Source organism: Rhodonellum psychrophilum GCM71 = DSM 17998, from assembly GCF_000381545.1.
In the GTDB taxonomy this organism is placed as follows: domain Bacteria; phylum Bacteroidota; class Bacteroidia; order Cytophagales; family Cyclobacteriaceae; genus Rhodonellum; species Rhodonellum psychrophilum.
This window is the reverse complement of record NZ_KB906680.1, coordinates 57,672-115,342: the sequence shown is the minus strand read 5'-3', so window position 1 is coordinate 115,342 and position 57,671 is coordinate 57,672. Positions and strand designations below refer to the sequence as shown.

Sequence of the window (57,671 nt, the reverse complement as noted above, 5' to 3'; positions counted from 1 at the left end):
AAACACCTTCCCTTCATACAGGTAAATGGCATGCGTGGTGAGCTCTTCCAGTTCGCTCAAAATATGGGATGTGATCAGAAATAGTTTTCCCTGATCCCTTTCTTTCTTGATTTTGTTCTTCAGGACTTCCACCGCCATGGGATCGAGTCCTGCTGTCGGCTCATCCAGAATATAGATGACCGGATGAAACATAAAAGCGAGACAGGCACTTACTTTTTGGCGGGTTCCTCCGCTGAGCGTATGCATGGGTTTGTCCATCATCTCGTCAAGACCAAAATTTCGGACAAGTTCCATGTCATAATTTTCTATTCCAGGTCTCATGTCCTGCATCATCCTGAAAAGCTGCCCAATTTTGATATTCCCGGGATATCGCCCGATCTGAGGCATATAGCCTATATTTGCCCTATAAGCAAATTCTCCTTTTATGGATTTTCCCTGGACTTCAATGTCTCCCGAATCGGGGATCACCATGCCCAAGATCGTTTTGATTAGGGTGGTTTTTCCTGAGCCGTTGGGCCCCATCATGGCATAACTGATTCCTGCTTCAAAATTGAGATTGAAGTCCTGAAGTACTTCCAGGCTTCCGAATTTCTTATAGATGTTGTTTACCGAAATCATAAGGTCTTAATTTAGGGGAATTGTCTACCATGTTTTCTGGCGTGATGGAAGGGATTGCTTTTTCTATACGATCCAAAAGACCGATCAAAAAACTTCTCCAAAGCATCACCGCCGCAGGGATTTTTTCCACGATCACGCTGTAAAGGTTGATTGGGCGGTAGGGGATATCACCGATTTGATCCTTGTTCAGGTCATATCCTTCATATTTATCCCAGTAGTTTTCAGTCAGTTTATTGAGGATCAAGCTGCCATTGGTGCTGATGTCAAAAGTATTGGCGATAAAATTGTTGGCAACAAAGGTATTGTCGTCACAGCTGGCCATCAATTTTAAAGCCCAACCGTTTTCTCTAAAAGTATTGTTTTTGAACGTTGTCCTACTGCTGCCTTCCATATAAATTCCCACTGTGTTTTTTCTGAAGATATTGCCAGTCACTTCGCTGTTGGAGATATCTTTCAGCAGGATTCCGTAGGATCCCGGACCCCAGTTGTCTTCAAAGATATTGTCCTTCATCAGGACGTTCCGTGTATACATGACCGAGACACCCGCGCCGTTTTTTTTAAATGTGTTTTCCACGTAGCTGTTGTCATGCGAAAACATAAAATGAAGTCCATATCGCTTGTTGTCTTCAATCAGGTTTTTGATGGCGGTGCTGTTGGTGACAAATTCCAGATAGATCCCATCCCGGTGTCCTGTGACAAAATTATTTTCTATGGTGGCATGGTGACACTTCCAGAGATGGATGCCGTTGCCGGTTTGATATTCTTTCTCGGAGGTGGACCGAAGCTGATTCCCCCGAATGCGCATGTTTTTTGAATTGGAAAAATGGATTCCAAAAAAAGTATTGTTCAGTCTGTTGTTTTCCACTGTCGCCTCATCTGAGTCAAAGAATTTGATCGCAGCGGAATCTTCCATGTTGGAAAAACCTGTGTTGATCAATTCTAGTCCTACGATATTTACCTGAGCTGCTGCCACAAGGATAATGTTTCCTTTGTTTTGCCCATCAATGACAGGGAAATCCTGACCGATCAAGGTAAGCGGTTTTCTAATGGTAATTTCATTTTCCTGATACAATCCTTTTGCGATCAAAAGGGTATCCCCACTCTCAGCCTTGTCTATCGCTGCCTGAATAGATTGCCCGGGCTTTATTTGGAGGGTGTTTCCAAAGACTGGAAAAATTACCCCCAACAAAGCCAAAGTCCATATAAAAATTATTGCTTTCATGTCCTTCTCATTTAGACCCAATGCATGCGTACAGCTTATAATCCCAGCTTTCCACTTTTTGCATTTACTTAAACTGTGTCATTAATTCCCCCCAAGCCAAGTAGATTCCGCCATGTTTGGTCTTGTATTCTTTGAGTGTTTCATAGTCTCCAAATGCCGCAATGCTGCTTGCCATTGGCGTTTTGAATTGCTCCGATTTCAGGTAGAAAGAATTGGAGGCGTCGATCAGGCTTTCTGGACTGTGATAATCCGCAACCAGGATTTTCTTGATGTTTTCAGCGGGGATCTTATTGGATTCCAAGAAAGTCATCAGGCAATTCACATCGTCAAAGATGAAAATTTTACCTTTTTCTGTGAGGACTTCTGCACCGAAGTGCGGATCCATCAACTTCATTTTGCAGTGGTGACAGATTTCCTCTCCATACCGGATGGCCCTGGGTTCCACATTACAGGAGGCCAAAAACATAAGGATGCAGCACAGTGTGGTTATATTTCTCATGACATTTTCTATTATGGAAGCGTGTTTTTCAATTTGGATTTATTCCGAAAATCGATAATGATGGCCAAAACCACCAAGGTAGCCGCACCTCCCAAAATCCAACCCCCTGTATCGGGACCTGAATATGCCAAGAAGTTGAGGAGCTCTTTGTATCCGATCAATGGCGGTTGATATGACATTCCTGGGACTTTGATCGCTGCGGTTGGATCAAGATTGTGTCCATAGTCATATCCCCAAAGGTACATGTCCACCAATACGCCGATACCCAGCAGCCCGACCATTCCGAAAAAGGTGTAAAGTGCCCATCTCTTGGCAATAAGGGCCGTTAAAAACCCGAAAACTATGATGCTGCCGATGATGTAAATGATATATTGAAACTCTGGAAACATTTCATCTCCGATGTGTTTCATGCCGATGTAATGATTCACTCCGTTGATGATAGTCACATCTCCACTGAGCCGGTCTATCCAGATTTTCATGTTCAATCCCTCTGGATATTGGGGAGCCCACAGACTGATTTGCCATAAAGGGGTGAAATATGCCGCGACCATCAAACATGATGCGGTAAGAACCAAAAGGCGGTTGAGAAGGCTTAATTTTTCCATTTCAAAAGGGGATAATACCGCCAGTTTGTACTGGCGGTATTGATGGTTTATTTATTCGGCTACTCCTGTACTGAAAGTGATGGGGTTGTTGCTGCCTTTTGGAGAGACCCTGAGGTACCCTTGCATTTCCTGATGCAGCGCGGAACAGAAATCCGTACAATAGAAAGGGAAAATCCCAACTCTGTCCGGAACCCATTTGAGTGTTGCGGTTTCTCCTGGCATGATCAAGAGTTCAGCCGTATTGGCCCCCTTTATCGCAAATCCGTGGGGAACGTCCCAGTCTTGTTCCAGGTTGGTGACGTGGAAGTAAACTTCGTCACCCACTCTTACTCCTTCGATGTTGTCAGGACGGAAATTTGACCTGATAGAAGTCATATAGACGTGGACCTTGTTTCCATCTCTTTCCACCCGGGCATCATTGATCCCCTTGAGCGCTCTTGGATGGTTGTTTTTTTCCATTTTATAAAACTTCACCTGCTTGTCTTTGATCAAAGCCGCCGGAAATGCCTCTGCATAATGCGGCTCACCGATGGTTGGAAAATCCAGTAACAGTTGCATTTTGTCACCCGAAATGTCAAACAACTGGGCAGAGTGTGCCAGCTCAGGTCCCGTTGGTAGATAGCGATCTTTGGTGATTTTGTTGTAGGCAACCATGTACTTTCCATGGGGTTTTCCTGTTGGGCCTCCAGGGATCATTAAATGGCCTACCGAGTAGAAAGTCGGTACTCTATCCAATACTTCAAGTGTTTCAATATTCCACTTGACGATTTCAGAGGAAACAAACATGGAGGTATAGGCATTTCCCTTCCCGTCAAATTCGGTGTGCAATGGTCCAAGACCTGGTTTCAGGACTTCGCCGTGCAAAACAGCCTCATAGTTCAATACGGGCATTCCATCAATATTGCCCTCGAAATTCTTGTCTTCAATTGCCTTGAGCATTTTGGTGAAAGAAAACACCGGGATAATGGCGGCTAACTTTCCGCTGCCTATGATATATTCACCAGTGGGATCTGTGTCGGTTCCATGCGGCGATTTTGGACAGGGAATGAAATAAACGATGTCTTTCAGTTCTCTTGGGTCTAGGGAAAGAATATCTTCTCGGACTGTGGAAATGGCTGTATGGGTATCTTCATCCCAGACATTGTGTACGTAAGGGGATTTGATTTTCTTGCCTTTGCCTGCCTTGATGTATTCTTCCGCTTTTTTCCAGTTGACAGCCATGATAAAATCCTTGTCTTTCTGCGAGGCATTTACCTCCAGCAGCGTATGGGCCATCTCGGTGTTATAAGTGGAAAAGAAGAACCAGCCATGGGATTTTTTCTTACCGGCTCTTGCCAAGTCAAAGTTGAACGGTGGGGCATCTAATTGGAAAGCGATGTCCATGTTTCCATGCTCTTGGTCTACGCTGATAAAACTTATCGTTCCTTTGAAATTTTCTTTATAAGTAGCGATCGGTACATCGACATTGTCCCCTGTGGGTAAACTGAAACGCGTGCCCGCCACGATATACTCCGTGTTTTCAGTGATGAATGGGGAGGAGTGGTTGCCACCGCTGTTGGGGATTTCAATGATTTCTGTTGTTTTGAAAGTGGTCAGGTCTATCTTGGCAATTCTGGGCGTATTGTTCGCGTTTGCAAAAGCCCATCTGCCATCATGTTCTGCATTGGTCGTAGAAATAGCGATGTGATGCAGATCGTCCCAAGGAATGAATCCATGGGAAGTATTCAACATCGGCTTGCTTTCTTCCGAAAACCCCCAACCGTTTTCCGGATGGACAGAAAAAACCGGGACAATTTTCAATACCCTTCCTGAGGGAAGTCCCACCACACTGATCTGTCCGTTGAATCCTCCGGAGACAATGTTGTAGAACTCATCGTACTGCCCTGGCGCTACGTATACTTTGCTGGCAGCATCTCCCGAAAGGGCGCTTTGTGCACCTTTGGGTTTGCAACCGGGGGCCAGGAGAATCGTTGCGATTGCACCTGCCATAAGCCATTGTCCTGTTTTCATTTTTTTTTTGGTTTAAACTGTATATTAAATAGCGGCCCCATCTCTTTCGCCAGCCTTTTCCTCATCATTTTTCCGTAAAAACTCAAGGATTTCGTATGATTCAGAAATTGAAATGTTCTGGTTCGGCATCCTGGTGAGACACTCTTCAAGAAGGGCTTGCGCAACAGGATCTTCATCCAACATGACTTCCACATTGGTGATCATATTCATGATCCATTCAGGCGACCTCCTGTTGGTAACACCCTGAAAACCGGGTCCAACAAGCCTTTTGTCATTCAATTGATGGCAGGCTGTGCATTTCATGTCCACGATTGCTTTTCCATTGCTGGCCATGGTCTCATCGATGGCTTCTTTCAATTCCACTTTTTTTATTTCGCCGATTCCCCTTGGATCTGCTTCTACTTTTTCCGCACTTGGTGCTTTTGAGGTGCTCTGGTTTTCACTCCCGCCGCCGCAGCTGGTCAGAAGAAGAACCGATACAACTATTGTAACTAACATTGAAATTTTCATAGGTTTTTTGTTTTTTGGATTGTTGATTTTTGTTGAATTGGCATTTTGATGCTCGAAATTTTGGGAGCTGTTTTTGGGTATGCGGTACAGAATGATCGAAAGACCAATTGGAAATAGGGTGGAAGCAAGGAAGATCAGGAAGTGGTAGGAGGGAATAAAGCCCAATTTCAACCACAGCAAGGTGCCTTGCCCGAGTAGGAGCATTTCCGACAGGAGAAAGCCAAGGGCCAAGAAGAACCAGCCCCAACCAGAGGAAGCGTCTCTTGGCAACCAGTTGTTTTTCAGCGCAATTCCTCCCAAACTGAAAGTGATGGCCCCCAACATGATCAGGTGGATAAATCCGATAACAAACATTCTGATGGTGTAGGAAATTTGGGCTAGTTCAGGAAAGACCAATAAGCCCTGTAAAAACGCCTTCAAGCCGAGGCTAATGATTCCCAGCCAAAGCAGTTTGGTTGCCCAATCTTTCACCAATTCGAATTCGGAAATCAAAACAAGAACAATGGGTTTGAGGATAAAAAAATAGGCGATGGCCTGAAAAATCACTCCAATTCCATTGATGCCCAAAAGCCCCTTCATGGGTGTGCTCCATGAAACACTCAATGCATAGGTCAGGAAAAGGGAAATATGCAAAAGGTATTCAAAGGTCTTTGGGATGTTGATTTTAAAACCCTTTTCACCTAGGAAATGGAGGAGTAAACCCAGTAAAACATAGACAAACCAACCGTTGAGCTGGAGGTGTAGAAACCACTGGACACTCATGAAATAGAGCGGATGGAGTCTGCCCAGCGTGGCCCCGATAGGACCGATTGCCCACAAACCAATGGAGGACAATACCATCCAATAAATGCTGAAGGTGATCAAGCTTGTGGCATTGCTTTTTTCTGTTTTTTTCAAGTCTTGCAAAAAATAAAATGCAAAGCCATAACCGACAAAAAGCTGGAGGGTGGAAAACCCAATGCTGAAAAGTCCATAGCCTTCTATCGGAAAAGTCAGGGCCATACCGATGACTACCACTACATTGAGAAGCAACAGATTCAAGTAAATTTTTATTCTTTTCTGATCTTTGACAAAGAAAAATACGAGCAGACCCGCAACCAACAGAAATCCCCAACCCAATAATGCCACATGGGAATGTGCATGGAGCAGGTTTTTGAATTGGAAATAAGGAATCTCTCCAATGAAAAAATACCGCATCATCAGCCCAAAAACAGCGCTGACCAAGAAAAACAGGACGGCCCAGCCCATCCATTGTCTTGCGAGGTGATGCACTGTTTTTGACCCAATCAGGGCTTTTTCAATGGCTTGGTTCTCCGGATTCATCGCTTAAGAATTGATATGTTGGAACAAGACCTTGGCTTTGGGAAACAAAATGTTGTTTTCCAGATGGATGTGGGTATGTAAATCCAGCTCAAACTCCTCCAAAAGAGCAAATGTCACCTTGTAGGTTTGACAACCATCAGCAGGAGGAGTATAGCCGTTGCTTAACGCAGAAATATTCTTAAATCTGTCACCTTCGGTTTCATGTTCCGATTCCATCATTTGGATAGGATGATCAATATGGCCGAAATGGGGTTTGGAAAGTGGGAATCCCTTTGCCTTTGAATCTTCCATGGCTTTCACATAAGGGAAGAGGACAAGCTCCTCCTTTTTCATGTGCGCAGTGAGTGCGTTGGCGGCACTATAAAATTCCTTGCGGATTTCACTAAGTTCTGGATGCTTTTCACCATGCACCTTTTCTAACTTGTCCAGGTAGATCTTCAAGGCGGGTATGGTGTTTTCTACATAGCGGTGGTGGTGGTTCAGGATATGGTCTATCAACTGGCTGAGATCCAAGGAAGAATAATTGGTGCTATCCTGCATTTGCGTGACTTGATCAAGTTCGATAAGCAGCGTCTCCATATCCACACTGTTTTTCTCACAGGCCTCTTCCAAGCTGATTCCACCATTGCAGCAGAAATCGATGCCATGCGCGGTAAATACTTTGGCAGTTCTAAAATTTTCTACTACAATACCGCCTACTTTTCTTTTTGTCGAGATCTCCATTGGTTCATGTATTTGTTTTATGAGCGAAGAAAATTCGTCCCGTTGTTGATGCCAAAGGCCACTTCCTTAAGGCTTGTCGTCATGAGCATGCCTGCTAAATGGTCTCGAATTGCCTTGAATTTGTGATGGACTGCGCAGGGGTGATGGCCATTGCAATGTTCTAGACCAAGTGCACATCCGGTAAAAAGCACATCCCCATCTATCGCCTCCACGATTTGCCCCAGAAAAATTTCTTCTGACTTGCCCCGCATCATAAAACCACCGTTGGGTCCTTTGATGGATGTCAAAAGGTGATCCTTGACCAAAACCTGAAGTATTTTTGCTGTAAATGCTTCAGGGGAATTGATTTCTTTTGAAATTTCCTTCAATCCCACACGATCCCTTTCCTTTGGCAGGGTTGCGATATAGGTCATGGCATTGATGGCGTACTTGCAGGCTTTTGAAAACATGGTGTTTTTTTATGATTCAAATTTAAGATTATTATAATAAAGGATATTAATATCCGAATTTATTTAATTATGATACTTCTCAATTTTAATCATGACGAAAATCATCTTTTGAACCAATCAAGCACAAATCAATTTGACTCCAAAGCAGGAAATACCCGGGCCAAAGGCAGTGCTTTATACTGAAAGAAAGTTTGCTTCCGGGATATTGGGCATATAGGAGAAATGTGCAACAGGTATTTACCACCTTACGCACCTGTTATGCATTTACATTTCAGTCTGAAATAACCTCTGTACTTTAATGAATTCAGCTGATCAAACAGGGTATTCCTTGCATTGGTCATGTCAAGCATTTTTTTGGTGCGATAGGGAAGGGTTTGGGGACATCACCTTAAAAAACACCGGATCCACACTGAAAAGTACAGGTATAGGGGATCCCAAATGATTTCATAAATTTAGGTACCGCCCAACATGAATCCCAATCCAGATGCAGAAAGGCCAGCATTACTATCCTTCTCAAAGTGAATGGCAGTTAGGAGTCTTTTCAAAAATCTTAGGTGGGATTGAAAAAACTGTTGGAATTGAATTAATCTTGTACCATGCTTTCAAATAGATTCCTCCAAAATTTTGTGTCTGTACTTTTGATAGGGTTTGTGTTGTTGCTTCCCTTGGATATTTTTTCGCAAAGCGTCAACGCCTACCCCAAGGATGGTCAAATCAAGGATTTGAAAGGAAAAGTCCAGCAAGATATCGTGGTGGCCAAGGATGGAACCGGGGATTTTCTTTTTATCCAAGATGCCATCGAGTCGATTCGGGTGTATTTGCCCAAGCCGATTACGGTGTATATCAAAGCGGGGGTTTACAAGGAAAAGCTGATAATCCCGGGCACCATCACCAATGTGACATTTAGGGGAGATGGGCCAGAAAAAACGATCATCACTTTTGATGACCATACCGGAAAAAACAAGCTTGATACCTTTGGTTCTTATACGCTGAAAGTGCTGGGAAATTCATTGATTTTCAGGGATATGACCATCCAAAATACAGCTGGAAATGTCGGGCAGGCCGTGGCTTTGCATGCAGAAGGAGACCGCTTGGTTTTCGAGAATTGTCATTTCAAAGGAGACCAGGATACGGTGTTTGCTTCAGGTGAAAATTCCAGGCAGTATTACAAGAATTGTTATATCGAAGGCACTACGGATTTCATTTTTGGGTCGGCCACGGCTTTGTTCGAAAATTGTGAAATCCATTCAAAATCCAACTCTTTCATCACTGCCGCGTCCACGCCAGAGTGGGTGGAAATCGGTTACGTTTTCAAGGATTGTAAATTGACCGCAGCTGAGGGCATAGACCGGGTTTATTTGGGGAGACCTTGGCGGGACTTTGCCAAGACCGTGTTCATCAATTGTGAAATGGGAAGCCATATCTTGCCTGGAGGATGGGACAATTGGGGAAGGCCTGAAACGGCTCAAACTACCTATTATGGGGAGTTTGGCAGCAAAGGGGCTGGCGCGAATTTGACCAAAAGGGTGGATTGGTCATACCAAATGTCCGAGGAAGAGTCGAAAAAATACCAGAAGGAATTGATTTTTGCGGGGAAATTTGGATCCAAGAATGCCTATGGCCAAGATTGGTTTGGGCATGCCGTAGACACGAGTTTCACCCTCCGAAGCGCATACCAGAAAGAAAAGAAAAAGTACCCGCAAATCAAGCCGGTTGAAGATACACCCATGACAGGAGTCATGGAAAGGTTGGGGATTGCCTACAAAGAATTGGGCTATCGGGCTCTTCAACTGGATGTTTTTTATCCCGAAAACAAGAAGGGAGGATTGCTTCCGGGGATAATATTGGTGCATGGTGGAGGTTGGAAATCAGGGGACAGAACTTTACAAATCCCACTAGCCAAAGCTTTGGCAGCAAAAGGATATGTGACGGCAGTGGTGGATTACAGGCTTTCGCTGGAAGCCCGATTCCCTGCAGCCGTATTTGACATCAAGTATGCGGTGAAGTGGCTCAAGGCCAATGGGGACCAATTTCGGTTGGACAGCAATAAAATTGCCGTTTCTGGCAGTTCTGCCGGTGGACAGTTGGCCAATTTGGTGGGCTTCACGAATGGACAATCCCGCTATGAGGAATCTTCACTATCATCCAATTCCAGTGAGGTGCATGCCATCATCAACATGGATGGCGTCTTGGCTTTTCACCATCCTGAATCTGAGGAAGGGGAGATGGCTGCCCTTTGGCTGGGAGGAACTTATGCTGAAATCCCGGAAATATGGAAGGCGGCCTCACCACTATCTCAGGTAAGTGAAATTGCCAGGCCAATTTTATTTATCAACAGCCAATTTCAAAGGTTCCATGCGGGCCGGGATGAAGTGATTGCCCAAATGGAAGCATTTGGGATTTATACTGAAGTGCAAACGGTGGAAAACAGTCCCCATACTTTTTGGCTATTTTCACCTTGGTTTGATCCTACTGCGGATTTGATGGATCGGTTTTTAAAGAGAGTTTTTTAGGATCATTTTAACCTCAATTTAGGCAGTTTGACATTGAATAAGCTATGTAAACGATTGCACAAAATAATCTAACCAATCGTTTTTATTTCCTCCAAAATCGCTTATGTCTTGAGGAAATTTTTGGATATTCTATTAAAAAGTTCATTTTAAACAAAAATAGAACAAAATATTTCAGGAAATCTTGCGGGTAAAAGAAATATTCCTTATTATGCAATCGATTGCGCAAATTGATAAAAAAAATTGACCGCGCATGAACATTTCAATAAACCCTAAACCCGAACTTCATGAATGCCGAATTCTTTTTTCTTCCCCTGTTCCTAAGTGGCTAGGAAATCTCCAAGATCTAAACACAAGGTACTCCCAGTACCCAATTCTACTTTATCAAACAAAAACCCTATAACAATTTGAAATGAACAATACGTTTAAAATTCACACAATTTTGCGGATGGTTTTGCTTGGTGCCTTGTTCTTGGCCTGTTTTACAGGTCCACTGGCAGCCCAGGGAAATCTGGTAACAGGGACGGTTACCTCCCCAAATGGCGAGGCGATTCCCGGAGCCTCTGTTTTGGTCAAGGGCTCAGCGATCGGCGTGGCTGCGGACATTGATGGCAAATTTAGCATCTCGGCACCTGCCAATGCCACCTTGGTATTTTCCTTTATTGGGATGGTGAGAAAGGAGATTTTGGTAGGAAACCAAACCATCATCAATGTGGTCTTGGAAGAGGACATTTCTACACTATCCGAATATGTGGTGGTGGGCTATGCTTCCATAGAAAGAAGGGATCTTACGAGTTCCGTTTCTTCCGTTGGGGCCAAACAACTGGCAGATATCCCCCTAAATTCCGCGGGAGAAGCTTTGGCAGGCCGATTGGCTGGGGTGCAAGTCACTGGAACCGAAGGTTCGCCAAATGCAGATGTGTTGATCCGTGTAAGGGGTGGCGGATCCATTACCCAAGACAATTCCCCATTGTATGTAGTGGATGGTGTACAGGTGGAGAATGCCCTTTCCGTGCTTTCTCCACAGGATATAGAATCCATTGATGTGTTGAAGGATGCTTCCGCTACTGCGATTTATGGTGCGAGAGGCGCTAATGGAGTGGTGATCATCACCACCAAAGGGGGCTCAGAAATGAAGACCACCGTGAGCTACAATGGTTTTGCGGGAGTAAGGAATCTCGCCAACAAGCTTGAGGTGATGAGTCCCTATGACTTCGTTAGCTACCAATACGAGCGGTCAAGAGGAAGTGAGCAGGAAAGAAATAATTTCAGGAACACGTATGGGAATTATGGTGATATCGAAAATTACCGTCAAGTCCCTTTCGTGGATTGGCAAAAAGAGGTTTTCGGAAGAAGTGCCATCATGCAAACCCACAATTTGAGCATCACTGGTGGGACAGCCGCCACCAAGTTCAACTTGAGCGTAAGTTCCAATACAGAAGAAGGCATCATGCTTGAGTCGGATTTTGACAGGAAACTGATCAATTTCAAATTCGACCACAAAGTCAACGAAAGACTTTCAGCAGGATTCAATGTCAGATATAACAACACGCTTGTCAATGGAGCGGGAACAGCCTCCGAAGGTTCGTCTTCTACCAACAGACTCCGTCACGCGGTCAAGTACAGACCTATTTTGATGGACGGAGCGGATGTAACGGCCTATGATCCGGATTATGCGGATCAGACCAATGCGAACTCTTTGGCTTTGGTCAACCCGATTTTACTTTCGCAGGCGGAATACAGACAGCGCAAGCAGAATGTCACCAACTTCAACAGCAGCGTGAAATATGATTTCACCGATTACCTTTCTTTCCGAACCACAGTGGGTGTCGATCTTTCCAACGTGGACGATTATGCCTTCAACGACACCATCACCGGACCTGCGCGACAGGTAGGTGCGGGTCAACCCATTGCCTCCATTAGGAAGAATGAAAGACGGATTTTGAACAATTCGAATGTATTGACTTTCAGCACCAATAAAATCAGATCCGCTTTCACTGAAAAGAATAAACTTGATGTTCTTGTCGGCCATGAGATCTTCCAAGAGGAATTCAGGATTGATAATATGGAGTCGAGATTTTTCCCGATAGGCATCACTGCCGAAAGGGCATTGGGCAATATTGCCTTGGGGCAACCTCAGATTCCGACTTCCAATGTTCAGGAATCCCGTTTGCTTTCCTTTTTCAGTAGGGCGAGTTATGCTTACGACGACAGATTCTTGCTTACCGGTACCATTAGAACCGATGGGTCTTCCAAATTTGCCAAGGCAAACAAGTGGGGGTATTTTCCATCTGTATCCGGTGCTTGGAGGATTTCAGAGGAGCAATTCATGTACAGCATCAGCAATACCATCAGTGATTTGAAGCTAAGGGCCAGTTATGGCGAATCCGGAAACAACAGAATTGACAATTTCCTTTACCTCACCCAATTTGGTCCAAATGCTTATTATGGTTTCAACAACCAATTGGAAGTGGGTTTTTCCCCGACTGCGTTGGCCAATGAAAACCTGAAATGGGAAACGACCATCTCCAAAAATCTAGGTTTGGATGTTGGCTTTTTCGGTGGCAAGATTCAGTTGTCCGTAGATGCCTATGTAAACAATACGCGTGATCTTTTGGTGGAAGTGCCAGTGCCATCAACTTCAGGATATACCGTCCAACTACAAAATGTCGGAGAAACTTCCAACAAGGGTTTTGAAGTGCAGTTGTCAGGAGCAATCATTGACAAAAGGGCTTTTACATGGAATGCAAGTTTCAATGTGTCGACAAATAAAAACAGGGTGGAAAGCCTTGGTGACCAAACTTCTTTCTTGGTTCCTTCGGGATGGGCAGGAGGAAATGTTCCTTTTGACTATGCCATTCAAGTAGGGCAACCTGTCGGAACGATGTGGGGATTGGTAACGGATGGATTCTACAAAATAGAGGATTTTAATTACAACGAAGGTATTTATAGCCTTCGGGACGGTGTTCCCAACAATCAGGGAATCACCTCAGTGGTACCCAAGCCAGGAACCTTGAAGTTCAAGGATCTGAATGGAGATGGTGTTGTGGATGACAATGACAGGACTGCCATTGGAAATGCCACGCCGAAATTCTTCGGGGGATTGAACCAACAGTTTGCCTTCAAAAATTTTGACGCCAGTATCTTCGTCAATTTCCAATATGGAAACGATGTGTTGAACGCCAACAAACTTGAGTTTTCTTCTGGATATACCCCGAATTCCAATTTGCTGGCCATCATGAATGACCGATGGACAAATGTAAATCCTGCCGGTCAGGTGGTGACCGAGCCGGTAGCATTGGCCGCTTTGAATCAAAACGCCACGCTATGGACGCCGCTTACCTCCGCAAGTTCTTTTTACATGCATTCTTGGGCGATTGAAGACGGTTCTTTTATCCGTATCAACAACATCACCTTGGGATACACCTTGCCTGAATCCTTCCTGACCAAGTTCAAGATCACCAGAATGAGATTCTACGCGACGGGAAACAACTTGGCCATTTTCACCAATTACACGGGATATGATCCAGAAGTGAATACAAGAAGGAGAACACCAATGACTCCTGGAGTGGATTATGCCGCTTATCCAAGGAGCAGAACATTCATCGCAGGTGTGAACATTACATTCTAAAAGAGAGCAACCATGAAAAGAGTATATAAAAGTATTTTGGCGGTCATCATTTCCCTTGCAGGATTGAGTTCCTGCGCGGATTATTTGGAAGTCACCCCGATCAGTTCATTTGGTCCGGATTACGTTTTCAGCAATGTAACCAATACCAGCAAAGCGTTGGCAGGTGTTTATGCCACTTTGGGTGGAGACAATGGCTATGGAATCCGGTTGAGCATGTATTATCCCCTTGACGATGACATCATGATGGGCCAGGGCGGAAATCCCTATCCTGACAACGAAAGAAGGGATATTGCACATTACAACGTGCAGCCCAGCAATACGCAATTGAGACTGCCGTTCAACCAACTTTATGTGGGAGTGGAGCGCGCCAATATCTGTATCAATGAAATCCCAAAAATGGCCATGTACGAGACGGGTACTGCATTTGAAAAAAGGGAATTGAGAAGATTGCACGGAGAAGCTTTGGTGCTAAGGGCCCAGTTGTATTTTGAATTGATCAGAAACTGGGGAGATATTCCCGCACAGTTTGAGCCTTCCAGTTTGCAGACCGATTTGTTTTCGGAACGAATGGACAGGGATTTGATCTATGACCGGTTGTTGAATGATTTGTCAGAAGCTTCCAATTTACTGCCATTTGCAACACCCGGTAGTTCAAGCGAACGCATCAGCCAAGGAGCGGCAAGGGCATTGCGAGCAAAAATCGCTTTGTTTAGAGGGGGGTATTCCCTAAGGCTGGACCGTCAGATGAAAAGAAGTGCCGATTACCTTTCGTTTTACAACATTGCCCGAGACGAAGCTTTGGCCGTGATCCAAAGTGGTGCACATAATTTGAATCCAAGTTTTGAGAATGTTTTTAGGGAAGGGATATTGTCCAAAAGAACGGAGCCCAACGGCGAAATCCTTTGGGATGTGGCCATGACCGGAGGTTCCAGCCAGTTTGGAGACAGTAAATTGGGTTATTACAATGGTCCAAGGTGGAACAATATCGGAAACTCAGCACTGACAATCCTTCCGACTTTCTTCTATGCTTTTGATGAAAATGACCAAAGAAGGGACGTCACCGTGGTACCTTATAACATCAACCAGGATTACACCTTGGTAGCCAAGACACTTCAGACCTTGGTGGATGGCAAATTCAGAAGGGATTGGATCACCAATCCGGTTTCTGTCAATTCCAACGCGCAGTATTTTGGGGTGAATTGGCCGATGATCCGTTATTCAGATGTTTTGTTGATGTTTGCCGAGGCTGAAAATGAGCTGAACAACGGTCCAACACCTGCAGCGATTGCAGCCTTGGAAAGTGTAAGAACGCGCGCTTTTGGTGGTGATGCCGGCTTGATTGGGGCGACACCTTCCGATTACCAAGGCTTTTTTGAAGCCCTGGTCAACGAAAGGGCATTTGAATTGGCAGGTGAAGGCGTTAGGAAATATGACTTGATTCGTTGGAACCTTCTTGATGCCAAATTGAATGAAACCAAAGCCAAATTGGCGGAAATGGCCAGCCGAACAGGTCAATACAGCAATCTTCCTTCCTTGATGTACTATGAGGCAGGCGCCAATTCGATGAATTGGTTGAATTCCTTTTATCAACCTCAGCCTGTGGTCGCTCCTGCGGGATCGGCAAGTGTTTCTTGGGCAGGAAATGGAATCAATACGACTATCCTCACCTTTTATGCCATCGGTTTTACCCCCGGCAAAAGTGAATTGTTGCCCTTGCACACTTCTGTGACAGATGCCAATCCCAAGTTGAAACAAGAGTATGGTTATTAAATCACCCAAGCCCAAAACCGACAAAGAAATGAAAAATCATAAAAAATTGATCCCAAGCTATTTAACCTCACTGTTCCTTCTGGGAGCGGTACTGCTGTCCTGTACGGATATTGCGGATGATTATGATGTGCCTAAGGACATGAAGCGGTTTCGCCCAGTCACGCTAACTGCCAGTAATGGCGAAACTGCAGTTACCCTATCTTGGCCTGAAGCATTGTTTACCGATCCGGGAGAAGTTACTTACACCCTGCAGGTGGCCAAGGACAGTCTGTTCAGCACCATAGAATTGGAATTGGTAACCGAAGCCACTACGACTGTGATCACCGATGATGTTCTTGACATCAAGGTGGATTATTATGGAAGAATCAGGGCAAATGGACTTACTCCCGCCCAAAATTCAGAGTGGGTAAGAAGTCAAGCCTTCCAGATTTCAGGAGAGCAGATTTTCCTCCCAACCTTCGACAATGAAATCGGGTCGAATACAGCATTGTTGAGATGGAGAGCCAATGCCAATCCAAGCAGGATCGTATTGACAGATCCAACCGGAAATAATATTGAATTTCTGATTTCTGATGAAGAAAAGGGAGCCGCAACCAAAATCCTTGAGGGACTCAATCCTTTTACGGAATATTTGGCAGAGATTTTTGAAGGAAACAGAACCAAAGGGATTACTTCCTTTGTGACCAAAGAACCCAGTATTTATGACATCATGGTTTCTCCTGCAGATAATTTCAGGGAGATTGTTGAGGGAGCCGAAGATGGCGCTTTGATTGGTTTGCAACCTGGTGTTTATGATATTGTAGACGAAACAGGTGCTTATGCCAATCTTAGAATCGTAGGCAAAACCATCCATCTCGCTTCCGTTTCCGGTGATCCTGCTGATACCAAGGTCAATTTCAAGGAATTCAGTTTCGCTGAAAATGGAGCAGGTCTCAGCACGGACGGAATCACCTTTGATGGACAAGCCGGAACAGGTGATTACTTCCTGAATTTCACGGGGGGTGCGACCACATTCACGCAGGTGACCATCCAAAACTCCATCGTGGAAAATGTAAGGGTTTCTTTTCTGAGAGCCAACAGAGCGGGTAATAATGCCCACAAAATTGACCTGATCAAGGTGAGTAATTCCATTCTCAGAAACCATTTGGTGGCCAACTACTACGTCTTTCATTTAGATAAATTGGAGTTTAGGGAATTGGAAGTGACCAATTCCACCTTCAGCAACCTTGGAAGCAGAGGATTTATCGGATGGGCAACCAATTTGACCATGCCATTTGTGCCCATCATCAGGGTAACGAATGTGACCATCAATGGAATTGGCTCCAACGCCAGAAACAATTCCTTCCTGGATGCCAACAACAACGAAGTGGATTTCCAAATGAGCAATTCCATTCTGAACAATATGCCTCTCGATGGCAATACGGTTGGCGCAAGTTTGCTTCGGGCAGGCAGCAGCGGACAAGTGAGCATTTCAAACAGCAACTTGTTTAACCTGAATACAGGTGGTGCAGATTCGGCTCCCCTGAGCATTGCGGATTATGTCACCTTGCCAAATGTCACCAATGTGGATTTGGGTTGGACTTCTGCAACTGTTGACCTTACGCTCCCCGCAGCTTCTCCTTTGAGAACTGCAGCCACCAATGGAGGACCCATCGGTGATCCAAGGTGGGCGTTTTAAGAAATGAATAATTTGTTTGATGTGAAAGAAGTGGTGTTGGGGTGAAATGGGTATTGCCTAAAATTTCCCCAGCCCACTTTTTTCTTTTACTTCTTTCGTCATTTGGAATGTGTAAGTTTTTAAAAACGATGTTGCGTAAACCTTCAATACCGCCTACGAAAATGTGAGTTTGATCAACAGTCTTATCAAAGAAAACACTGCCAAAAAAAAGAAAAGCCAATTTCCCAAAATCAATTCCTGTTACCTATGAAATTCGAACACTTTGCCCTCAATGTTGCCCAGCCTCAGGAAATGTCGGCTTGGTATGTACTCCATCTCGGATTGTCAGTGGTCAACAAAATGGAGGAATCTCCATTTATGACTTTTCTGGCCGATGATAGCGGGAGTATTATGTTGGAAATTTATGCCAATCCAAAAGGTCCGGTATTGGATTTTAAAAACCAGCATCCTTTGGTGGTGCATCTGGCTTTTGTTTCGGATGATCCCACGCATGACAAAGACCGATTGGTTTCGGCTGGATCGACCTTGGTTTCGGATGATCTTTTGGAAGATGGATCCCATTTGGTGATGCTTCGCGATCCTTGGGGGCTGGCCATTCAATTTTGTAAAAGGGCTGTTCCCATGATTCGTTAAGTGATGGGAACTCTGGGGAATGATTACAATTGATTCATATACATTTTAGCTTAAGCCATATAATAATGACCTTAAAAAACCTTTCAAAATTTTGGTTGATTTTACTTTCGGGCCTGATGATGGCCTGTGGGGCGAACCAAACCATGGAGCAGGAATCCGATCCCTGGGAGCAATTGCCGGAGATCCTTTCTCAGATCATTGCACCCGAATTTCCCGACAGGGACTTCAATATCCTAGACTATGGGGCCAAGGCAGATGGGTTGACCAATGCCAGCGCTGCCATCAAAGCAGCCATCGAAGCATGCGCCGAATCCGGCGGTGGAAGGGTAATCGTTCCCGAAGGTGATTTTGCCACTGGCCCGATTTACATCAAAAGCAATGTCAATCTGCATTTGGTAAAGGGGGCACGCTTGCTTTTTTCCACCAATCCAGAGGATTATCTGCCAAATGTATTCACCCGCTGGGAAGGAGTGGAGCTGATGAATTATTCTCCCCTGATCTATGCCTTTGAGGAAACCAATATTGCCGTAACTGGCGATGGTACCCTCGATGGACAGGCCAACGAAACCAATTGGTGGCCATGGAAAGGCAAGAAGGAATACGGATGGAAGGAAGGCGATCCCCATCAGGAAGACCGGGATAAGAGACATGCGCTTTTCCAAATGGCGGAGGACAATGTTCCCGTATCGGAAAGGATATTTGGCGATGGGTTTTTCTTGAGACCGCAGTTTGTCCAGCCTTATGGCTGTAAAAATGTGTTGATCCAAGGCGTGACGATTGTCAATTCACCGATGTGGATCCTCAATCCAGTGCTCTGTGAAAATGTCACCATCGATGGTGTCAGCATAATCAGCCACGGCCCCAATTCTGATGGTTGTGATCCGGAATCCTCCAAAAATGTTTGGATCAAAAACACCTTTTTTGATACTGGGGATGATTGCATCGCCATCAAATCCGGTAGGAATGCCGATGGGAGAAGGATCAATGTCCCTAGTGAAAACATCGTCATCCAAAACTGCAAAATGGCTGATGGTCATGGCGGTGTGGTCATCGGAAGTGAAATTTCGGGAGGTGTTCGCAATGTCTTTGCGGAAAACAGTGAAATGAACAGCCCCAATCTCGATAGGGTTTTGAGGATCAAGACGAGTTCCATGCGGGGCGGCCTGATCGAAAATATCTATATGCGCAATATCGAAGTGGGTCAGGTGGCGGAGCAAGTCATTCGGGTCAATATGTTTTATGAAGATTCCGGCGCTTATGTGCCAAGGGTTCGAAACATCAGGGTTGAAAACCTGACGGTACAAAACGGTGGCAAAGTGGGTGTTTTGCTCGAAGGATACGAAAGCTCTCCGGTGGAAAACATCACCTTAAAGAATGTCGAGATCAAATCGGTCAAAGAAAACTATCGTTTCTCCAATACCAAAAACATCCGCTTCGAAAATGTTCGGATCAACGGAGAAGAGATCAAATTGCCAAAAGAATAAACCATGTTGAAAAAAGCATTATATCTTTCTGCATTCAGTCTTTTTGCCTTTGGCTGTGCTGCGCAAAACCAATCGGCCAATTCAGACAATTCTACCCAATCGGAAGAAACCGGAAGGCAATTGGCATTCCCGGGAGCCGATGGATTTGGTAAATACACCACCGGTGGGAGAGGGGGCAAAGTGTACGTCATCACCACCTTGGCCGATGACGGCCCCGGTTCTTTGCGTGAGGCGGTTCGCAAAAAGGAACCCAGAATCCTTGTTTTTGCCGTATCCGGCAATATTGAACTGCAATCCGTGTTGGATATCAACACGGGGAATCTCACCATTGCAGGGCAAAGTGCGCCAGGGGAAGGGATTACCATCCAGAATTACCCCATCAAAGTCAAAGGGGACAATATCATCATCCGCTATATCAGGAGCAGGCTGGGGGATCTGTACGATGTCCAAGACGATGCGATGAGCGCGATCCGCAACAAGGACATCATCATCGACCACTGCTCGCTGAGTTGGGCGACGGACGAGTGTGCCTCCTTTTATGACAACGAGAACTTTACGCTCCAATGGTCTATCATTTCAGAAAGCCTCAACGAATCCGTGCATGCCAAAGGCGACCATGGCTATGGGGGAATCTGGGGTGGGAAAAAAGCGACGTTCCACCACAACTTGATCATGAGCCACAACAGTCGGCTTCCCAGGTTCAATGGCTCCCGCTACCACAAGGAACCTGAGTTGGAAATCGTTGATTTCCGGAACAATGTAATTTACAACTGGAAGAGCAACAGTTCCTACGCCGGGGAAGAAGGCAAACACAATTTGGTAAACAATTATTACAAAGCAGGCCCTGCCACCGGATCCAATAAATCCAGGATTTTGGAACCCTACAAACCCTATGGCACCTTTTTCCTGAAGGGAAATTATGTTGCTGGAAACGAGGAAGTTTCACAGTACAATGCATTGGGAGTGGACAATGTCGCTCCGGAAATGGTCCTGGTCAGTGGTGCCTTTCCTTTTGTGATGGAAAAAACCGAATCCGCCCAGCAGGCATTTGAATCTGTGTTGAAATATGCCGGTGCCAGCTACCAAAGAGATGGAGTTGACAAAAGGCTGGTGGAGGAAACCAGATCCGGCCAAAGCTCCTATGGTAAAAACAAAGACGGCATCATCGACAGTCAAAAGGACGTGGGAGGTTGGCCAATCCTGAAAAACGGGGAAGCGCCGAAGGATTCCGACAGCGACGGAATGCCAGATGCTTGGGAAGTAAAAAACGGTCTCGACCCCAATGATGCATCGGATGCCTCTGGTTTTGATTTGGACAAAGGCTACACGAATGTGGAGGTATATTTGAATGGATTGGTAGGGGTGAAAAAACAGCAAATGGATTGATTTTGTATATTTTTCAAAACAACAACCACAAGTATGAACATCCATATTTTGGATTGAAAAGGAGTCGATTTCGACTCCTTTTTTTTGTGGGATTTTTTAAGGAAATAGATGGCTGATTGTTTTCACATTGTTCATGAAACCCAATTTTAAAATCGATTAAACCCGAAAGATATATCCCGTATCGTAATTGGGGTCGAAGCTGCAAGAAAATAAGACTATTTGGATTAAGAGGTGAAAGACCCATAGGGTAAAGTCAAAAAAACAAACAATTGACTGATCATTCGGGAATCTCAGGCTGGAATTGAATTGGAATGTATAAACCGGGTTAAAAATCTCTCTAAAACTTTCTCCCTATCAAAACACCAACTTGGATGTGACCAATGTCATATTATTTTTTAGCAAAGATGGCTAGATTGCTAAATCACAAGAAAAGACAAGCCATGAGATACTATAATTCAAAAACAATCAATGGAAAAACATTTGAGGAGGTCAGAAAATCTGTGGAGGGGGCTTTGAAAGATGCCGGTTTTGGGATTCTCACCGAAATTGATTTGCAAAAGACCATGAAAGTGAAACTGGATAAGGATTATTTGCCGCATACCATTTTGGGTGCTTGCAATCCAGTTTATGCGGACAAAGTCCTGAGCATCGATCCAAGCATCAGTACGATGTTGCCCTGTAACGTGACGATTCGGGAAATCGAAAATGAAAAACATGAAGTCTCTACAATCAATCCCTTGTTTGCGATGGAGGGAGTAGGAAATGCCGAATTGAGGGTGCATGCGGGCGAAATCCAGGACAAATTACAGGGGATGCTTGATCGTCTTTGATTTTTTGAAGGAACAATTTCGGTAATAATGTTTCTTTTTTACGGATTCATTGTTGCCGGAATTTGAATTGCATAAATTGAATAAGCATTCCAGTGGACTGTTTTGTTTGGGGCCAGGTTTGTAGGGCAGGGCCTTTAGTGAAAAAGCAGAAAACAAGCATGAGGAACTTACAGAAACCTTTTATATGAACAAATCTGGTTTCATGGAGACTTTTGTGGCCAACGAAACCGAGGAAAACGCATGGCCTGTCTACCGGCAGGTAGATTTGATAACTTCATTGATCCAAATTCAACCCCCACTCTTCGTAATGGAAACTTCTTATGACCCATGCGGTCTGGAGCTGACAGGACTGGGATACATTTACGGCGGTCTGCATACAAACAGGTGTCTATACCAGGGCAAAGAGTTAATAGACGACACCATCCGCTGGGGTGAAAAGAAACTTAACTGAAGATAAAAATCGTTAACTTAAGGAACAAATAAATATCATCAAATGGATGCTTCAATAAAATATAGGATCATATCGGAAATCATCAATAGCAATGACGAGCGGATCTTGAATGCTATCAAATCACTTTTAAATATTGAAGAGGAAGTGGATTTTTGGGAAGAGTTAAGTGCGGAAGACAGGGCTGCCATCGATGAAGGACTGGAGCAGCTGGATAAAGGCCAATACGTGTCCCATGAATCAGTCCGTGAGGAAATCAAAAACAGGTTCAACTTTTAGGTTTGGCATTGGCAGTTCGCTATTCTCTTCGTGCCAGGCATGAAGAAATGGAATTGTTGGAATATGTCGTTCGGAAGTTTGGGCATAACAAGGCGAAAGAAATTTATATCAGTATTGAAAAGACGCTGGATATGATATCGAAAGGTCCCGAAATGTACCTTCAGTAAACAGACGAGTATTTATTACCGCATCAAAGAAGACCATATAGAGGTTGTGAGCTTTAGACCCAATCGGAAAGACCCAAAGAAATTTAAAGTTTAAACAGCTTGCCACACAGGATCTTCAACACCGATTCAAATTGAAGTTTGGAGTAACGGAAACGGTCACAGGTTAAGTTGCGTTCGTCATCGGTCCGGGTCCCGTCTCCGAAACCTGGTTGTGTGCAGGGAAAAAACAACAAAAATAAGAGACAAACCGACCAAAGGGAGGTTCGCGAACACCAATAAAAAACAATATAAAAAGTGATCAAAGTTAGGTTTGCATCGGCTCGGACCATCAAGGTCAAGCTTGATAATATTGTACAATATCATCATCATTGTTTTTTATCGCTACTAATCTTCCAATATGGTCATATATAAACTTTTGGACATAATCTCTAGGGTCTGATGATGAGGTCATGCCCAAATGAGGGTTGTAGGTATAGGTTTCCATGAGCGTTAATATTGGATGGAGTCTAAGTTCATCAATGAATATGCCTGTTCCGCTGATGGTTATTGAACTTGTGTCGACTTCCCTTTCTTTAAGTTTCCATTGATTGTCAAAGTCTTCAGAAAAAAAGTTGAATTTAAATCGTCTTTTAAAAAGTAATCCAATTTCTGCAAAATCGAAACTAACTTTTCTCATCCAAAATTTTTTTACACACCGGAATCCACCGTTCCTATATTATTTATTGCTTTTTATTTCGTCTTAATGATTTGATAACAACATAGGTGAGGCCCGAAACCAAATAAAACCCTATTTTCGAGGAAAATTTTATATTGTCACATTAAAATCACCCTATGAAACAATTTCTACCAAAATTTATTTTTGGTTTTCTGATGTTGTTTTGCGTCTCAGGCATTGCTTGGGCCCAAAATAGTCCTTCATATGCGTATGAAGAAACATTTGAAAACCTGGCCCTTACCGGATCCACCTACAGGGACGGATCCTTCGTGGGCAATGCCGGAATTACCTGGACGTACACCCATGTCACAGGCGAGCAAGCTTTTCCCATCAATGCGGAAGGTCTGCTCTTGAGACGCTCTGGAGAGTCCAGTGGCATTAAATCCAACCCGATCAGTGGCGGTATCTCCAACTTTCGGGTGCTGATGAGAAAAGCCTTCACCAGTTCAGGGGACAGGCAGGTTGGTCTTTTTATCAATAACCAATTGATCGCAGAATCTCAGGTTTTTGGGAATTTCACTGGCGGAAGTGACGAGATCTTCACCTTCGAAGTTGAAAACATCAATATCCCAGGCGACTTTACTTTGGAAATCCGACACCTTTTGGGTGGCACGACCAACAGGCAGCTGGTCATCGACAATATCGCATGGAACAGTTCCGATGGAAACCAGGTTGAAAAAGCCGGTTTTCCTGCTTTTTCTCCAGATGGCGGCGAGTTCACCTCTGCACAAACGGTCAGCATCGCTTCTTCAACTGCTGATGCCTCCATCTACTACACTTTGGACGGTGCTGTTCCAAATGAGAACAGTACACTTTATACTGCACCAATTGAAATCAGTTCCTCCCTTACCATCAAGGCGATTGCCATGAAGCTGGATTTGGAGAATAGTGATGTGGCCGAAGCGTCTTTTGTCATCAATATTCCCGAAGGAAGTGTTACAGGTTTGCCTTACCAGCAGGATTTTTCGGCCTTTATCAATCAAGTATCCCCGGTGGCTACTTTTGGTGAAAACCAAGAATGGACATTCACAGGAAATATCCTCAATTACAATGGGGATTTTGGAGCAGGTACCGCAGGTGGTATCCGTGGAAATGGCGTTTTGGGCTATCAACATACAGGTACTTCAGGTGTATTCACGGCTAGCCTTCTTTTGACCAATACATCTTCCAATACCATAGAAGAATTGCAGGTGTCCTATTTGGGGAAAGTCGAAAGAGTTACCCAAACCCGTTTCCCTGAATTCACCGTGCGTGTGAATGGAATCGTAATTCCCGAATTGGCCTACTCTACGGGAGAAGGTCAGGACAGGGTTGTGAGCCATTTGATTACCGGTTTGAGTATTCAACCTGGTGCGAACATAGAAATTTCATGGGCTTCCGAAAGAGGAATCAATGACGGGGGTTCCAGTCGACAGATTGGCCTAACAGCGGTTCAGGTCGCAGGATTATTCGTCGAAGAACCCATTGTCAATACCGAGAATTTTGATTTGATCACAGTGGGTACCGGTTATGTGACTGGATCTTTTGTGGGCAATCAAGGAATCACTTGGTCGTATTTGGCTTCAAGAAATGAAGGGGATTTCCCCATTGAAGGAAAAGGCCTGATGTTGAGAAGGGCCAGTGACAATTCAAGTATTGTTTCCCAGACTCTTTCTGGAGGAATCGGTTCATTCAGCGTGGACTTTAGGAAAGCCTTTACCGGAAGCGTTCCGAGACAACTTGCCTTGTTCATCAATGGTGTTGAAATTGACAGGTCAGAAATCTTTGGCAATGCCTCTGGTGCAGATGCGACTATCAGGAAATTTGTGGTTAATGATATCAATCTTGGTGGTGATATCGTCATCGAGATCAAAAACCTAACCGAAGGACAGATCACCATTGACAATATCCAATGGACTCCTTTTGACGATAATTTTGCACCAATGATTGCTGCGGTTTCACCGTCAAGTGGTGCCGAAGAAATCAATATTGGGACGGATCTTGAAATCACCTTTGATGAAAAGATCATAAAAGGACAGGGAAATATATTCCTATACAAATCGGACGGTACGCTCGCAAGAACAATCGCCGTAACCGATGCCGCAGTGACGATCAATCAAAATTCGGTTTCGATTGCCCTCGAGGAATTGGAGGCAGCCACATCTTATTACGTCTTGATAGAGGCAGGTGCTTTTGTCGATCTCTTCAACAATGCATTTGGAGGAATTCAATCCTCCACGGAATGGACATTCTCCACTTTTGATCCGAATGCGCCGGTTTTGGCTGTCAACAAAACTTCATTGGAGGATTTTGGTAGGATCAGAAATGGGCAAACTACCGATTTTCAAACAGTAGTATTGTCTGTTACCAATGTGACCTCCGAAATCAAAGTAACAGCTCCGGCAAACTTTGAAGTGAGCACCGCAACTGGTGAATTCACTTCGGAATTGATCCTGGATCCCGCAACATTTGAAAACGGGGAAATTGAACTTAGGATTAGATTTGCACCTACAAGTGGAACCAACAGCATCTTCGAGCGCAATTTGACTTTCCAAAGTGAAGGTTCCGTGAGCAGAGTGGTAAGCCTGAAAGGCGAAGAAATCGGCAATCAGGTCAGCATTGCGGAAGCAAGATTGTTGCCCAATGGTGCCGAGGTTTTTGTGGAAGGAATTGTGGTTGCGGGAAGCACCCTCAATCCAGACAACAGGTGGATTCAAGATGAAACGGGCGGAATCCTTTTACGTGCTTTCGCCAATACCTTGGGCAATGGAATCGCTGGTTCCGCTGCGCTTAATGTTGGGGATTTGGTAAGGGTTTCGGGCGTACTCGGCACCTTCAACCAAAACATCCAAATCAGCGTGGGACCATTTTCCATCGAGCGCTTGGCCGCAAATGTGGCTTTGCCAGAACCATTGGCGATCGGGATTGCTGAAATAAGCAATCCAGCAAATCAAGGTCGTTTGGTAAGGGTAAACAATATCGCGCTTGCAGACAGCAGAATCCTTTTCGAAGGTGCGGGTGCTGTTGGAAGTTATGCGATTGCGGGACAATCGGCAGATCGGATTTTTAGAATTCCGACGGCAAACCATCCTTTGGTGGGCACGCCTATCCCAGACAAATCTTTTGATATGATCGGCATCGTCGATAGGTTCAATGCCACAGCACAATTCAATCCAAGGTTCGCATCGGACTTGATCACTGAAAATGCTGCAGGAACTATCGTTTTCTCCGCTGAAACTCTTGATTTTGGTGTTACGCCATCTGGCCAGATTTCTGAAAACGCTTCCTATACCTTCACGGTCAATCAGCCATCTGCATCCATTGAACTTGGTGTGGAAGGACCATTTGAGATTTCCTTGGATGGCGAAAACTTCGTGAAAACATTGACCCTTCCCAATTTGAGCGCAGCGTCAACAGACATCCTTGTAAGATTCGTCCCAACAGCTTTTGCCAATGGCATCAGAAACGGATTTATTGTCCATACAGGCGAGCAGATTTACAGGTCCATCGTGAAATTGAGAGGTATAGAATCCGGCAATACGACTGCCATTCCTTACACCCAATCCTTCAATACCCCGGATTTGTTCTCTACGCAAGGTTGGACAGATTACAGTGTAAGAGGAGCGCAAAACTGGTTGATCACTGCTGCAGGCACCGGACTGAACAATGTCGGAAGTGCCGTTCAAATGAATGGTTTCTCCAATGGTGCGCAAGACAATGAAAATTGGTTGATTTCACCTTTGTTTGATCTTTCTACCGATCAATTCCCTGTCTTGAGCTTCTATTCCAGGGCTTTCTTTAGCGGTCCAAGATTGAGACTGGTCGCTTCTTCCAATTATGACGGATTCAGCGATCCCAATTCCCCAGAATTTACTTGGGTGGGATTGGAAGATAAATTTGCTGTTTCCACAGGAAGTTATGTGCTGGCAGACAACATTGATTTGACGGATTTTAAAAATGGGCAATTGCATCTGGCCTTCATTTATACCTCTGATGAGGAAGTTGGTGCCGCCGAATGGAGAGTGGAAGATTTCAATATCCGGATCCAAGCGGAGCAGCCAAGAAACTTGATCCTTGCTGTCGGTCCATTGAGTAATATGCACTTTGGGGTGATCAATGCAGGAGAAATTTCCCCGTCCAAATCCTACAACTTCACCGCAACCGGATTCACCGATGCTGTAACACTTTCGATTGATGCACCATTCGTGATTTCTAGAGACGGAATTACTTTCAGTCAGGAAATTGTATTTGTACCAGGTGATCAATTCAGATCTGCGATCCAAGTCAAATATGCACCAACCATGGTGGGTGTAGATGTGGCAAGTCTGAAATTGACCACGGCGGGAGAAACTGTCGAATATGGCAGATTCACAGGTTCCACCAAAGGCAAGGAAAACACCTTTGACGTGGTGACTTGGAATGTGGAATGGTTTGGTTCCACGACACCTTTCCAAGGTCCAAACAATGTCGACCTGCAATTGCAGAATGTCAAAACAATCATTGAGGACCTTGATGCCGATGTGTACGCTTTTCAGGAAATCACCAATCTGGATAAATTCTACGAATTGGTAGCTGCGCTTCCTGGCTATAGAGGTTTCCATTCACCGGCGGTATCGCAGGTGGGAGAATTCTCCGAAGCACAGAAGCTTACCTATTTGTACAAAACCGCAACGGTGGATTCTGTCAGCACCCGTGTATTGCTTCAGGGAGTCGATGTTGCCAATTTGAGCAATTATCCTTCATCAAGGGATCGATTCTGGGCAAGTGGAAGACTTCCTTTCCTGTTTGATATCAAGACGAACATCAATGGCGTGAAGCAAAATATCTCCTTGGTCAACGTACACACCCGATCTAATGGTGGTGGGGAAAGTGCTGCAAATCCAAGATATGCGATGCGTAAATATGATGTCAATGTGCTGAAAGATTCACTGGATCAGTATTATGGCAATGTGCCTTTGATTTTGTTGGGTGATTTCAATGAGGATTTGGATGAAACCGTAGCAGATCAGTCTGCGCCAACGGTGAATACCACAGAAACCTCCTTCATCGATTACATCAATGATTCGGAAAACTATATTCCTGCGACCATCAGTTTGAGCAATGCTGGATTGAGGACTTTCATCGCTTTTGAGAATGTGATTGACCACATGATCATTTCCAATGAGATGAATGACCTCTGGCTTGCCGGTTCTGAAAGAGTGGTGATTCCATTTGATTTGGTTCAGAATTATGCCAATACCACTTCCGACCATATTCCGGTTAAGGTAAGGTTTGAATTTAACTGCAACTTGGAAGCCGGTATCATTGCCGGTACCGCGCAAGTATGTGCAGGAAATGAAGTCCAATTGGCACTGATCGGAGGCGTCTATGACGAAATCCTCGGATGGGAATCATCCAGTGACAATGGAGCGACTTGGATAAATGTAGACAACTCAAAAGGCGTGGATCTTTTGACCCTTTCGGGAATTGAAAGTGATCAACTTTACAGGGTTGTTTTGGGTTCTGAAATCTGTGAATCCATCCGCACAGCTCCTTTTGCCGTGTCGATCAAGTCCCTTCCGAAGCCTGTGATTTTCCTTGAAAAAGGAAGAGTGTTTACGATAGAAGGTGCATACACCTACAAGTGGTACAAAAATGGAGACCTGTTTGCCACCTCCATCATTGCCAATGAAAAATTCAATGGCGCAGGAATGTATCAGGTAGCCATCGAAGATGCTGAGGGTTGTGTTTCGATCTCCGATGAAGTGAGGCTGCCGATCACGGGACCAAATGCCAATGTGAAGGTTTTCCCAAACCCTGCTTCTCAAGTAGTCAATGTGAGTATCAAGGGTGAAAGAGGCCTGACCAATGTGCAATTGCTCACTATGGGCGGCCATCAACTCGCGCAGGTACTCAGTTCCAGTGGAGATGTTGAGTTTGAGGTGAGCAGCTTTGCAAAAGGTGTTTATTTGGTTATGATCACTGACCGTTTTGGAAACACGACGGTGGAGCGATTGTTGATCAAATAGAACTTCATAGCAATCTCAAATAAGAAAAGCTGTCCCAACTCGGGGCAGCTTTTTTTGTTAAAGGCTTTTCTAAAACCGATTGTATTCAGTTTTTAATTCCTTCCCAAAACAGACATGATTGATGCGAAAGCTTTACTTTACCTATAATTTATTTTATTTTCAATATTCTTTGTTGAAAATCAAGGCAATTGCATTTGAGGTATAGCCTTAGGAATCTTTTTTTCAGGTTATCAAATCTAAAGTGATAACCCCGTAATTTATTTCATTAGTTTTATCTTACAATTCCCCAGGTCCATGACGCTGCCTTTTATATTGCTTTCCTTTCTTCCCATCCTGACCCTGCTCGTTCTTAGCTTGGCAAAAGGTGTCAAAACCGGTATTTATGCAGGTTTCATGGTCACATCGGCCTTGTTTTTTCTCTGGGGAAACGGAGTTTTCCCATTTTTGGCTTCCCTGATAAGCGCATTGACTGGGACGGTCAATATTTCGATGATCATTTTTGGGGCGATATTTCTCTACCAGATCATGGAGCAGAAATCCTATATATCTGGCATTAAAGATTCCCTTGCCGCAATCCATCCCGACAAGTCCTTTAAGTTTTACTTCTTGGCATTCTTCCTTACCGCATTCTTTGAAAGTGTTGCGGGCTTTGGTACACCGGGAGCCATTGTTCCTCTTTTGTTGATTTCATTGGGCTATTCTCCTTTGCTGTCCATTGCCGTGGTGCTGCTTATTGACGGGCTTTTTGCGATGGCGGGAGCTGTTGGTACACCCGTTACCGCAGGTTTCCAAATTCCCCTGGAGCTCCCGATAGAGGCCGTCAGCAACATTTATCTTTATTCGACCGCAGGGATATTTTTGGCAGGAATGGTGATTCTGGTCTTTGTTTTGGTTTTCCTGAAGAGAGAAACCACGGAAAACAATCCAACCTACGCATGGATATTGTATTTCGCTATCATGGCTCCCTTGGTTTTGGGTTCCTTTTATTTGAGGGAATTGACTGGAATTATTGCCGCGGTGGTGATGGCTGTGGTCTCTTACATTTTTCTTTTCAAAAACAAAAAAATACACCTTAAGCCATGGATGCCATATTTGGTACTGGTCATCTTGCTGCTGCTTCCCAAGATATTTACTGGATTAGCGGACTTCCTGGCCTATAAGGTCGAATTCAAAGCCATTCTCGGAACAAATGTAAGTGCTGGACTTCAGCCACTAAGGTCTCCACTTCTACCGTTTTTGATCGCTTCCGCATTTGCCCTGTTTCTGGTTAAGGACTTTAAATTTGATTGGAAACCTGCAGTTTCAAAAACCTTCGCGGTTTTTCTGGTGCTTTTCCCTTCCCTCGCCATCACGCAGCTGATGCTCAACAGTGGCAGTGCGCAGATGCCTTCCATGATAGATGCCGTCGCCGCTGAATTTATCAAAACCGGGCAGGCTTATCCCTTGATCAGCCCGATGATCGGAATCCTGGGGACGTTTATTTCTGGAAGTACCACTGTTTCGAACATCATTTTTGGTTCGGTCCAAAACTCTTCCGCCGTAAGTCTTGGCCTAAATCCTCAAATTGTGCTCAGCATGCAGCTTATGGGGGCCTCATTGGGCAATGCGGTTTGTCTGTTCAACATTATCGCTGCAGCAGCGGTGGCAGGAGTGAGTGATTATGCCTCCATCCTGAAAAAGTGCTTGTTGCCGGTACTGTTGGCGTCTTTGGTGGTTTCTGTTTTTGCCTACTTCTTGATTTGGTTTTTGGGGTGAAATGGAGTTTTGCCTGCATCAAGTGAAAAATATATGGATAATCCATTTCTTGAATTTGGAATAAAGAGCAACCGGCCTTCGAACCATTTGCCTTTTTTTGGACTTAATATAGCTGCCAATTGATTGAAACGGAAGTATGCATTGGTTTTTACAAAAAGGGTTGAAACTGCAAGAAAATCAGACTGTTTGGGGATTTTGGCATATTGGCGATTTGGTGAAGCTGATAATTGCAAACAAAGACTGATTATTCACCAATTCCAGGCTGGAATGAAATGGGTATGGCCTAACAACGATTGAACATGAAAAGGAAAAAAATATTCTATCTCTCACTTGTAGTATTGATCCCACTGATGTTGGGCATCAGTTCCATTTGGATCGTCTATCAAAACCAAAATCAGCTCACCCAAAAAGCAATCACCGCCATCAATGAGCAGTTTGTGGGGGAGTTGACCATTGAGGATTCTTATATTTCTCCTTTTGCAAATTTCCCATATATCTCGATTGATTTGAAGGGGATAAAGTTCTATGAAAGCAAGGATAATCAATCAAAACCCATTTATGAAGCAGAAGACTTTTATGTAGGGTTCAATATTTGGGACATCATAAGAGGCAATTATTCCGTCAAAAAGTTGGAAATCAGCAATGGCCAGCTTCATGTTGTCAAATATGAAAATGGAGACATCAATTTGCTCTTGGCAAAAGGGATTTCGGAAGAGAAGGATGCAACGGAAACCGAGGAGGCATTGGTCTTTGACCTTGCGGGAATCGTGATAGAAAAGTTTGACATCACCTATTCAGATTTGGCCCAAAAAAGCGATTTTGTTTTTCATATTGGATCGCTCCAATCTGATTTCCGCTTCCGGGAGGACCATATTTTCATTGATTTACTTTCGGATCTGGTGTTTGACTATGAACAGGATGGCGCACCTACTTTTTTTGCCGATAAAAAGATTCATCTGGACTTAGAGTTGGATTATTTTGAAAAACTGCAGCAAGTCATTATTTCCCCTTCAATGCTCAAACTGGAAGAAGCGATATTGGCACTTTCAGGAGAAATCAAAATATTGGAAGAAGGAATTGGGCTGGATTTAAAAATCAATGGAGAGAAGCCTGATTTCAATATTTTCGCAGCATTTGCACCTAAAGAGGTTGGAGAAATCCTGAGCAGATATAAAAATGAAGGCGAAGTTTACTTTTTGGGTTCAGTCAAGGGGATTGCCGGTAAGGAGGAAAGCCCAGCCATTTCCGTAGAATTTGGAGCAAACAATGCTTATTTTCTAAATCCTGCCATTGACAAAAAAGTGGATGCACTCCATTTTTCAGGATTCTACACCAATGGGAAAGACCGGAATTTGAAAACTTCCGAAATTCAATTGCAGAATTTCTCCGCCCGACCTGATCAGGGAACATTTCAAGGAAGACTCATTGTACGGGATTTTGAAGATCCATTTATCAAAGTCAACTTAAATGCGGACTTGGACTTGGGTTTTTTGGGTGAGTTTTTCGAAGTGGAAGGTCTTCAGGGGATTACCGGTCAGGTGATTTTGAACATGGATTTTGATGAAATGATTGACATGGATTTGGCCTCGTCTGGCTTGGCCACGGTTCAGGAAAGCCTCCAAAGTGAAATCTTTTTGAAGGATTTGAGTTTTTCTGTTCCCGGTCTGGAAAAAGCCGTCACCCAAGCAAACGGTTATGCTTTTATGAAGCATGGGAAACTGGTTTTGGATGCCCTGAGTTTTAAAATGGGAAATTCTGATTTTGCTTTTTCTGGGGAATTGGACGATTTCCCCGTATTGTTGCATGGGAATAATTTGCCCTTAAAGGCCAGTTTTAGGGTCAAATCCAAACAAATAGACCTCGGACAACTCATTCCATCCGATTCTGCAGGGGCAAAAATGGAGGAGGTGATTTCCGATTTTGAAATCAAGATGGCCTTTGAAACCACTGGATATGATTTGCATCATTATGAATACCTACCCAAAGGTGAGTTTTTCATCGAGGATTTCTATGCCAAATTGAAGCATTACCCCCATGTTTTTCATGATTTTGATGTTGACTTGCTGATCGATGAAAACACGATCGAAATCAAGGATTTTAGGGGTGAAATCGATAAAAGTGATTTTTTATTTACGGGCAAGATCAACAACTACCGGAAATGGTTTCAGGAAGAAAAGGTGGGGAAAAGCAGTCTTGAATTTGACCTAGTTTCAAATCAATTGAAAATCAATGACCTCCTGCGTTATGATGGAGTGAATTATTTACCGGAGGATTATCAGGAGGAAGTATTTTCTGAATTGAAGCTAAAGGGAAAAGTGGACCTGAATTTTCAGGGTGGATTTCATTCTGCTGACTTACACCTGAAGGCCTTGGAAGGAAAAATGAAAATCCATCCCCTTAAGTTGGAGAATTTTCAAGGCAAACTGCATTATGAAAACGACTATCTCACTTTGGATTCCCTCAGCGGGAAAATGGGAACCTCTGATTTCAGGTTGATGCTGGGGTATTTTATGGGGGAAAAAGACACTCTCGCATCAAAACGCAATTATCTCCATCTCAAAGCAAAAACGTTGGATTTGGATGCTTTGATGGGTTTTGATGGGTTTGAAACCGACACCAACCATCAGGATGCATTCAATGTATTTGAACTGCCTTTCTCGAATATGGATTTTTCCTTGGAAATTGGAAAAATGAATTACCATACCTTCTGGCTGGAAGACGTGTTCGCAAAAGCAAGAACAACGACAGATCATTATCTCTATTTGGATACCCTAGGTCTCAGCGCGGCCGACGGGACATTGGGCGTAAGCGGTTATTTCAATGGTTCAAACCCTGAGGAAATTTACTTCCACAGCACCATGAAGGCCAAAAAACTGGATTTGGACAAATTGTTGATTAAGTTTGAGAATTTTGGACAGGACTATCTCATCAATGAAAATCTCCATGGTTTGGTCAGTGGGACCATTACCAGCAAATTCTTGGTTTATCCTGATTTGACACCGATCATCGAAAAATCTGATGCCAAAATGGATTTGACCATCTATCAGGGAAGTATTGTGAATTTTGCGCCCATGGATGCCATGTCGGATTATTTTTCGGACAGAAACCTCAAAAACATTCGGTTTGACACCTTGAGTAACACTTTCGACCTGAAGGGTGGCGTTTTGAGTATCCCGAAGATGACGATCAACTCCAGTTTGGGATTTATAGAACTATCGGGCAAACAAAGTCTGGACCTGAACATGGACTACTTCATCAGGGTTCCTTTGGCGATGGTGACGCAAGTTGGGTTCCGTTCTCTTTTTGGAGGGAAAAACAAGAATGAAATTGATCCTGAACAAGAAGATGCGATTGTTTACCGGGACACGGATCGCAGAATCCGTTTTGTCAATATCAATATGAAAGGCACCCCTGATGATTATAAAATCAGCTTGAAACGGGACAAAGACTAGCTCTAAATATTCCTGTCCTTTGAAATGCACCTCAGTGGAAAGCCAGTAGTAGACCAATATCAAGGCCTTTATATTTCAGGTATTTTTGCTTCCAATTGGGAATAATTCTGTTTTTGTATTTACTTCATCCTTTGGCGAGAAGGATTGGAGATTGCCCGCAATTCAACCCGGAATATGCATAGGATTTCCCAATGGGGTTGAAAGGGAAAGAAAATCAGACTATTTGGAGAATAAGGAGCAGCACATCCAACAGCATAATCGATTGGTGATTGATGCCAGATTATCCAAGTAAATCGCGCTCTTCTGATAGAAAATTAAATCAATTTTAAAACTAAAATAAATATTTATGCCTGCTTACGTATTGGTCGAAGTCAGTATCCACGATCCTGAATTGTATGAGTCCTATAAGAAATTGAGTGGTCCGGCAGTGGAAGCTTTTGGTGGAAAATTCATTGTCAGGGGAGTACAGACAGAATCTCTGGAAGGAGATTGGAATCCCGAGCGCTTTGTGATGATTGAATTTCCATCAGTGGAAATCGCAAAAACTTGGTGGGCATCCGAAGAATATACCAAGGCCAAGAATATCCGTCACCAAGCATCCAAGGCCAAAATGCTGGTGGTCCAAGGTCTCTGAATCGACTAACCGCAAAAAACATCTTCTCTGGAATTGCCAAAGGATAACATTCATTTCCCTTAAATTTCTTGGCCTTGGATATTGTCCGAAATCAAAGCATGAGGATCCCTTATACCACTGTGATCTCCACCTTGGAGAAAATCCTGTCCCATTATGGGTTTTCTAAAAAAAGCGGAGCCTTGTGTTCCGCTCTTTTCGCCAAATCCAGCCTGGATGGCGTGCCTTCCCATGGACTCGACCGATTCCCGGTTTTTCTGAGCATGATTCAGAAAAAATTGGTTCACCCAACTGCCGAAGCAGAAAAAATGGATGCTTTTGGGATGTTCGAAAGGTGGAATGGAAATCTCGGCCCCGGAAATTTAAATGCCCATCAATGTATGGAAAGGGCGATTACACTGGCCAAAAAGCATGGCCTGGGAATTGTTGCCCTTCAAAACACGAATCATTGGATGCGTGCGGGGAATTACGGATGGCAGGCTGTTGACGCAGGTTGCATCGGGATTTGTTTCACCAATACCAAACCCAATATGCCAGCATGGGGAGGAAGTGAACCCAAACTCGGAAACAATCCCTTGGTAGTCGCTATTCCCCGAAAGAATGGAGCAGTGGTGTTGGACATGGCCATGTCCCAGTTTTCGTATGGAAAAATGACGACCTATTTGAGGGAAGGAAAAGAAATGCCTTTTGAAGCCGGTTTCGACCAAGTAGGGGATTTGACCAAATCCCCCGGAGAAATCATTGACCATGAGTTGGCATTGCCGATTGGACTTTGGAAAGGGGCTGGACTTTCCCTTGTGTTGGACATGTTGGCATCCATCCTGTCGGGAGGGAAAGCCACGCATGAAGTTGGAGAATCGGGAGAGGAATATGGGGTTTCCCAGGTTTTTATCTGTCTGAATCCCTACAAACTGGGAATGGATGCTTGGTCAGATGACAAATTGGACTCGATCCTTCAGGATTTGAAATCTTCTGCTGTTTTTGACGGAAAGGAAATCCGGTATCCCGGTGAAAATATTGCACGCATCAGAAAAGAAAACATGGATCAAGGAATTCCGATCGATGAAACCGTTTGGAACAAGATTTTAGAGGAACTGAAATGAAGCGAAATTTAGGGTTTGGAATCATCGGTACCGGTGCCATCGCCTCCAAACATGCGGCGGCGATTCGGGAATTGGCAGGAGCGGAATTGGTGGCGGTTTGCAGTTCGAGCGAGGAGCGCGCAGCCAGGGCCTCGGAATCCTTCAAGGTGAGGGCTTATTCCGATATCAAGGCGTTTTTAAACCATCCAGAATTAGACATTGTCTGTATCTGCACGGCAAGTGGAGCACACCTTGAACCAGCCTTGGCCGCTGCAAAAGCAGGAAAACACCTCTTGATAGAAAAGCCAATCGAAATCAATCTGGAAAGAACGGATGAATTGATTGCCGCTTGTCACACAGCAGGGGTGAAATTGGGCGTGATCTTTCAGAACAGGTTCACTGAAGATTATCTCAAATTGAAACAAGCCGTTTCACAGGGTGTTTTTGGAAAATTATTGATGGGCAATGCCTATGTCAATTGGTTTCGGGAAGCCACTTACTACAGTGGAAGTGATTGGCGGGGAACTTTGAAAGGGGACGGGGGAGGTGCTTTGATCAACCAAGGCATCCATACCATTGATTTGTTGGTGGACATTATGGGGGAGGTTTCTTCGGTTTTTGGTCAGGTCAAAACGGTGCTGTATCCCATAGAAGGAGAAGATCTGGGTGCTGCACTTGTGAATTTCAAGAACGGGGCATTGGGAAATATCACCGCCGGAACGGCATTGTATCCAGGATATCCGGAAAGACTCGAAATCTATGGGGCTTTGGGAAGCGCCGTTTTGGAAGCTGGCAAAATCATTCAATGGAATGTCAAAGGAGAAGAAAGTGCCATTGTGGAACCATTGGCACAAAGCAAAAGTGGTGCCTCAGACCCCATGGCGATTGGACACGCTTTGCATTTGGTTCAATTCGAAGACATGATCCAAGCGATTCAGGAGGAGCGAGCACCAATTGTCACCGGTGAGTCTGCCAGAAAATCCCTTGCACTCATTCAGGCGATTTATGATTCTTCCAAAGTGGGGAAGAGGATAGGGGTAGGGTAAATTTTACCCGAAATATGCAATAGGTTTCAATTGCTTTTGGAAACCTAATGCCTACTTCGGGTCAAAGCAGCAATGAAATTATAAAGAAACCCCTCTTTTCCAAGGAATAAAATCATCTTGATCAAGGAGTTGGGCTTTGGCTTTTATCTCTCCGCTGGCCACCTGGATGATGTGCTCGACAATTTCTTCTCCCATTTCGGTGATGGTTTTCTCTCCCGAGATTACCCCACCTGTATCGATGTCGATGATGTCGGGCATGCGCACGGCCAATTTGGTATTCGAGGAAATCTTGATCACCGGTGCAACGGGATTGCCTGTTGGTGTACCCAAACCGGTCGTGAAGAGCATGATATTGGCACCGGAACCTGCCATGGCTGTGGTGCTTTCCACATCATTTCCAGGGGTGCAAAGCAGGTTCAATCCTGGCTTGGTAGCATATTCGGCATAATCCAAAACATCTACCACCGGAGAGGTGCCTCCTTTTTTGGAAGCTCCGGAAGATTTCATGGCGTCGGTAATCAAGCCATCCTTGATGTTTCCCGGAGAAGGGTTCATGTCAAATCCGGATCCGGCAGCCACTGCCGAAGCGGAATAGTCGCGCATCAGAGAACCGAATTTTTCGGCGATTTCGTCATTCACACACCTGTTCATCAATTCTTGCTCCACACCACAAAGTTCCGGGAATTCCGAAAGAATGGTTTTTCCTCCCAAAGCAACGATCAGGTCTGAGGCATGACCAACGGCTGGGTTGGCAGAAATCCCCGAGAATCCATCCGAACCACCGCATTCCAAACCAACGGTCAATTTGCTCAATGGCGCAGGGGCTCTTTCCTGTTCATTTGCCTTGGCCATCGCCATAAAGGTCATTTTGATCGCTTGGGACAGCAGGTGCAGTTCCGTCCCTTCTTTCTGTTGTTCGAGCAGAATGATGGGTTTTTCCTGATGGGGATTGATTTTGTCCAGTTTCTCCTGTAGAATTGCAGGCTGGGCATTTTGGCAACCCAAACTCAAAACTGTTGCGCCTGCGACATTGGGGTTATTGATATAACCTGCCAACAAAGCACAAAGCATTTCCGAATCCTGACGGATCCCACCACAGCCACCTTGGTGGGTCAGGAACTTGATGCCGTCTATGTTTTTGAATAATTTATTGTTTTTTTGAAGCGCAACTTCCTCAACAGCCAATTCGGAAATGGCTTCTTGTTTCCCACTTTTGAACAACTCCGCCATTTGTTGCACGAGTGATTTGTATGGATTTGGTTTTCCGAATCCGAGTTCCTCAGTGAAGGCTTGTTTGATGACTTCCACGTTTCTGTTTTCACAAAAAACCAGCGGGACAACGATCCAATAGTTGGCCGTTCCGACCTGACCATCTTTTCTGTGGAAACCATTGAAGGTTCTGTTGCTGAAAGGATTATGGGTCGGTGGTGTCCATTCGTAGGTCCCCGTTTTCTTGCCAAAGGAATTGGCTTCATGGGCCACGTTGGCAGTGGTGAGTACAGCACCTTTCAGGATGGGGTACACGGCTTTTCCGACAATGGAACCATACATATAGATGTGCTCCCCTTGTGCCAAATCGACCAAGGCAAACTTGTGTTTGGCGGGAGTGTTGTCTTTCAATAAAATGCTTATGCCATTGAATTCAATAGATTCTCCTGACTTTAGGTCAGTCAATGCCACTAAAACATTATCTTGGGGATGAATTTGTAAAATCTTATGGTTCATTGGTATTTTTGATTTATATTGCGCAATCGATTGCGCAATTTATGCAAAAGAAAAGTTAGAATGAAAATATAAATGATAATTTTAAGACCTGAACCTAAAAATAAAAATGAGTAGAAAGATAATCACCTTGGGAGAAGTCATGATGCGGCTCACCACCCCTGGAAATGAGCGGTTTCTTCAGGCGGATCAGTTCAATATCGTCTATGGTGGGGCAGAAGCCAATGTTTCTGTTTCACTGGCCCAATGGGGGCTTCATGCTGCCCATGTGACGGCATTTCCCAAAAACGATCTTGGCAATGCGGCTGCACGATACCTTCGTCAGACGGGTGTTGACATTTCTCATGTCTCTTTCAACGAAGGTAGAATGGGCCTGTATTTTTTGGAGAATGGAGCCATGCAAAGATCCTCAAAGATCATATATGACCGTTTCGATTCCGCTTTTGCCAATTTTGACGGAGAAGCAATCGATTGGGATAATATTTTTGAAGATGCGGATTGGTTTCACTGGACAGGAATTACACCCGCACTATCCGAAAAAGCCGCTGCCATGACTTTGAAAGCACTTCAGGTTGCCTCAAGCAAAGGCTTGATGATCAGTGGTGATATCAATTATAGAAGAAATCTCTGGCAATACGGAAAAGGGCCTTTGGACGTCATGCCTGAATTGATCCAATATACGAATGTGATTGTTGCCGGTCTGGTGGATTTCGAAAATTGCATGGATATCAAAGCGGACGATTACGAAGAGGCATGCCTCAAAACCAGGAAGAATTTCCCCAATATCAAGTACATCACGACCACGGAAAGAAATTCGATTTCCGCATCGCACAACCAACTTCAGGGATGGTTATGGAATGGAAGGGAATTATTGACTTCCAAAACGTATGACATGACCCATATTGTGGACAGGGTTGGGGGAGGAGATGCCTACATGGCTGGGTTGATTTACGGGTTGCTCTTTTATTCCGATCAGAAAGCCTTGGAATTTGCTGTGGCTGCCTCCGTTTTAAAACACAGTATTTCCGGTGATGCCAATTTGGTCAGCCTGGAGGAAGTAGAGTCTCTCGTCAAAGGGGAACATGTGGGGAAATTACTGAGGTAAATGGAGGTATCCATTGGAAATCGGTATTTTCATCAATAGCGCATGAAGCCCCAGTACCTTTAACCTAAATAAAAAACTATTTTAATGAAAATGAATCAACAAGTTATATTGGACAGCATGTCTGGCACAGGAATGATCCCGGTCTTCAACCATGCCAATGTTGAAATCGCCACAGGAGTTTTGGATGCCGCTTACGCTGCTGGAATCAAGGTTTTTGAGTTTACCAATAGGGGGACCCATTCCCTTGAGGTTTTTAGTGCTTTGAAATTGCATTCTGAAAAATACCAGGATTTGTTCTTGGGTATCGGTACCATCTTTAGCGTCGAGGAGGCAAAGAATTTCCTTTATGCAGGTGCCGATTTCATTGTTTCTCCGGCATTGGTTCCCGAAGTAGCACTTTATTGCACCATGAAAGGCGTATTATGGATCCCAGGTTGTGCTACCGTTACGGAGGTATTCCAAGCCAAGACTTTGGGAGCGAAGTTGATCAAAGCCTTTCCAGGAAATCTTCTCGGACCGGATTTCATCAAAGCAGTGAAGTCCATCATGCCGGATGTCAAGTTGATGCCTACCGGTGGAGTGGAACCCACAGCAGCCAATCTCACTTCTTGGTTCAATTCCGGAGTGTTTTGTGTGGGCATGGGCTCCCAATTATTTGACAAAAAAGAAATTGAAAACAAAGAATTTGATGTCTTGACCAAAAAAATAAAAGAAGCTTTGGAAACAATCCAAGAGATCAGGAAATAACAAAAGATCGCACCGAGACTGGATGCCTATTTTCACTTTGCCTATTTAATCATGCAATGGGTATTCAAGTGTAAAAGGTCTGCCAGCCATTTGATCTTCAATTCTCATCATCCAAACCAGGAATACCAATGACCCAAAAACCTATTGTACTATTTGTTCTTTTTTTGATCATTCTTATCGGTGGCTGCAAAGGCCCTGGTGGGGTCCGGGTGATTAAACTCGGTCACGGACTGGGCATCACCCATCCAGTCCATGAGGCGATGGAGTTTTTGGCCCAGAGAGTGGAAGAAAAGTCCAAAGGAGAAATGATCGTCAAAATCTACCCCAACCAACAATTGGGCTCCGAGCGGGAATTGGTGGAATTGCTTCAGATCGGTTCTTTGGGGATGACAAAAGTCTCTTCTGCGATCCTGGAGAGTTTTGCACCCAAACTTCAGGTCTTGAGTTTTCCCTACCTGTTTAGAGATGACGAACATCGTGAAAATGTATTGAAGAGCGAAATTGGGAAAAACCTGCTTTTGGAAAGCCAGGAGTTCTGGTTGCGAGGTCTTTGTTATTATGACGCCGGCAAAAGGAGCTTCTATACCAAAAGCAAACCAATCGAATCTCCGGAAGATTTAAAGGGTTTGAAAATCAGGACGATGGAAAGCAATACTGCCATCAACATGGTCAAAAGTTTTGGGGGATCCCCAACTCCTGTTTCTTATGGAGAGCTCTATACCGCTCTTCAGCAGGGGATAGTGGATGGCGCCGAAAACAATCCTCCTAGTCTTTATACCTCGAGGCATTACGAAGTCTGCAAATTTTACTCCATCAACGAACATACTGCCGTTCCAGACATCATGGTCATCAGCACCAAAGTTTGGGCACTTCTTTCCGAGCAGGAAAAACAATGGCTGCAGGAAGCCGCCGACGAATCCGCAACCTACCAATATAAAATATGGGCGGAATCTGTGGAAGAATCCTTGGAAGAAATGAAGAAAGCGGGTGTCACCATTCTTTATCCTGATCAGGAGAGTTTCAGGAATTCTGTGGAATCCATGTACGAGGGAGTAAAAGTCAGTCAGCCTGAGCTTTATGAAGTGATCCAACAGATCAGGAATCACGATTGAGTTTCTTCGCTGATAGTCATCCGATCATCCCCGTTTTTGGGACTTGGATTCAGGAATTTATACTTTGAAAAGAAATAGCTTTATGAAGAAAATCACCCTAAAACAAAGCGTAGATAAGGTTGTCTCAAGTGCCCTGATCATTTTGATGGGATTGATGGTGATCAATGTTACCTGGCAGGTATTGTCCCGCTATATTTTCCAAAATCCCGCATCCTTTACCGATGAACTCTCCCGCTACATGCTGGTTTGGCTGGGGATGTTGGGCGCCGCCTATGTGGCAGGTCAGGACCAGCATTTGGCCATTGACATCGTATTGAGGAAACTGGAAGGGAAGGCAAAAGCCAACCTGCAGATTCTGATCAATTCCCTGGTGATCATTTTTGTGGTCGCAGTGATGATTTTGGGAGGGAGTAACTTGGTCTACATCACTTTTATCTTGGAACAAAAATCGGCCACCCTGCAAGTGCCGCTGGCCTATATTTATACCATCATTCCCGTGAGTGGACTGCTGGTTCTTTTTTATCAACTTTCCCAGATTTTTGATATCCTCAAAACCCAAAAAACAGCATAGCATGGATTATATCAGCATTGTTATTTTAGTACTTACTTTCATCACCCTAATGGCCATCGGGGTTCCCGTGGCCTGGAGTCTTGGGTTGTCGAGTTTTGTTACGCTGTTGGTTTCCGTGGCAGCGGGACCTTCAGCCACCACGATTGCCCAGAGAATGGGAACAGGTTTGGACAGTTTTTCCTTATTGGCAATCCCGTTTTTTGTGCTGGCTGGGGAGATCATGAACCGGGGAGGCATCGCGAACCGGTTGATTGAATTGGCCAAGGCGATCACGGGAAGACTTCCGGGTGGATTGTTGTATGTCAATGTCATTGCAGCCATGCTCTTTGGAGCCATCGCCGGATCGGCAGCAGCTGCGGCTTCTGCCATTGGTGGTGTGTTGGGTAAGAGAATGGAAGCTGAAGGCTACCCAAGGGAATTGGGTGCTGCGGTGAATATCACTTCATCCACCACGGGCTTGATCATTCCTCCTTCCAACATCCTGATTGTTTATTCACTCGCCTCTGGCGGGGTTTCCATAGCGGCTCTTTTTATTGCAGGGTATATCCCCGGTCTTTTTATAGGGTTTTTGTTGATGGTGACTGCAGCGATATTTATCAAAAGGAAAAATCTTCCCGGTGGGGAAGCGACATCCCTGAAGGAATTGACCTCCAAGTTTTTGAGGGCATTTCCCAGTTTGATGCTTTTGGTGATCGTGATGGGTGGAATTGTTGGCGGAGTATTTACGGCTACGGAAGCTTCTGCCATTGCCGTGATCTATACCTTGGGACTTTCATTTGTCTATCGGGAATTGAAATGGAGAGAGGTTCCTTCCATTTTGCTGAAATCTTCCGAAACCACGGCAATCGTGATGTTGCTGATCGCCACATCCATGAGCATGTCTTGGGTAATGTCGAGTGAAGACATCCCGCAATCGATCAGCGATTCTTTATTGTCCATCAGTGACAATGTATGGGTGATCCTTTTGTTGATCAATATCCTGTTGCTGTTTGTTGGAATATTTATGGACATGACGCCTGCAGTTTTGATCTTTACGCCAATTTTCTTACCGATCGTCACGGAATTGGGAATTGATCCTGTTCATTTTGGGATCATCATGATCTTGAACCTATGTATCGGTCTGTGTACGCCGCCGGTGGGATCGGTCCTGTTTATCGGGGTTGGCGTCGCCCAGACGAGCATCGAAAAAGTAGTCAAACCCCTGATCCCGTTTTTCATCGCGATGATCATTGGCTTGATTGTGATTACACTGTTTCCAGGCATGACCCTTTGGTTGCCAAGAATGTTTGGCTTATAAGTTTTCTTTCCATTGGTTGAAAAAAGCAATCTCTAAGTCGGATTGATTGGCTTTCAAATTATACCCGGATCCCCATCCCAAGCGAATCTTTTCTTGGGATGGGGATTTTTGAATTTCAGCAACAAAGGATTTCTATCTTTGCCTTGCGATCAATCCTTCTTTGACCAACCTGCCTACCACCACTTTGGCAAATTCTTCAGAAGAACCTTCCAAATCGTAGGGGTTGGTTGTCTGAGATTGGGCTGACCACACCAAATCTTCGGATTTGGCATCATAAAGGTTGATTTCCAAGAAGTAATTTTTTTCCTGAGTATAATATCCGGGGCTGTATATCATAGGGTAATAAAAGGAATAGTATCTCCAAAAACCCCTGTAAAAGGCAAATCCCATTGGGTTATACATGATGTCTCCGGGAACATAACGGGTCTCATTGGTCTGATCGATCACCGCAATGGTCAAAATCGCATCGTTTTCCCTGTCTTTTATTGCGGTCAGGATCTCTTCCTTTTTGGTTTCCATAGCCCTGAATTCAGGTTTGATGATATTGAAACTGGTGACAGAAGCGACCCCTTTTTGATTCAACAGGTTTTGGAGGTTGTCTTCAATTGTTTTTCTTGCGAGAACATTGTCACTCAATGCAGCAATAAAAATATTGGAATAGCCACTGGGAGGGGAGTCAGGACTTTTCCAAGAACCGAGGATCTTGGTCGAAGACGAACAAGAGGAAAAAAGAAGGCTTATTCCAAGAATGAGAAAAGGTAGAAAATGGACGTTGGTTTTCATGGGATTGGATTTTGGTTTATTTGCTTGTTCCATTGATTTTGGTAAAAAAGGCATCGACTATTTTTAAAATTTCGGAGGGGATTTTTTTTTCTTTGTTTGGGATAATTTTCTCGGAAATGCCCATCCAAACAACTTGGTTTTGTTTGGCATCTACAAAATCCAGCCTAATGCTGCCCTTTTTGTATCGGCCCACTTCCACGATTTCGGTTTTCCAAGTGTACCGACGCTGTCCGATGTAATTGAAAGTCCCCGGATCTGTCATTAGGCCGGTTTGTCGGGTTTGTATTTTCTCTTCCACGCGTATGCCGATATTGATTTTCAATTTAGGATCAGGGCTTTCCCTCAATCCCCTGTTTTCCATTTGCTGGATGATGGCTGTTTTCAAGAGGTGGACGTTTCTTTGGAATTGGTTGCTGGTGTCTCCTTTCACATCCAGTCCATAAAAACCAAATGTCTGATAGGCATCAAGATCAAAACCCAACTTATCCGTAGGCAAAACCGTAATCTTTGCTGCTGTAGCGCAACTGAATTGAATGCAAATAGCGATCAATAAAACCCAGTTTTTCATCCCCAAAAAATCAATTGGCTGTAAATGTTTGCTGCTCCTTTATTCGAGAGTCCTTGATGTGTGAATTGAATTTGTAAAAGAAGATTAGGGATGCCCATTGGCTCAAATTCAAATTTGAGAAAAGTCCTTATTTTTTGGCTGTAAGCGCTCCAAAAAAAACTTTTGTTTTTTTGGAGTATCATCCCCACCATTCCAATACAACTTCAATGAATTCAAATCAGTAAAAATTCACGATGTTATAAATGATAAAATTTAAAATTATAATTTAAAAATACACAATAAACACCAATAAAGAATAATTAAAATTAGTATAATGTAAAAATAGTTGAATTGGTGAATTCTGTTTTCGAATGAAACCATTCCTACTGTTTCCACTGGTTGTCACTGCTGGATTTAGGTTTTTATAGGGTTTAGAACGCCATTTTAAGGGGTAGGAGCTTACTTTTTTTAAAAACCCCCTGTGGTGTATGGCCAAATTTAATCCAACTTGGAAAGGATCAATAATGGGTCTTTTCTACAATTATTGACTTCATCCTTTGGCAATAGGCGCACTTCTCCAAATGGTCTGATTTTTTTGCAGTTTCAACAAAATTAGAAACGCATTGCATATTCCGGTTTTAATTTCCCGAATACTTTTCAAATGGATTTCAAAGGAATTTGACTCCTAAGTAATCCAATCCGTGATCAGACTTCGTAATTGAATCGAAATGTTTTTACAGTGTCTTTTTTGTTGCGGCCATTCCCAAAAGGAATTCCAGTGAAGAAAATAAAGTAAATCCATTTTTCACCTTTTTATTCATCATTGAATCACAAATTATTATGTCTAAAACAAATCAAGTGAAAGAGGATACCAAGTCGGTATTCCAAAACAAGGGTTCTCGAAGGAACTTCCTTAAATACAGTGGTGCGGGTATTGCGACCGCAGGAATTCTTTTGATGGGATGCGAGGACAATGAAAACATGGTTCCGGATTTGGACGGAGTTGTAAATCTTGGTTCTGGCGATGTAGGGGTATTGAATTATGCCTATGTTCTCGAACAACTTGAGGCTGCGTTCTATATCAATGTGGTCACCAACTTGTATAGAAACATTTCCGATGTGGAAAGAACCATGATGGAAGATCTACGAAACCATGAAGTTGCGCATCGCGATTTTCTGAAAGCGGCTCTGGGCAGCAATGCCATTGGGGAATTGACATTCGATTTTAGCTCTGTCAATTTTAACAACAGGGAAAGTGTTTTGGCAACAGCCAAGGTTTTTGAAGATTTGGGGGTTGCAGCTTACAATGGTGCAGGAAAATTATTGCAAAATCCCGATTTTCTTTTGATCGCCGGTAAAATCGTCTCGGTGGAAGCCCGTCATGCGGCAGCCATCAGGAGCATTTTGGACAGTGATCCAAAATCCTTTGCAGGGAATGACGTCATCGACGCCAATGGTTTGGATAGGGCTTTTGAACCAGCAATGGTTTTGAATGCTGCTTCAACCTTCATTCTCAATAAAATCAATGCATCTCAATTGCCAACATCCTAAAATTTAGCCGAAAAGATTATGAAAATTTTTCAATTATTGGAAATGTACAGTATCAAGCCTGAAACCTTGGATACTTTCACCTCAAGAAGAAATGCATTCGCTAAATTGGGTTCATTTGGCAAAAAAGTAGCTATGGCTGCTATTCCAGTTGGATTCGCCTCCGTAGCGGGTAACAAAGCATATGCGGCCACCATGGAACCTCTTGATGTTTTAAATTTTGCCTTGACCCTTGAATATCTTGAAGCGGAATATTACACCAAAGGCCTAGCGGCAAGTGGTTTGATTCCAGCTGGAAAGGACCGTGCGATCTTTGAACTAATAGAGAAACACGAAGTGGATCACGTTGCATTTTTGATCGCAGGCATCACCGCTAGCGGTGGAACTCCGGTTTCAAAACCCACATTTGATTTCACTGTTGGAGGTGCTTTCAATCCTTTTGGGAATTATGAGCAGTTTCTTGCTTTGGCTCAGGCTTTTGAAGACACGGGCGTTAGGGCTTACAAAGGCCAAGCGGCCAATTTGATGTCCAATAAAGCCTTGCTGACGGCAGCTTTGCAAATCCATTCTGTGGAAGCAAGACATGCCTCTGAGGTACGCAGGCTTCGTGGCTTGAAAGGTTGGATAACCCAAAACGAAAGAGGAGCAGGAATGCCTGAGGCTACCCAAGCAGTTTATAACGGAGAAAACAACTTGATGCAAGGCGGAGTGAATGTGACCACTGTTACCACCATTGGATCCGATGGCATTACCGAATCATTTGATGAACCCTTGACCAAGGAAGAGGTTTTGACCATTGCCGGTCTTTTTATCGCAGCCTAATCAAGAAAGATACTGGTTGAGATGGAGGCATCTTAAAATCGGGACCGGACGAAAGCGCTGGTTCCGATTTTTTATATACTTCTATTCCGGTTGATTTTTTGAATGACGAAACGGGAATCCAAGCGTATTCAACCCTGAAAATAGACTTTATGTTGCGCGTGATTTTTTGATTTTGCTGTCCATAATTATTTTTCATGTAAACACGCTACCGTACCCACACACCGATGGGCCAGTTGAAAAACGCTAAAAACCCAGAATTCAAGATTTCTACCGCCTCCCGTTTCCGGTCTCCCGTCTCCTGACTCCCGTCTTCCAAAACTTAATTCCGAAAACACACTTCATTTCAGCAATAGCAAAGGAACCTATTGTTTTTCCTCAAATTCCCGCGCATGATTCATGAAAGACAAAGGCCTGAATATGCTTGTAAACTTGTAATTTTCAGGATAATAAGTTAAAATTGTATATCGGTTGTTTCTAAATACGATTAATAAAGAATCTGTAAATCAGATTTATTTTTTTGCTCTCCCGGGAACCTTCAAAAATTCCCCAAATAAATTCTATAAGTGGTCAAAGCAGGGCTTTGTCTGTTTTTTTTAAGGAGAGCTGCCTCAGAGGATTCAGGTAGGGACCCAATCGTGAAAATCTTATAAATTGAGTCAATTATAAATAAAATTTGACTTAAAAGAACCAATTGGTATGAATTGTAAAAATCTTAAGCATTCGATAAAATTCATAATTTTAATTGCCCTATCACCATAACCTACAGATTTTCGTGGGGACCATTGGGTGAACATCCATAGAAAATATGGTTGTCAGGAAATTGATTCTTGAGCATTTTGAATGGGAAACATTGCTTTATAAAAGTAAAAATGACTTTAAATGGAATAGAAAGTTGGACAATGCCTATATTTGTATCCCCCAAGTTAAATTCCAGCCAAAGTGAAATGAAAAAAGTACCCAATTTTAATCCTTTGGAATGCTTTAAAAACACCTAAAACGCGAAGTATAATATTTCAAAAATAATCATGCAAAATACAACCCTTGAAGTTCAGGCCAATATGGAAGTCGAAGAAACCGAAATTAGAGATACCACACTGCGCATTTTGATCACAGGACCTGAAAGTTCCAGGTCTTTTGCGGAAAAATTGAAAGATGGTGTCAATGAGTTCGAATTTTTTCCTCTCGATGATGAAAGCCGAGATGAAGATGCCCCTTTTATTTTCAAGTATCTAAAGCCGGCCATTGACCTAGCCAAAGAGGGTAATTTCAACGTGATTATCGGTGTAGATGAGCTTCAGCAGAAGATCGGACTCGCCATCAAAAAAGCTGATTCAGATAGTTTTACCATCATGAATGCGCATCAAGTGGCTGCCATTCTGCTTTCGGGTTGGTTGGCTGCTGCCGAAAAAGGGAAATTGGTTTGTTTGAAATCCATCCATGTGTCCGATATGATCGAGCAAATGGTGATGCTTTCCAAAAATGAATGTCATAACCTTGTCATTCCGATCGGAAAATTCCGTGACGAAATCAAAAAGGTACAATCCGACTTGAATGATGAGGTTTTGGTTGCATTTAATGTGGATCAGGAAGTCTTTCATAGCGAAAAGGATTTGGAAGAGATCGTTAAAAGCCTGATTCTGCTTGAAACTTCCCAAAGGGAAAAAGGGGAGACCCTTCTTGAATTGCTTGTTGATCTCTATTCAGAATATGGATTTTATAAAGAAAAAACTATTTCCGTAGATTATTATTCTGCAAGTCAAAAAGCACATCTTCTTGCCATCATGGACATTGGGAGAAAAACCCCAAAGATCTTGGAGGAAAGATTTCCAATCAGCAGGATCATTGACTATTTGAAAGGGAAATCTGTCAATTTATTGACACAGAAAAAGCACGAATTCACCAACAATACAGCCAATATTCTTAGGATTGAGTCTCCAAACAACTTTACCATCACCTTTTCACCGACGGATAACAAAATGTACAACTACGTCAGTATGAAAGGGAATATCTCATCCAAAGCCAGATACGCAGATGAGGACAAACATTTGGACAAAGAAATATTGAGAGTCATCCAGATGATCAATAAAATCATTTGATTTACTCTTCTTCTTCTCTGGCTCAAAACCGGGGACTTTAAATAAGAAGGAAATTCATAAAAAAGGAAAGCCGAAAGCCACATGTGGCTTTCGGCTTTCCTTTTTTTTATTCTATTGGAAATTTAGTTTCTAGAAAACACTAAGAAATGTAGCCACCGCCCGGCATTAACTCCCGCATTCCGCTCCCTAAACCAATCTATTCATATTGGAATGGACATGCTACATTTGAATTGATTACGCAAGGATTTGCATCCAATAGCAAGTTTGTACTCCAACACGCAGAAATGCGGACTCTCCCACCAATTTTCTTCCCCGATTAATTTTTGGTCAATCGATATTTCGCTGCAAGATCCCCAGTGATTCTGTTGCCTTCCATATCCAGATGGAGAAGGTAATTTTCGCCGACGAAATATTGATTGGGCAATGCTTCACCTACTAAGGTAATGGTGTTTCCAGCTTCATTCCATGAAAAAACACCACTGCTTTCCTGGGTTTTCTGATCTGTTTTACCATGGTAAATGACTTTCTTGGTATAGGAATTCCCAGATTCCAATTCCAAGAGAATTTCGATTCCTTCACAATCGGCACATGGGAGAATCCCTTTGTATACACCCATGAAATCCAAAGAGTTTTGTGCGTTGTGTTCATCCTGAAATTCAACCAAATCATCTTCTGATATTTCCGTTAATGGTTTTGTATCCATTTCTTCATGTTTTTGATCGGATTTTTGGCAGGACCCAAAGGATAGGAGAACTGCGAGATACATCGATAATCCAAGATGTGTTTTTTTCATTTACAATTAAATTTGAAAGAATTGAGGAATAGTCAAAAGATGGAATGCGCTTGTATGAGATTTGAAATCTGGTTACTATGGGTGGGTTTTTTGTTTCATTATACCAATTTTATCATCACGTAAAGTCTCACAATTTAGCAAGAAGAAATGAACATTTAGCAGGGGTTTTCTTCTTCAAATCAGAGACAATTATTATGGGATTTCATTTCTCCTCCCTGGATTGGGTGCTTTCGGAATTCCCTTAAGTTTTTTTGGAAAGGAGATGGCTACCGGAAGTCCATTCCATCTGAAATACGGATGAAGTTTTTGATTTGGTTGAAATGGGAAGAAAATCAGACTATTAAGAGAATTAAAGAGTGGTGCAAGAGGCTGAAGTCAAAAACAGTAAACAGCTGAAGATTGTAAGGCAATTTTAGGTTGGAATAGGATTGGTATTGAACAAGATAGGTTCAATGGAAAAAAATTCCGGTTTCTCGGAATGATTTTTTGACGCTAAAAAAAACATGTCAATTGGGGAAATATGAAGGTTGGTCAATTCGCTTTTCTTCAATAAAGAATTGTTTGATTCAAATTCGACCAATGGCAGGATGGGAATTTATTTGAACGGTTCAGGATTTTTTTTTGCTTGGGATTTATCAGTTTGAGTAAAAATATGATTTTTTTCCCGCTGCTTCAAATTGGTTGAAAGCTTGTTTCTGGTATTTGACTGGCGGTTTGTCTTCCCTTTAACCTTACGATAACTTTGTGTTCCCAGTTGGTTATTCCCAATTCTCCTAAATACTATTCAAATCATATTAACAAAAATGTTCATTTTAAAAAGATTGCTTATTTTTTTATTCATGGTGCCAGGTGTTTTGGTTGCACAAACCAAATTGACGGGTAAGATAATAGACAAGTCCTCGCAGGAAACACTTCCAGGGGCCTACGTTTTTGTCAAAAACGCTGCCGATGAAACCCTTGAAAATACGTTTACAAATATGAATGGGGAATTCACCATCAACAAACCGAAGAGCGCTTCTTTTGTCTTGGAAATTAGTTTTATTGGGTTTGAGACTTTCAAAAAAACAATCGAAACTCCTGATGCGGGAATCAGTTTGGGTGTTTTCGAACTGGAGCAGGAGGGGAAACTTTTGGATGCTTTTGAGCTGAAGGCCCAGATCCTGACCGGAGAGGTCAAAGGGGATACCATCTCCTTCAATGCAGATGCTTTCAAAACCCGTCCACAGGCCAATGCCGAAGAGTTGGTGAGAAAAATGCCTGGCGTTGTCATGATGGGAGGAACCATTGAAGTTCAGGGAGAGACCGTGGGTAGGGTTTTGGTGGATGGTGAGCCCTTTTTCGGGGACAATCCGGCCATGGCCATGCAGAACCTTCCTGTGGAAATCATCGATCGAATTGAGTTCTTGGATCAGAAATCCGATCAAGCCATTTTAACCGGTTTTGATGACGGGCAGACGATCAAAACCATCAACATCATCACCAAAAAGGAAAAAAGAGGCGGTAAATTCGGAAGGATGTATGGCGGCTACGGGACCAACAACAATTACCTTGTCGGGGGAAATGTCAATTATTTCAAAGGGGCAAGAAGGGTCACCGTGTTGGGTTTGACCAACAATGTGAACCAACAGAATTTTTCCTCGGATGATTTGACCGGCGCATTTGGATCAGGTGGGGAGCAGTCCGGCGGAGGGGGAAGGGGAGGAAACCCCCTGATGACCAGAGAAAGACCGGGAATCACGGTTACCAATGCTTTAGGGATCAATTTTACGGACAAATACGATGATGGCAAAGCCAAACTGACCGGAAGCTACTTCTTTAACAATAGCCGGAACAATTTGACCCGCAGCTCTTCGAGAACCTACATTCTGCCAAGTGATAGCCTTCAGCTGTACAATCAGGTGAGTAGCAGTGAAAACATAAACCAAAGCCATCGGCTTGATTTTAGATTGGATTATGATATTTCCGAAAAACATGCCATAATCGTGAGGCCAAGGTTGAGATTTTCCAAAAGGGAAACTGTAAATACTCTTTCGGCCCAAAATCTATTTGACCAGAACACGCCAATCAACGAAACCCAGAACAGCACGAAGTCCAACAATGAGGGGTTTAGATTTGACAACGATTTTACTTATCGGTATAAATTCGACAAGCCGGGAAGAATACTTTCCACAGGGATCAGGACCAGAATCAATCAAAATGACAACACGTCCAATTTGATTTCCACAAACAGGGACTTTCAAACCAACAATCTGGACAGCTTGATTCAAAATTCAATTTCAAAATCCAATGGTCTCAATTATCAAATCGAAATTGAATACACAGAACCCTTGAGTGAATTTTCCCAGTTGAGGTTCCAATATGAATTGGGAAATGACCTTGGAAAAAACAAGCAGGAGGTATTCCAGAGGGAATTGGAATCCACCCAATTTCGAATAGACAGCACTTTGTCCAATCAATTTGAAAATACCTATCTCCAGCACCAATTGGGAATGGCCTATCGCTACAACACGGATAAAATAAGGATTTATACCTCACTTGATTATGAGATTTCCAATTTGAACAGTGACCGTTTGTTTCCCGGTTTTGAGAATACACAAAGGACATTCAAGAATTTTATTCCCCGATTTGTGTTCAATTACGATTGGAGTGAAAAAACCAATGTACGGGTGGACTACCGCGCAAGTACCGATGCTCCTTCAGTGAGGCAGCTCCAGGAAGTCATTGACAACAGCAATCCTATTCAGGTTTCAACTGGAAATCCAAATTTGGTTCAGGAGTATGGCCACAGGCTTTTTACCCGGATCAGAAAAGTGGATCCGGAATCCTCCAGGTCGATGTTCATGTTTGTTTCAGGTTCGGTTAGGAACAACTATCTTGGCAATTCTACCTTTATCGCGCAAAGTGATACCCTGCTTCAGGGAGGCGTATTGCTCCGGCAGGGGGGGCAATTCAACAGGCCTGTCAATTTGGACAATTATTGGGATGCGAGGAGTTATTTTGGAATGGGCTTTCCCTTGTCCTTTATCAAAAGCAATCTGAATATCAATGCCAGGGCAAACATCAGCAACCGACCGGGATTGATCAATGATCAAGTCAATATCAACCGAAATATAGGGATCGGACAGGGGTTTGGACTCAGTAGCAACATCAGTGAAAATCTGGATTTCAATATTTCCACGAATGGAAATTACAACATTGTCAGAAGCAGTCTTCAGGAAAACCTAGACAATAACTATTATTCGCAGAATTCCAGACTCGATCTCTATTGGCAATTTGCGGGTGGATTTTTCTTTAGCACCAATGTCAACAATCAGTTCTACAGAGGGCTGGGCGGTGACTTTGACCAATCGATTTGGTTGATGAATGCAGATGTTGGCTATAGGTTTCCGAAACAACAAAAACTGGAATTGAAACTCACCGTCTTTGATTTGTTGAATCAGAACACGAGCATAGAAAGAAACGTGACGGATGTTTATATTCAGAATGAAAGAACGCAGGTGTTGCAGCAATTTTTCATGCTCAGCCTAACCTATAACTTGAGGAGTTTTGGTGGCTCCAATGGAAGTGAAATGTAAATAGGTTGAAATCAAGTCTATTTTGTTTTTGGGTGATTCACCCATTTATCAAGCAAAAGACCGGGTCTTGAAATTTAACCCGTTTTATGCATTACGAACGCTATTAAATATTTTAATTTACTGATAATCAATTAGGTGTTGACTATTTTTGACTTCACCCTATTGGGGTCAGGAATTATTCTTCCAATAGGCTGATATTATTTCAGTTTCAATCCCATTTGGAAACCTATTGCATATTTCCATCTAACTTGATTCAAGTTAGATGCGCTACGTTACTTTTCCAATGTCTTAGAATTCGGGTTTAATGAAGGGGATAAAAATGGCTTTCTCAGTCCAAAAAATTTTTGGGTTTTGGAAAAAATATCCACTCAGGGTCTGGAAGCACAATGGATGCAAAGTGTACTTTCGGGCATAAAAAGCAAACGATTGATATTGATTTCGTTTCCGCATCGGGAACATTTGCCGAATTCAGTAGTCCCTAATTTTGCGGACCAATTGTGAAGGGCTTTTAATTTGGCTTCACATTTTCTGAGTTGGGATTCATTGATGGATTTATTGTTGATGTAATCCATTCGGCTGATTCTCCCGATGGCACTGTCAAGGCCCAAAGGTTTTGTCAATTCTTTCAAATCCTCTACTTCCTTCTTCAGTTCATGAATTTTTTCCATCATGACCATTCTGACTTTTTCTTCTTCTTTTTCTGTCATTCGGTTACTGTTTTTGGGACACAAAAACCCGTTTTCCATCAGAGATGATGCGTTTTAAATTTAATGATTTTTCCATCCATTGGATGGTTTTCAAATGATAAAAAGAAACATGTGTGGGATCTTTGGTGTAATACCAGTCGGGGAATTGATCATCCCGATGATACAATACCGTCATGATCGAGAGATATCCCCCTTTTTTCAGAAGTGTTGTGATTTTCAACAATTCCTCCAAAGGATTGTGAAAATGTTCCAGACATTCTGTGGCAAATATCAAGTCGTAGGCGGTGGATTTGATCCCATTCTGAAAAAAGAAGGGGTCATAGTTGTCACAAAAAATACCATACCCCTGTAAAACATGCGAAATGGCAGGCCCGGGACCACATCCGTAATCCAGGGCCTGCATATTTTTATCCAGGTAGGGGAGAAGAGGATCTATAGCCTTTTTCAGGAATTTCACATAAGCGGGATATTGCGGCCCGTTATTGTGTCTTGAATAATGTTCTTTTTCCTCAATTGCAGCCGGAAAGCAAAAATTGGTTTTTTGGTTAAGTCCACAATTTGCGCACTTTACAAATAGTGATTGTAAGTCATCTCTCAGAAAACCGGATGCTGCTTGACACAACTTGCATTTTAGCCCACCCAAAACACTTTGGATTTGTTTCTATCGGTCAAGCCAATCAATTCAAGTTTGATGTTTTTGTATTGGGCGCCTTGTTCGAAATCATCGATGATGTCATAAATATCCGGATGGATAAAGATGGATTTGCTGCCATCGATGACGACCGTATGGTTGTTGGGAATATGGTCCAAAAATAACATAATATCGGCCTTGTTGAGGAAGGTGACCTCTTCGGCCAGTTTGATGATTGTTTTTTCCTCGCCTTCATGGCTGACTTTGTTGTATAGATAGGCGTTTTTGTAATTGTCTCTTAGGACAAAGAAAACGGCCACAGTACCCCCTACGATAATTCCCGTGATCAAATCCGTAAACAAAACGGTCACGATAGTGATGATGAACGGCAAAAACTGCTTTTTTCCTTGAACAAAAACAGATTTGTAAATGGGATAACTTGTCAATTTATAACCCACCACAAACAAAACAGCAGAAAGTGCAGCCAGTGGAATAAGATTGAGGATGGTCGGAATCAGCGCCACACAAACCAGCATGATGAGGCCATGGGTGATGGTCGCAGTTTTGGTCCGGCCACCGGAGTTGACATTGGCGGAGGTCCTTACGATCACGGCGGTGATGGGCAATCCACCGATCAATCCAGCCACGATATTACCGATTCCTTGCGCTTTCAATTCTCTGTTTGTAGACGTTTTCCTTTTGTAGGGATCCAATTTGTCACCAGCCTCTGTGCTCAACAAGGTTTCCAAACTGGCGATAAAGGTGATACTCAAAGCAATCGTGATGATCTGGGGATTTCCAATCTGGGAAAAATCCGGGAAGGAAAAGAAACCGAAGAATTCACCGAAATTGGCTGCACTGGGAAGTTGAACAAGATTGTCCGCTCCCAAAACCAATTCAGGGAAATAAAAATTGTACAAGGCACTTAATCCAATTGCTGCAATTACTGCCGCTAAAGCAGAAGGGAAAAACTGGAAAAAGACCATTTTTTTCATTTGAGGCCTGTCCCACAAGATGATAATGGCCAAGGAAACCAATGTGATAATGGTTGAACCCCATCCGATGTTCTGTAGTGTGTACACGATCGTGGAGAATGTATTGCTTCCATCAGCCTGGTTGAAGGATTCAACACCCTCAAAAACCTTGTTGATTCCCAAGGCATGGGGGATTTGCTTGAGAATCAAGACCAGTCCAATTGAAGCCAGAATACCCTTGATCATGGCATTTGGGAAGAAATAGGCGACTGTTCCCGCTTTGATGTACCCAAGAATGATTTGAAAGATTCCCGCCAAAACGACAGCCACCAAAATGGCCTCGTAACTTCCCAATGTTTGCACTGCAGTATAAATCACCAATGCAACACTGGCAGCAGGTCCACTGACATTGATGCTGGAACCACTAAGGAATCCAACCACGATACCCCCAACGATCCCGGAAATAATACCAGCAAAAAGCGGAGCGCCTGAAGCCAAAGAAATTCCGAGACAAAGTGGCAGGGCGATCAAAAATACCACCAAACCGGCGGAAAGATCAGTCTTAAAATGTTTTTTGTAGGAGGTAGTATTTGTTTCCATAGGATTGGAGATGGGGAATTGGTTTTGGGGAATTAAAGTACTGTTCAAAAAGAGCTCACAACATTTTCAGGTGAGGTACTTCGTGGAAAGCTTAGCTGTGCTGAGATAAAATAGCCGCAGTAAAAAGGGGGATTGGCTTAGAGAATTGAACAAAAACTTACCGCAGCTGGAAGGATATTTACATGTTTTCCGTAATAAATATTTATTTTCCTTAAAATTAAAGTGCAAATGTACTGATTTATTGGTGCTTTTAAAAGGGAAAGTTTATGATCTAAGGGGGGGCTATCAGGGGACACGGTTCCGTGGATTTCAATGTGGAATACAGGAGGTGGATGGGAAATTATTTTGGATCCAGCAGGGAAATTTCAATCGAGCCTTTGGGCCTTGGTTTTTATTGGAACGGGGAGCAGCAGATTGTTCGTGTTTAACCCGTTTTATGCATTACGAACTCAATTCATTAATGTGATTTACTGATAATCAATTAGGTATTGATTATTTTTGACTTCAGCCTATTGGTGTCGGGAATTATTCTCCCAATAGTTTGATTTCCTTGTAGTTTCAACCCCATTTGGAAACTTATTGCATATTTCGGGTTTAA

The 57,671-nt window shown here is 43.5% G+C and carries 40 protein-coding genes (1 of these 40 only partly in view); 24 read left to right on the top strand and 16 right to left on the bottom strand.

Annotation, left to right across the window (positions count from 1 at the left end):
- The 8 genes from F824_RS0113410 to F824_RS0113375 all read right to left on the bottom strand — a co-directional run.
- Nucleotides 1-618 carry the 5' portion of an ABC transporter ATP-binding protein gene (locus F824_RS0113410; protein WP_019598419.1) on the bottom strand. 123 nt of this gene lie to the left of the window's left edge, so the window shows 618 of its 741 coding nt (coding positions 1-618); its start codon is at nt 616-618; its stop codon lies beyond the left edge, outside the window.
- Nucleotides 593-1,840, bottom strand: coding sequence for a nitrous oxide reductase family maturation protein NosD (locus F824_RS0113405; RefSeq protein ID WP_019598418.1), 1,248 nt, complete (start codon nt 1,838-1,840; stop codon nt 593-595). The genes F824_RS0113410 and F824_RS0113405 overlap by 26 nt, the downstream gene beginning before the upstream one ends.
- Before the next feature lie 64 nt (nt 1,841-1,904).
- On the bottom strand, nt 1,905-2,339 hold the full coding sequence (locus F824_RS0113400) for a nitrous oxide reductase accessory protein NosL (protein WP_019598417.1): 435 nt from the start codon (nt 2,337-2,339) through the stop codon (nt 1,905-1,907).
- Nucleotides 2,340-2,350: 11 nt separating this feature from the next.
- Complete coding sequence (locus tag F824_RS0113395) at nt 2,351-2,944, bottom strand: hypothetical protein (RefSeq protein WP_022582232.1); 594 nt, start codon at nt 2,942-2,944, stop codon at nt 2,351-2,353.
- Nucleotides 2,945-2,995: 51 nt separating this feature from the next.
- Complete coding sequence (nosZ, locus tag F824_RS0113390; RefSeq protein WP_019598414.1) at nt 2,996-4,954, bottom strand: Sec-dependent nitrous-oxide reductase; 1,959 nt, start codon at nt 4,952-4,954, stop codon at nt 2,996-2,998.
- 24 nt (nt 4,955-4,978) lie between these two features.
- Nucleotides 4,979-6,787, bottom strand: coding sequence for a c-type cytochrome (locus F824_RS0113385; RefSeq protein WP_019598413.1), 1,809 nt, complete (start codon nt 6,785-6,787; stop codon nt 4,979-4,981).
- Nucleotides 6,788-6,790: 3 nt separating this feature from the next.
- The gene (gene ric / locus F824_RS0113380; RefSeq protein WP_019598412.1) at nt 6,791-7,510 is read right to left on the bottom strand and encodes an iron-sulfur cluster repair di-iron protein; all 720 of its coding nucleotides are present in this window, start codon (nt 7,508-7,510) and stop codon (nt 6,791-6,793) included.
- Nucleotides 7,511-7,527: 17 nt separating this feature from the next.
- Nucleotides 7,528-7,959, bottom strand: coding sequence for an RrF2 family transcriptional regulator (locus F824_RS0113375; protein WP_019598411.1), 432 nt, complete (start codon nt 7,957-7,959; stop codon nt 7,528-7,530).
- A 596-nt stretch (nt 7,960-8,555) separates the two neighbouring features.
- Here F824_RS0113375 and F824_RS0113355 point away from each other — a divergent pair.
- The 9 genes from F824_RS0113355 to F824_RS0113295 all read left to right on the top strand — a co-directional run bounded on the left by F824_RS0113355 (nt 8,556) and on the right by F824_RS0113295 (nt 22,608).
- Entirely contained in the window at nt 8,556-10,472 is a 1,917-nt protein-coding gene (locus tag F824_RS0113355; protein WP_019598407.1) for a pectinesterase family protein, read from the top strand.
- 409 nt (nt 10,473-10,881) lie between these two features.
- Nucleotides 10,882-14,100, top strand: a complete 3,219-nt coding sequence (locus tag F824_RS0113350) for a SusC/RagA family TonB-linked outer membrane protein (protein ID WP_019598406.1) — start codon at nt 10,882-10,884, stop codon at nt 14,098-14,100.
- Between the two features lie 12 nt (nt 14,101-14,112).
- Nucleotides 14,113-15,870 (top strand): RagB/SusD family nutrient uptake outer membrane protein, encoded by a 1,758-nt coding sequence (locus F824_RS0113345; RefSeq protein WP_019598405.1) that lies wholly within the window; start codon nt 14,113-14,115, stop codon nt 15,868-15,870.
- A gap of 28 nt (nt 15,871-15,898) precedes the next feature.
- Nucleotides 15,899-17,548, top strand: coding sequence for a DUF4957 domain-containing protein (locus tag F824_RS0113340; RefSeq protein WP_161629734.1), 1,650 nt, complete (start codon nt 15,899-15,901; stop codon nt 17,546-17,548).
- Between the two features lie 246 nt (nt 17,549-17,794).
- On the top strand, nt 17,795-18,181 hold the full coding sequence (locus F824_RS0113330; protein WP_019598403.1) for a VOC family protein: 387 nt from the start codon (nt 17,795-17,797) through the stop codon (nt 18,179-18,181).
- Between the two features lie 65 nt (nt 18,182-18,246).
- On the top strand, nt 18,247-19,665 hold the full coding sequence (locus F824_RS0113325) for a glycoside hydrolase family 28 protein (RefSeq protein ID WP_019598402.1): 1,419 nt from the start codon (nt 18,247-18,249) through the stop codon (nt 19,663-19,665).
- A 3-nt stretch (nt 19,666-19,668) separates the two neighbouring features.
- On the top strand, nt 19,669-21,051 hold the full coding sequence (locus F824_RS0113320) for a hypothetical protein (protein WP_019598401.1): 1,383 nt from the start codon (nt 19,669-19,671) through the stop codon (nt 21,049-21,051).
- A gap of 404 nt (nt 21,052-21,455) precedes the next feature.
- Nucleotides 21,456-21,881: a DUF302 domain-containing protein gene (locus F824_RS0113310; RefSeq protein ID WP_019598399.1), complete on the top strand. Its 426-nt coding sequence runs from the start codon at nt 21,456-21,458 to the stop codon at nt 21,879-21,881.
- Nucleotides 21,882-22,374: 493 nt separating this feature from the next.
- A complete protein-coding gene (locus F824_RS0113295; protein WP_019598397.1) occupies nt 22,375-22,608 on the top strand; it encodes a hypothetical protein in 234 nt (77 codons plus the stop codon).
- 501 nt (nt 22,609-23,109) lie between these two features.
- Here the strand turns inward: F824_RS0113295 and F824_RS0113285 are convergent.
- Nucleotides 23,110-23,451 carry a hypothetical protein gene (locus tag F824_RS0113285; RefSeq protein WP_019598395.1) on the bottom strand — a complete coding sequence of 114 codons (342 nt, stop codon included), beginning with the start codon at nt 23,449-23,451 and terminating at the stop codon, nt 23,110-23,112.
- Nucleotides 23,452-23,606: 155 nt separating this feature from the next.
- Between F824_RS0113285 and F824_RS26860 the strand changes: the two genes are divergently transcribed.
- The 6 genes from F824_RS26860 to F824_RS0113245 all read left to right on the top strand — a co-directional run bounded on the left by F824_RS26860 (nt 23,607) and on the right by F824_RS0113245 (nt 37,443).
- The gene (locus F824_RS26860) at nt 23,607-29,477 is read left to right on the top strand and encodes a chitobiase/beta-hexosaminidase C-terminal domain-containing protein (protein ID WP_019598394.1); all 5,871 of its coding nucleotides are present in this window, start codon (nt 23,607-23,609) and stop codon (nt 29,475-29,477) included.
- A gap of 294 nt (nt 29,478-29,771) precedes the next feature.
- Nucleotides 29,772-31,232, top strand: coding sequence for an L-lactate permease (locus F824_RS0113275; RefSeq protein ID WP_019598393.1), 1,461 nt, complete (start codon nt 29,772-29,774; stop codon nt 31,230-31,232).
- Nucleotides 31,233-31,531: 299 nt separating this feature from the next.
- Nucleotides 31,532-34,684 (top strand): AsmA-like C-terminal region-containing protein, encoded by a 3,153-nt coding sequence (locus F824_RS0113265; RefSeq protein ID WP_019598391.1) that lies wholly within the window; start codon nt 31,532-31,534, stop codon nt 34,682-34,684.
- Nucleotides 34,685-35,030: 346 nt separating this feature from the next.
- Entirely contained in the window at nt 35,031-35,318 is a 288-nt protein-coding gene (locus F824_RS0113255) for a DUF1330 domain-containing protein (RefSeq protein ID WP_019598389.1), read from the top strand.
- A gap of 98 nt (nt 35,319-35,416) precedes the next feature.
- Entirely contained in the window at nt 35,417-36,418 is a 1,002-nt protein-coding gene (gene yiaK, locus F824_RS0113250) for a 3-dehydro-L-gulonate 2-dehydrogenase (protein ID WP_031327123.1), read from the top strand.
- Nucleotides 36,415-37,443: a Gfo/Idh/MocA family protein gene (locus F824_RS0113245; protein WP_019598387.1), complete on the top strand. Its 1,029-nt coding sequence runs from the start codon at nt 36,415-36,417 to the stop codon at nt 37,441-37,443. The genes yiaK and F824_RS0113245 overlap by 4 nt, the downstream gene beginning before the upstream one ends.
- Before the next feature lie 78 nt (nt 37,444-37,521).
- Here F824_RS0113245 and F824_RS0113240 read toward each other — a convergent pair whose 3' ends face one another.
- Nucleotides 37,522-39,168 carry a UxaA family hydrolase gene (locus F824_RS0113240; protein ID WP_026333697.1) on the bottom strand — a complete coding sequence of 549 codons (1,647 nt, stop codon included), beginning with the start codon at nt 39,166-39,168 and terminating at the stop codon, nt 37,522-37,524.
- A 106-nt stretch (nt 39,169-39,274) separates the two neighbouring features.
- Between F824_RS0113240 and F824_RS0113235 the strand changes: the two genes are divergently transcribed.
- The 5 genes from F824_RS0113235 (at nt 39,275) to F824_RS0113215 (ending at nt 43,997) form a co-directional block, all read left to right on the top strand.
- Nucleotides 39,275-40,270 carry a sugar kinase gene (locus tag F824_RS0113235; RefSeq protein ID WP_019598384.1) on the top strand — a complete coding sequence of 332 codons (996 nt, stop codon included), beginning with the start codon at nt 39,275-39,277 and terminating at the stop codon, nt 40,268-40,270.
- A gap of 90 nt (nt 40,271-40,360) precedes the next feature.
- Nucleotides 40,361-41,017, top strand: a complete 657-nt coding sequence (locus tag F824_RS0113230) for a beta/alpha barrel domain-containing protein (protein WP_033405358.1) — start codon at nt 40,361-40,363, stop codon at nt 41,015-41,017.
- Nucleotides 41,018-41,145: 128 nt separating this feature from the next.
- Complete coding sequence (locus F824_RS0113225) at nt 41,146-42,129, top strand: TRAP transporter substrate-binding protein (RefSeq protein ID WP_019598382.1); 984 nt, start codon at nt 41,146-41,148, stop codon at nt 42,127-42,129.
- Nucleotides 42,130-42,211: 82 nt separating this feature from the next.
- Nucleotides 42,212-42,700 carry a TRAP transporter small permease gene (locus F824_RS0113220; protein WP_019598381.1) on the top strand — a complete coding sequence of 163 codons (489 nt, stop codon included), beginning with the start codon at nt 42,212-42,214 and terminating at the stop codon, nt 42,698-42,700.
- Between the two features lies 1 nt (nt 42,701).
- Complete coding sequence (locus F824_RS0113215) at nt 42,702-43,997, top strand: TRAP transporter large permease (protein WP_019598380.1); 1,296 nt, start codon at nt 42,702-42,704, stop codon at nt 43,995-43,997.
- A 132-nt stretch (nt 43,998-44,129) separates the two neighbouring features.
- Here F824_RS0113215 and F824_RS0113210 read toward each other — a convergent pair whose 3' ends face one another.
- Both F824_RS0113210 and F824_RS0113205 read right to left on the bottom strand, forming a co-directional pair.
- On the bottom strand, nt 44,130-44,780 hold the full coding sequence (locus F824_RS0113210) for a DUF4136 domain-containing protein (RefSeq protein ID WP_139189818.1): 651 nt from the start codon (nt 44,778-44,780) through the stop codon (nt 44,130-44,132).
- A 16-nt stretch (nt 44,781-44,796) separates the two neighbouring features.
- A complete protein-coding gene (locus F824_RS0113205; RefSeq protein ID WP_019598378.1) occupies nt 44,797-45,348 on the bottom strand; it encodes a DUF4136 domain-containing protein in 552 nt (183 codons plus the stop codon).
- Between the two features lie 819 nt (nt 45,349-46,167).
- Between F824_RS0113205 and F824_RS0113190 the strand changes: the two genes are divergently transcribed.
- From F824_RS0113190 to F824_RS0113175, 3 genes are all read left to right on the top strand, one after another.
- Nucleotides 46,168-46,878 (top strand): ferritin-like domain-containing protein, encoded by a 711-nt coding sequence (locus F824_RS0113190; RefSeq protein ID WP_019598375.1) that lies wholly within the window; start codon nt 46,168-46,170, stop codon nt 46,876-46,878.
- An 18-nt stretch (nt 46,879-46,896) separates the two neighbouring features.
- Nucleotides 46,897-47,697: a ferritin-like domain-containing protein gene (locus F824_RS0113185; RefSeq protein ID WP_019598374.1), complete on the top strand. Its 801-nt coding sequence runs from the start codon at nt 46,897-46,899 to the stop codon at nt 47,695-47,697.
- 1,025 nt (nt 47,698-48,722) lie between these two features.
- Nucleotides 48,723-49,793 carry a hypothetical protein gene (locus F824_RS0113175; RefSeq protein ID WP_019598372.1) on the top strand — a complete coding sequence of 357 codons (1,071 nt, stop codon included), beginning with the start codon at nt 48,723-48,725 and terminating at the stop codon, nt 49,791-49,793.
- A gap of 316 nt (nt 49,794-50,109) precedes the next feature.
- Here F824_RS0113175 and F824_RS0113170 read toward each other — a convergent pair whose 3' ends face one another.
- Nucleotides 50,110-50,586 carry a copper resistance protein NlpE gene (locus tag F824_RS0113170; RefSeq protein WP_019598371.1) on the bottom strand — a complete coding sequence of 159 codons (477 nt, stop codon included), beginning with the start codon at nt 50,584-50,586 and terminating at the stop codon, nt 50,110-50,112.
- Between the two features lie 803 nt (nt 50,587-51,389).
- Here F824_RS0113170 and F824_RS0113155 point away from each other — a divergent pair.
- Entirely contained in the window at nt 51,390-54,161 is a 2,772-nt protein-coding gene (locus F824_RS0113155) for an outer membrane beta-barrel protein (RefSeq protein WP_019598368.1), read from the top strand.
- A 368-nt stretch (nt 54,162-54,529) separates the two neighbouring features.
- Here the strand turns inward: F824_RS0113155 and F824_RS0113150 are convergent, their stop codons facing one another.
- The 3 genes from F824_RS0113150 to F824_RS0113140 all read right to left on the bottom strand — a co-directional run bounded on the left by F824_RS0113150 (nt 54,530) and on the right by F824_RS0113140 (nt 57,073).
- On the bottom strand, nt 54,530-54,868 hold the full coding sequence (locus F824_RS0113150) for a TraR/DksA family transcriptional regulator (RefSeq protein WP_022582307.1): 339 nt from the start codon (nt 54,866-54,868) through the stop codon (nt 54,530-54,532).
- Between the two features lie 4 nt (nt 54,869-54,872).
- Nucleotides 54,873-55,325 carry a class I SAM-dependent methyltransferase gene (locus tag F824_RS25890; RefSeq protein WP_161629748.1) on the bottom strand — a complete coding sequence of 151 codons (453 nt, stop codon included), beginning with the start codon at nt 55,323-55,325 and terminating at the stop codon, nt 54,873-54,875.
- Nucleotides 55,326-55,498: 173 nt separating this feature from the next.
- Nucleotides 55,499-57,073 carry a SulP family inorganic anion transporter gene (locus tag F824_RS0113140; RefSeq protein ID WP_019598365.1) on the bottom strand — a complete coding sequence of 525 codons (1,575 nt, stop codon included), beginning with the start codon at nt 57,071-57,073 and terminating at the stop codon, nt 55,499-55,501.
- Between the last annotated feature and the right edge of the window lie 598 nt (nt 57,074-57,671).

What these genes read in the sequence shown, in the direction of transcription:
- F824_RS0113235 (WP_019598384.1), top strand. Translation starts at nt 39,275, where the DNA reads ATGAGTAGAAAGATAATCACCTTGGGAGAAGTCATGATGCGGCTCACC.
- yiaK (WP_031327123.1), top strand. Translation starts at nt 35,417, where the DNA reads ATGAGGATCCCTTATACCACTGTGATCTCCACCTTGGAGAAAATCCTG.
- F824_RS0113340 (WP_161629734.1), top strand. Translation starts at nt 15,899, where the DNA reads ATGAAAAATCATAAAAAATTGATCCCAAGCTATTTAACCTCACTGTTC.
- F824_RS0113155 (WP_019598368.1), top strand. Translation starts at nt 51,390, where the DNA reads ATGTTCATTTTAAAAAGATTGCTTATTTTTTTATTCATGGTGCCAGGT.
- F824_RS0113350 (WP_019598406.1), top strand. Translation starts at nt 10,882, where the DNA reads ATGAACAATACGTTTAAAATTCACACAATTTTGCGGATGGTTTTGCTT.
- F824_RS0113230 (WP_033405358.1), top strand. Translation starts at nt 40,361, where the DNA reads ATGAATCAACAAGTTATATTGGACAGCATGTCTGGCACAGGAATGATC.
- F824_RS0113225 (WP_019598382.1), top strand. Translation starts at nt 41,146, where the DNA reads ATGACCCAAAAACCTATTGTACTATTTGTTCTTTTTTTGATCATTCTT.
- F824_RS0113205 (WP_019598378.1), bottom strand. Translation starts at nt 45,348, where the DNA reads ATGAAAAACTGGGTTTTATTGATCGCTATTTGCATTCAATTCAGTTGC.
- F824_RS0113385 (WP_019598413.1), bottom strand. Translation starts at nt 6,787, where the DNA reads ATGAATCCGGAGAACCAAGCCATTGAAAAAGCCCTGATTGGGTCAAAA.
- F824_RS0113220 (WP_019598381.1), top strand. Translation starts at nt 42,212, where the DNA reads ATGAAGAAAATCACCCTAAAACAAAGCGTAGATAAGGTTGTCTCAAGT.
- F824_RS0113285 (WP_019598395.1), bottom strand. Translation starts at nt 23,451, where the DNA reads ATGAGAAAAGTTAGTTTCGATTTTGCAGAAATTGGATTACTTTTTAAA.
- ric (WP_019598412.1), bottom strand. Translation starts at nt 7,510, where the DNA reads ATGGAGATCTCGACAAAAAGAAAAGTAGGCGGTATTGTAGTAGAAAAT.
- F824_RS0113375 (WP_019598411.1), bottom strand. Translation starts at nt 7,959, where the DNA reads ATGTTTTCAAAAGCCTGCAAGTACGCCATCAATGCCATGACCTATATC.
- F824_RS0113310 (WP_019598399.1), top strand. Translation starts at nt 21,456, where the DNA reads ATGGCTAGATTGCTAAATCACAAGAAAAGACAAGCCATGAGATACTAT.
- F824_RS0113245 (WP_019598387.1), top strand. Translation starts at nt 36,415, where the DNA reads ATGAAGCGAAATTTAGGGTTTGGAATCATCGGTACCGGTGCCATCGCC.
- F824_RS0113170 (WP_019598371.1), bottom strand. Translation starts at nt 50,586, where the DNA reads ATGAAAAAAACACATCTTGGATTATCGATGTATCTCGCAGTTCTCCTA.
- F824_RS0113175 (WP_019598372.1), top strand. Translation starts at nt 48,723, where the DNA reads ATGCAAAATACAACCCTTGAAGTTCAGGCCAATATGGAAGTCGAAGAA.
- nosZ (WP_019598414.1), bottom strand. Translation starts at nt 4,954, where the DNA reads ATGAAAACAGGACAATGGCTTATGGCAGGTGCAATCGCAACGATTCTC.
- F824_RS0113320 (WP_019598401.1), top strand. Translation starts at nt 19,669, where the DNA reads ATGTTGAAAAAAGCATTATATCTTTCTGCATTCAGTCTTTTTGCCTTT.
- F824_RS26860 (WP_019598394.1), top strand. Translation starts at nt 23,607, where the DNA reads ATGAAACAATTTCTACCAAAATTTATTTTTGGTTTTCTGATGTTGTTT.
- F824_RS0113330 (WP_019598403.1), top strand. Translation starts at nt 17,795, where the DNA reads ATGAAATTCGAACACTTTGCCCTCAATGTTGCCCAGCCTCAGGAAATG.
- F824_RS0113240 (WP_026333697.1), bottom strand. Translation starts at nt 39,168, where the DNA reads ATGAACCATAAGATTTTACAAATTCATCCCCAAGATAATGTTTTAGTG.
- F824_RS0113255 (WP_019598389.1), top strand. Translation starts at nt 35,031, where the DNA reads ATGCCTGCTTACGTATTGGTCGAAGTCAGTATCCACGATCCTGAATTG.
- F824_RS0113325 (WP_019598402.1), top strand. Translation starts at nt 18,247, where the DNA reads ATGACCTTAAAAAACCTTTCAAAATTTTGGTTGATTTTACTTTCGGGC.
- F824_RS0113215 (WP_019598380.1), top strand. Translation starts at nt 42,702, where the DNA reads ATGGATTATATCAGCATTGTTATTTTAGTACTTACTTTCATCACCCTA.
- F824_RS0113265 (WP_019598391.1), top strand. Translation starts at nt 31,532, where the DNA reads ATGAAAAGGAAAAAAATATTCTATCTCTCACTTGTAGTATTGATCCCA.
- F824_RS0113140 (WP_019598365.1), bottom strand. Translation starts at nt 57,073, where the DNA reads ATGGAAACAAATACTACCTCCTACAAAAAACATTTTAAGACTGATCTT.
- F824_RS0113190 (WP_019598375.1), top strand. Translation starts at nt 46,168, where the DNA reads ATGTCTAAAACAAATCAAGTGAAAGAGGATACCAAGTCGGTATTCCAA.
- F824_RS0113355 (WP_019598407.1), top strand. Translation starts at nt 8,556, where the DNA reads ATGCTTTCAAATAGATTCCTCCAAAATTTTGTGTCTGTACTTTTGATA.
- F824_RS0113400 (WP_019598417.1), bottom strand. Translation starts at nt 2,339, where the DNA reads ATGAGAAATATAACCACACTGTGCTGCATCCTTATGTTTTTGGCCTCC.
- F824_RS0113275 (WP_019598393.1), top strand. Translation starts at nt 29,772, where the DNA reads ATGACGCTGCCTTTTATATTGCTTTCCTTTCTTCCCATCCTGACCCTG.
- F824_RS0113185 (WP_019598374.1), top strand. Translation starts at nt 46,897, where the DNA reads ATGAAAATTTTTCAATTATTGGAAATGTACAGTATCAAGCCTGAAACC.
- F824_RS0113405 (WP_019598418.1), bottom strand. Translation starts at nt 1,840, where the DNA reads ATGAAAGCAATAATTTTTATATGGACTTTGGCTTTGTTGGGGGTAATT.
- F824_RS0113395 (WP_022582232.1), bottom strand. Translation starts at nt 2,944, where the DNA reads ATGGAAAAATTAAGCCTTCTCAACCGCCTTTTGGTTCTTACCGCATCA.
- F824_RS0113345 (WP_019598405.1), top strand. Translation starts at nt 14,113, where the DNA reads ATGAAAAGAGTATATAAAAGTATTTTGGCGGTCATCATTTCCCTTGCA.
- F824_RS0113150 (WP_022582307.1), bottom strand. Translation starts at nt 54,868, where the DNA reads ATGACAGAAAAAGAAGAAGAAAAAGTCAGAATGGTCATGATGGAAAAA.
- F824_RS0113210 (WP_139189818.1), bottom strand. Translation starts at nt 44,780, where the DNA reads ATGAAAACCAACGTCCATTTTCTACCTTTTCTCATTCTTGGAATAAGC.
- F824_RS0113295 (WP_019598397.1), top strand. Translation starts at nt 22,375, where the DNA reads ATGGATGCTTCAATAAAATATAGGATCATATCGGAAATCATCAATAGC.